The sequence below is a fragment of the Novosphingobium lindaniclasticum LE124 genome (assembly GCF_000445125.1).
Classification (GTDB): domain Bacteria; phylum Pseudomonadota; class Alphaproteobacteria; order Sphingomonadales; family Sphingomonadaceae; genus Novosphingobium; species Novosphingobium lindaniclasticum.
The window spans coordinates 1-43,648 of record NZ_ATHL01000052.1 but is presented as its reverse complement, the minus strand read 5'-3'; the positions used below and the strand labels follow the sequence as shown (position 1 = coordinate 43,648).

Here is a 43,648-nt window from a genome sequence, read left to right as displayed (position 1 = left end):
ACGCGCGGAGACGGTCCAGCCCTTGCACAGAGGGGGGCGGCGCCCCCTTCATCCTCAGCGCCGCCAAAGCGGTGCCGTCGGTATTGCGGCATTCTGCCGCGCAGCGTCACGGCCGCGGCCAACTTGGGGCCGCGCACATCAGCGCCGCGATCCGCGACGCGGATCTCGCTTCACCTCGTTCGTGCTTTCGAGAACCGCTGCACTCTCTGGGCAGGCGGGAATAGGGAGCCGGCAAGCCCGAAGGCTTGCCGTCCGTTTCAGGCGAGGATCGTCACCCGGATGGGACGAAACCGCTTGCGGGTTCGGTCGGAGCGCAGCGTAGATAGAGCCGTGCCGAAGGCCGCCCCCGCCCTTGCATCTTATTGCTGATCCTGATCCTGCTTGTCGGACTTTGCCAGGATCGAGAAGGTATCGGCGATCAATTCCGTCCGATATTGCAGATTGTCGGGCTCACCATGGCTGCTTTCGCGCACGCGGCCCGTCACATGCACCAGGTCTCCCTTCTCCGCATTTGCGGCCTGCTGGGCGACATTTGAGAAGCACACCACGCTATTCCAGAGCGTCTCGCTCTTCCACTCCTCACCATCCCGGCGATTGTAGGTCGCGCCGACGCTTACATACGTCACCTTGTCGCGCTCGCGCTTATTGCCCACATTCCCGATAACCCGAAATTCTGCGATGTTCCTCGGCATAGTCTTCTCCTCCTTCAACAAATGACACGAAGAAAACGGGAAATAATTGAGCTAATCCGCTCGCTGTTCATCATGACGGAAATGGTATTTCGCGATGTTTTCCGGCGTTGCGTAGGTCTGATACGCCTTCGTCCAATCCCGGCTAATTGCCTGTTGCGCGGTTTCGAGTGGCACCTGATGCGTGCAGACCAACCGCCAAAGCACATACGCCAGGACGTTCTTGTCCGCCGCGTTCGCCTGCCCGAGACGCGGTTGCAGCCACAAATCCTTCATGTCGAGCGGAGCGCCGCCGATGGAAATGGGGATCAGGTGGTCAAGCTCATAGTTAGCCATGCTTTCGCCAGGATGCTGCTGATCCATAAGGCGGCGCTTCATCGGCCCGGTGATCGAATAGGGAGGCCGCGCCGCTTTCGCATATCCGGGCCGGCAAATCGTGGCGTCGATATTGGCCTGATTGATGGCCGGATCGACGGCGCCGGTGACTTCGGGGGGCGGAAGGATGCTCGCGCGATTGAAGGGCAAGATCGGACTGCGGAGCGATTTTGAGAAGCCGGCGACGGCATCACAAAATTGCGTCGCTCCTGTCGCGGCGCAGCCGGTCGGATCGTTCGGCCGTGGGGCACGGTGATCGGCCGAAGGCCGGTGCCAAAGCATAACGGCCACGAGTATCGCGAAGCCGCCGAGAAGCGCCCGCGCTCTCAAGCGCGGGCAGCCAGCTTCGCCATCAAGGCGTCGTTCCAGTCGCAACGGGGGGGAGGGGGGACGATGACCACCGATCGGCCATTGCGGGTGAGGTTTTCCCGGCCGCGCTCGATCCCCTCGGCCGCGGCCTTTCCGTGCTGCGAGTAAATCACGATGCGACGCACATGGTCGGGAATGTAGATCTCGCGATAGCGTTCGACGCCGCACACGGCCGCGCAGCCGGAAAGGTCGTTGAGCACGATCGCGGATTCGGCGTCCTCATAGCCTTCGGCCAGGTTCATCGTATCATCGGGCGGGGCGCCGATCTGGACGACACTGCCGCGCGGGTCGGCGAGCGTGCGCTTGGGCTCCTCCAGGGCGCGGGCCTTCTGGCCATCGCGATCGATGAATATGCGCAGGAGCGCCCGAAATCTCCGGCCCTCGTGCATCGGTACGAGCAGCGCCGGCAGGAGCAATCTGCGGCCTCGCTCATAGGTCATGACGCTTGGCGAATATCGGGCGATCGTGGTGTGGCCGATGCCGCGCCCGTCCGCGTAGAGCTGGGCCGGGGTGCCGGCGATCGGCATGGCGCGGGTCCAAATATCCTCGGCGAGCGGAGTGAGGTCGCGCGCGGGGGCTTCCGGCGCCGAGCTGGGCGCGTCGATCGCCGGATTGATACGCTGGTCGCGCAGCGCCGAGATGATCTCGTCCTGGGTGCAGCCGGCGAAACAATGGAAAAGGACTGCCTTGCGGCCCGGCGTGACGGACAGCGAAGCCGTCTTGTCAGCGTGCGCGGGGCACCGGACCATGCCATGCTTGCGATGCCATGTGCCCTTCAGGTCCGCGACGATCTTACGCGCTGCTGTTTCCGGCGTGTGCGTCATGGTGTCCAAATAACAATATAGGACGAAAATGGACAGAGATTTTTCGCCGACGGGTGATGGGATGGCGATCCGCCGAGGCGCGTCCGAGCGCGAAATTGAGCGCCAGTATTTCCCTCTGGCCTATCAAACGCGCGATCTCGTCGCCTTCGATCCCGATTTCGACGATCGGGAGCCACGACGGTCGCCATTTGAGCGCAGGTCAAGCCGCTTGCTCCCGCTGGGGAGCATTCCGGCGCCCCAGGCGACGGTCCGACAGTTGATCCAGTCGGTGAGGTTGCGGTTTTGGCGATGCGGTTAGGCTAGGCGGGGCCCGTCAGGGCTAAACGTATCGGCCGTCCAGGCCGATTCCGCTTCTCCCTTCTTAGAATATATAGACTTCCTAAGAGGAGCAGTGTTTTTCTGACACTCACGGGCTGCGAGTTCGAGACGTTGACGCTGATCGAGCCGGAAGGCGGCATTGGCGAGGTCGGTGCGGGCCTTGGGATCTTCAGGCATCAGCCGACGCCGTTCGCCGCCCGACGTATTGGCGAGCATCGCCGCATGATCCTCCAGAACGGTTTCGCGGCGCACCTCCTCGTCGTCAGGGATGGGGACGTGAAGGCCGATCAGCTTCGCCAGCCATTGGGGAAGCGCGAAGCGATAAAGGTTGGAGGTCTGCTCGGAGCGCGCGCCGTTCGTGTCGTCACGCGAGTAGATGAAGCGCCTGATCCAGTCGACCAGGCCGATCGCCTTCAGGATGCCGAGCGAGCGATGCACGGTCGAACGCGAGAGGCCGGTCCACGACATGATCGCCTCATAATCGGGGGTCAGCCAGCCTTTTCGGCCCTGCTCACGCCGCAGCATGGCCGTGAGGACGCGCTGACACGACTGCGTGAATTGAACCAGGGCCTCCTCCCTCTCCGTAAGGGTACGCAGGCCAGCGCGGGCTTCGCTCGCCAGCTTGCGACCAAGGTTGAAGGTCAGCTCGCCGGCGACATAGAGCCGCTTGCGAAGATCGTTCCCGAGGCGCTGGGCGAAGTCGGCCTCCTCGGCGCTTTCGGTCCGGACGCTGTTCGCCCATATTTTGCGGCGCGTGATGTGGAGCCCGCCAGTCGGCCGCCCCCCCTTGGGGGTGCCGACGATCGCGCGGGTCGCGTTGAGGAGGACATTGCTGCTGGTGCTCTTGTGCTGCTCAAGCCCACATATCACGCGCAGGGGCAGAACCGGCACGCCGGACTGCCGCTGGGTAGCCTGCAAGTCCAGTGCGGTGCGAATGTCTTCGTAGGAAATCCCTTCGGCGCGCAGCTCGTCCACCACGGAGTCAGCCGGCACCGTCGATTGTCGCAGGGTAAAGTCCATCGTTCGTCCCCTCGTGCAAGGGGCCGTCAGCGAACAAAGCAGATGCGTGGCGCGAATCGCGCATCCCTTGAGCCTGCGCTCGAAATGCTCTAGGAGAGGGGCTGTCTGATGGCCCTTGGCATCGTTTGGCGACGATGCTCCTAGTTCATCGGGTGCCCGGCCTTCGTGCCGGGCATTCGTTTATGTGCTCACGGCCCACATACCCCTTGGATTGGCGGGGGCCGCCCTTCGGCCCCGCAATTTCATGACAATGAATGACAGCCCGCGCGGGAGCGCGGAAGCATCGGAAACTCGTGCTTTCGAGAACCGAAGGCACAAAAACTCGTGCTTTCGGAAACCGAAAGGCGCCCCCTTCGTGCTTTCGAGAACCGTTTGTTCGTGCTTTCGAGAACCATTCTGTGCGCGGCTATCGGGTTTGACCGAATCACTAGCCAGGCGCACCGCGATCAGCATGGGGGTGCGGTGGTCCTCGGGATGATCGTCACCTTGGCGGAGCCGGCGCGAGGGCCGCGCTTTCTCTTAACGTCCTCGTTGGTATTATCACCTAATACGATGCGATAATCGGGTATAGAGTCCTCTTCCGCTATGCCCTTCAAAGCATGGCGAAAATTCTTTACGGGATTTTGATACCCAATTTGCAGACGTAGGTCTTCGATATCGACGTCAATAGCGCCATTTGCGCACGAAGCGCGCGCGACTTCATAAAGACGGCGTTCAACAGGCCCGATCTGAAAGTAATTCGGCGAGTAATCGAGAACTTCCCGGTCACGCAAGATCGCGCGATAGAGCCAGTCGCAGAGCCGGACGCGGACCGCCTTGAGACGCCGATCGCCGGTGCGCGTCTTGGTATAGGTCAACCGCGCTTCGGAGAGCCAGGAGAAGAAACCCGCCTCGCCCTCGCCACCAGCCTCGATGTTGGTCTTGATCTGCGTGCCTTGCAGACGCTCAAGCGCGTCCGATAGGCGGGCGTAGGATCGGGCTGAGCTGTTGACCCCGGTTACGCGAAACAGGTCGTGCGCGGTAAAGTAGAAGTCCTGCGAGACTTTCTCGCCCGAGTCGAGCTTTGCTACAAGCAGACTCGCAATATAAAGCAGGACTTCCTTGTCGTAGATAGTCGCGACACCGCGCGGACCCGGCCCAATCTCGATGGAAACGGCGTCCGTCCTATAGGCCAGCGGCTTCATCCACGCCGTTTTAGTCAGCGCAAAGAATGGATAGGCCATCAATGATCGCTCGCCGCGGACCTCGGTGAGCAACGGGCTATCAAGGCTGAAAAGCTCGCCCTGAGTCGTAGGGAGCGTCGTCATGCCGGCGCCGCCTTTCTAATGGTCCCCGAAAGCACGAACGGGGAGGCGATCTTCGTGCTTTCGAGAACCATTCCGGCCGACTCTAACTGCACGCGCTCGGCCGCGATCGAGGCCGAGCGGCTCACCATCACTGCTCACCGCCTTGGATGAGTTCAAGCTGGACAGCAGGGTTGGAAAGGTCGCTGCCAATCTCGGCGAAAATCATTTCGAAGACAGGGCCATAAGGCATATTCCGAAAGCGGCGTTGAACCTGCTGCACATAGTCAGCCAGTTCGTTCGCGACGATCGGCGAAATGCGGCGCAGCGTCGCATCGCCATCGGCCGCACGCTGCACGAAGTCGTCGGGACTGACGGTCGCCATGCACTTGCGGATGATCCGGGCGACGACGGCATCGCGAGAGCGCAGCCGATACCGCTTCTTCAAGGTGTCGATCTCGTCGATCAGCCCCGAAGGCAGCGCCATGTTGAGATTCTGGTGCCCTGTCGCATAAAGCTCGCCCCGCTGTTGCCGGACAAGCTCCTTTACGGTCATTCTCCGAGTCTTGGTGCGCGGGCGTGCCATGAGTCCAATTAATGAGCGAATGACGATTCTGTCAAACGCTCCCGCACGCGATGCTGTAAATTAATTTTTCTCGCGCGACGAACCGTTCCCGATATAAGCTGTAGCATTGAGAACACGGCCAATCGGCCGTGATGTCGCACCGATAGAGACCTTTTGGATGCCGAAGTATCTCCAACTGGAGGAGGTTGGAACACCTGCTGCGCAGCTTTTCGGGAAGCGGCTGAAGGAACGCCGACTCTCGCTCGGCTATACGCAAGCGCAACTGTTCGAGCAGACCGGCATCACGGCTGCATATATTTCCTTCATCGAGCGCGGAAGAGCCAATCCTACCCTCGACATGATGGTCAAGCTGGCGGAAGCCGTAGGCGCTGAGGCATGGGATATGATCCGCCCATGTGACGAGGAAAGCGCCAAAAACCCTCCAAAATGAACATACTTATTGCGACGGAATATCATTGCACTGCGGTCGCGACATGAATTAGACACACATAGATCAATCGGCGCCACCTCACGAGACGCCACGGAAGAAGAGGTCGCGACCGAACCACAGGGGCCTATCGGGGGGGAACCGAGGGAGTTTGTGTGGCTAAAGGCGTCGTTTTGCGGTCCCGATTCGGGGATCGTGTGAAAGTGTTGCTTAATGAGACCGGGATTTCGACTGAAGAACTGGCCGAGCGTAGCGCAATCCCGGCCAAGCGTATCCAGAATATGCTAAACGGGTCTTTTATCCGCATCACGCTTCGGGACATGAGCATCATCGCCGCGGCCCTCAACACCCCCCTTTACAACCTTCTTGCCCCGACTGATGCGCCGCTCCCTGTCGTATCGTTCGAGGTAGTTGAAAAGCGTGGATCTCGCGACTCCTAGCTCCTGCGCCACGTCGGTCGCGGTCGCTCCCGGCTTGTCGAGCTTTGCCCTTATCTCGGGAAGTTTGTCGGGATCGAGAAGGCGTTTGCGACCCTGGGGCGCGGTGTCTGCCGGGTGGGTCTTGATACCATGGATATGCCTGTAATGGCCGTCCAGGGTATCAAGCAAAACGTGCATCTCGCTTGTCGCACCGGGTTCGATGACAAGCTTTTGTGACACGATCTCAACGCTGATGCCGGCACGCAACGTCTTAGCCAGCACGCGAATGAGCATGTTCGTTGAAAGCGCCAGGCATGATAGGTCGAAGACCTTGATCCGATCTCCAGAGGCGAGCTTGATGCCGTTGCGTGCGAGCAGTTCGCCGAGCTGGTTGAAACTCTTTTTCCCCGCCTCCACAACGATGTCATCAGGGCTTAGGACCGCCTTTTGATCTTCCAGGGTCGCCGAACCGGGTGTTTCCGCAAGGAAAGCGACGGTTGTTCTCAATCTTCTGCCCTTTGCGCGATACGCCTCACCGAAAGGGGCCGTCAGCCCAAAGGCTCCGGCTCCCCTAAAAGCCATGTTTTCTATGCTAGGCTTGCTGTCTCGGCAACATGGTGAACGAGGGGAGGGGAGATGAACACACCTTCGTAACGGCTCAAAATCCAATTCCCCGGATGCGATTGAGTGTTGCCATGATCGTCAGTATCGTCCACTATTTTTTATGGACTGTATCTGACGGAGCAGGCGTTCATGCTTCCAGCGGTGCTTACGGCAAAGGCGATTCAGCTCTGCGCAGCAGGGTTGGGCGCTGCCGTGACCACCCCGGCACCGCCCTACGCGATCATCGTTCACACGGGCGCCTCGCTGACCCGTCAGCCCGACAATGAGGCCGACGCAGAAGCGACAGTGCGTGATCTGCTTGCGCTCGGCGCGGACTTCGATGCCGGACCGCTTGCGATCAAGGGCCGGGACTTCGCGACATACGGCATCACTCCGGCATCCGTGTTCGACCCGTGCGCGCTGGCGCAGGTCGATGATGGTTCGCAACGGGCCTCCATCCCCACCACGGCTACGGTATCGGGGGTAACAGCGCTGCTACGGCGGGCGTTTGCCGCCCGCATCACCGACACAATCAGGCCCATGAACGCGACATACGGGGCGCGTTATAGCTGGCACAAATTCGGGCAAGCCGTGGATTTCGTCCCTGCTGCCGGCGTCAACTCGATCACGCGCGACCAAATCCGCGCCCTTATGGGGCAAAGCGGCATCCGGCTCATAGAGCTGCTTGGGCCGGGGGATCGGGGTCACTCCAATCATTGGCATATCGCGTTCGCGCGCCCTGGACAGGTCATCGACCGCATCCGGCCCGTCGAAGAGGACGAGGACTGGATCGTCAATGTCGCCAGTGCCGACGTTCGCCGTCCATCTGCAATCTCTGGAACCGATGCGCCCTCCGCGCCCGTGTCGGCCCTGCAACCCACCGAGAAAGCGCCGCCCCGATGGGACGTATTCGCGGCGGAAGAGTGGCGCGTATCTCATGGAGGTGGTTCATGATCGGGCGATTGTTGAACAAGCTGGGGGGCGCCTCGGGGGCGCTTTCCTTGTGCGGCGCTGGGATTGTGGCGGTCGCCGCGCCGCAACCGGCCTATGCGTCGGATTGGGGTTGCCAGGTGGTTCTCTGCCTCGCCACCCCCGGCTCCCCCACGAAATATGCGCAGTGCGTCCCGCCTATCACGAAGCTCTGGAATGTCCTCGCCATGGGCGGCTCGTTCCCGACATGCACGGGCGTCGGCATTCGCACCAAGAAGGTGAAGCACGGCTATAATCTGACGGTCACGCAGTCAGACGGTGCCGTGTCGAGCTACGCGCTCGACACGCGATACCAGACGGTGACACAGCAATGATCTACGCGGTCGCCGCCATTGCCACGCTGGCGCAGCAATGCGCGCCGGAAATCGCGACCGAAGCGGTTGTGCCGCTCGTCATGACGGAGAGTAGCGGCGACTCCCTCAAGATCAACGTCAACAAGGGGCCGCGCGTTCGTGCCGGCTCCGTCGCTGAAGGCGCAGCGATCGTCCGTCGCTATGTCGCTGCTGGCTACACCGTCGATGTCGGCTTGGCCCAGGTCAATTCGGCCAATTTCGCGCGCCTCGGGGTCTCGGTCGAAGAGGTGTTCGATCCTTGCACCAATCTGCGGCTCGCTTCCGCTGTGCTGCAAGAAGGCTATGGTCTGGCAACCCGGCATTACACGGGCCTCGATGCGATCTCCGCGACCTATTCGCTCTACAATACCGGAACGCTGACGCGGGGATTTCGCAACGGCTATGTCGGCCGCGTGTGGTCGGCCGCGGCCGCGCTGGGTTCCGTCCAGGCGCCGCCAGCTCTCCCCGTTCCTTCCACGCCCGCGAGCGACACGCCGGCCTCGAATAACGGGCCAGCGAACGATCGCGATAGCTGGGTGGTCGGCCAAATTGCTTCCAACGATATCGAGGTCTTCAAATGAGCGAGACCAATTCCATCGCGCCCAGCACGCGCGCCGATACGCGGCTCGTGGTCAGCAGCTTTTCTCCCAGCGCCGACTATCGCGACCAAGAGCAAGTCGCGATCTATGCTGGGAAGGATGCGACTTTGATTGCCACCACGGGCAACAGCCGCGATCCGCTCGCCGAAGATCGCGCCCGGAAGCTGGTGGCGGACCCGGATTTCAAGCGTCTGGTGGAATCGAGGGCGCCGGAAGCCAAAGAGGCTCTGGGCGTCGGCACGCATATAGACGGACAGGGCGGCGTTCGCCTGCCCGAGCAAATGTCAGCGCTGAGCCGGCCCGGTTCGGAAGGCGCTCCCGATGTGGTGATTGCCGAACATGGGGCCGATCACGGCAAAGACCTTGCCGAAAGCCTCGCCCAAAGCGCGTCCATCCAATCGGCGCTTGCGCAGGCCGCTCCCGAACGGTCCACGTTCGAGATCCCGCCCGATATGGCGAAGCGGTACTCCATGCGGGTTGTCGAATCCCCCGATGGTGGCAATCGACGCCTCGGCGTGTTCTTTGCCGGGGATCGGTTGAACCCGTCGCTCGAAATCATCGATGACCGGATCATCGCCCGCGACGAAGATCCCGAAACGATAGCTGCGCTGGTCAGACTCGCGCAGCATAATGGCTGGGAAACGATTGACGTTCATGGGACGCCCGAGTTTACCAAGGCGGTATGGGAGGCCGGCTCCCGCGCCGGTTTGACGGTCAAAGGTTACGAGCCGTCGTTCGCCGAAGCCGAGCGGATGGCGGGCCTGCGGAGCCGGGAAGAGGAGCGCAGGCAGGAAGCGGCGACGCGTGGAGCGCCGGCCAACGCCGCCCAAACCGCCGAGCGGGCCGTGCAGGCCATGGAAACGGTCGCGAGCGCCGCATCGGAAAGCGATGGCGCCGTCGGCTCCCCGGAAGTCGATGCGAGCGCCCAGCGCAGACCTTCTCCGGCCGCAGCTCGCGAAGCCGGCGAGAGGGCCGCGCTCGACGAGCGGGCGATCGTCGAGCGCGTGTTCGAGCGGGGAATCCGGGAGCTGGAGACGAGCGGCGATCCGCGTGCGCGCGCGGTCCGCGAGACGGCATCGGCGCTGGTCGATCAGATCTATGGGGCTCAGGAGGAGCGGGCGGTCGCGCGTTCGACACGCGATCAGGATCGCCAGCCCCAGCCCGAGCGGGACGCCCAGGTCGTTCGCGAGGAGCGCCAGCGATCAGAAGAGGCCAAGCGGCATCGCGATAGCGAGGAACTGGCTGACTTATTTCTCCACGGTGCTGCCGACACGATCGCGGCCGAACCGCGCCTTGCCAACGCGCTCCAGGCGCAGGCGGCCATGGAACAGCATATCGCCGAGGTCTTCAAAGGGGATGCGATGCAGGTTGCGTCGGAGACCCGTGACAGTCGGCAGATGATCTCGGACGTGCTTCGGCGCGGCCTTGATGTGTCGGTCCGCGAACCGGCTCCCGTTCGGCGAATAGAGCCGGTCCAGTCCTCCCCAACATTGGAGAGGTAATTCCAGCCATGGAGTACCGTATGAAATTCACATCGAAGTTGGGCCGGATGATGTCCGATCGCCGCGCCCGCCAACTCGTCGGCTTCGCCGGCGCCCTGGCCCTCATCTCGATCGCGCAGCCGGCCCTTGCGGACGGCACCGCCATCGAGAGCGGCCTTACGACCATCAAGACATGGATGACCACGATCGCGTCCGTGGTCGGCATCATCGCCGTGATGGCCGTCGGCTATGCAAAGCTGACCGGCCGCATGGATTGGGGGCGGGCCGTCACCGTGCTGATCGGGATCGGCATCATCTTCTCGGCCGCGACCATCGTGGGCTGGATGGGCGGATCGGGCAGCTAACATGGACAAGCTGGCCGAGGATAAGGTCTTTCTCGCCCTGACCAGGCCATCGGTGTTCATGGGATTGCCGCTGGAGGCGATCCTGCCGATCATCATGGTCTGCATGGTTTTTTGGGGGATCATGCACAATCCCTTCTTCCCCCTGGCCATGTTCGGAGCGCTCTACTTCCCGGCCCGCATGATAGTCCACTACGACTACAATGCGTTTCGGCTGTGGGGCCTTTGGTTTCAGACCGTATTTCTCTCCAAAAACCGCAAATTCTGGGGGGGCGGGAGCTACTCTCCCGTCCGCCTGTCCCAAGGCGTGAAGCGGAAGCAATTCGGCAATGGCTAAATTCACCCTGAAGCACAAACAGGTCGCCCTTCGCGAAGCGGATGACATCAAATTCATCCCCTACACGCGGCATGTCGATGACACGATCGTCGCGCTGGAAGACGGCTCACTCATGCGGATGTATCGCGTCGACGGGCGGCCGTTCGAGACGAGCGACATCGCCGATCTCAACACATGGCATAACAAGCTCAACATCGCGTGGCGCTCGATCGGTGACGATCGGGTTGCCCTCTGGACGCACCTCGTCCGCACGGCGACGGACCCTATCCTTGAAGGCGAGTTCCATTCCGATTTCGCCCGCACGCTACAGGAGCGTTACGCGGAGCGGCTGAAGGAAAAGGTTCTCTACCACAACGAGTTTTACGTCACGATCATCGTGCGGCCCTCGAACATGGCCGGCGACCAGGTGACACGCCTTTTCGCCAAGCGCCAACCCGGTGCGGAGATTGACGATCGCGCTCTCGCGATCATGGCAGACAAATGCCGCGATTTTGAATCGCTGCTGGCGGACACAAGCCCGACGCCGCTCTCGCTCTACGAGCATAACGGCAACCTTTTCTCGCAACCCATGGAGGTGCTGCACTTCATCCTGACCGGCGACCGCATCCGCGTGCCGCTGTTGAACGGGCGGCTCGGGCAGGCCCTCTATACGTCGCGGGTGATCTTCGGGCGCGAGGCCGCTGAAATTCGGCTCCCCGACAAGTCGCACTGGCTCGGTATGTTCGGCGTCCGCGAATATGTCGCCACGACGCGGACGGGGCAGTTCAATAGCCTGCTGACGCTCGATTTCCCGTTCGTGCTGACGCAGAGCTTCGCGCCGCTGGTAAAGTCCGTGGCGAGCGAGCGCTTCACGAAAAAATACAAGCAAATGGTGTCGTCCGACGATGCCGGCGTCAGTCAGGCCATGGAGCTGCTGGATGGCGTCGATGATCTGATGGCGAACCGCTTCGTCCTGGGCGAGCATCATTTGTCGATCGCGGTGATGGACGATGACAAGCGGCGCCTGCTCGATCGACTCTCCATTGCGCGTTCCGCCGCGGCCGATACCGGCATGGTGATGGCCCGCGAGGACGTGGCGCTGGAAGCGGCGTTTTGGGCGCAGCTTCCCGGCAATTTCAAAATGCGGGCGCGGCCTGCGGTCATCAACAGCCGCAATTTCGCAGCCCTCAGCCCGTTCTACACCTTCCCTGCGGGTCGCAAGTCGGGGAACCATTGGGGCGAGGCGGTGACGCTTCTCAAGACGCGCGCCGGCTCGTCCTTCTGGTTTAATTTCCACCGGCAGGACATCGGCCACACGCTTATCATCGGCCCCACCGGCGCAGGCAAGACGGTGCTGCAAAACTTCCTGCAAGCACAGCTTGAAAAGACAGGGGCCAAGCAGGTCTTTTTCGACAAGGACCGGGGCGCGGAGATCTTCGTGCGTGCCTGTGGCGGCACCTATCTGGCCTTGAGGAACGGCGAACCGACGGGTTTTGCCCCGTTGAAGGGTCTCTCGCCGACACACGAAAACATGGCGTTTCTCCGCCAGTTCATCCGCGTGCTGGTGCGGCGCGAAGGGCGGCCGCTCACGGTCGGCGAAGAGAAGCTGATCGACGATGGCCTTGATGCGGTGATGAAGCTCCCTGCCGAGAAGCGATCATTCCACGATCTGCGTGAGTTGCTAAGCTACTCGGACGCGGAGGGCATCGGTGCGCGGCTCGAACGCTGGTGTTCGGGCGGCCCATTGGGCTGGGCGTTCGATGGCCCGGTCGATGAAGTGTCGCTGGCGGCCCGCTTCGTCGGTTTTGACATGACGGACTTCCTCGAAAACCCGGAAATCCGCACGCCGATGATGCTCTACCTTTTCCATCGGGTCGACGAGCTGCTGGACGGCCAGCGTGTCGTGGTGGACATCGACGAGTTCTGGAAGGCATTACAGGACGACGCTTTCCGGGCCTTCGCACAGGACGGTCTCAAGACCTTCCGCAAGCGCAATGCGTTCATGGTCTTCGGCACCCAATCCCCGGCTGACGCCCTGCGCTCGCCGATTGCGCATTCGATCATCGAACAGACCGCGACGAAGATCCTCCTGCCCAATTCCGATGCCAAGAAATCCGACTATTGCGACGGTTTGGGCCTAACGGAAGCGGAATACCGCCTGATCCGCGAGGATCTGACACCGGAGAGCCGCTGCTTCCTCGTCAAGCAGGGCCACACGTCCATCGTTGCGAAGCTCGATCTCGGCGGAATGGGCGATGAATTATCCGTGCTTTCTGGCCGCGCCGAAACTCTGGCGGTCATGGAAGATGCCATTGCCCGAGCGGGCAACGATCCTGCGGCGTGGCTGCCGCTCTTCTACGCACATGAAAGGAGAAGCTGATATGTCGCTCAAGCACATCATCATGTTCGCAGCGGCGCCCTTGGCGCTCGCTGCGACCGCCGCCCCGGCCTCGGCGCAGGGTATCCCGGTTTTCGATTCCACGGGCTACATACAAGCCCTCGCGACCGTTCAGAACACGATCAAGATGATCGAACAGGGCGAGCAGCAAATCTCGACCGCCACCAACACGCTCAACTCGCTGCAAAAGCTGACGAACGTGAACAGCATCGCATCGAGTCTCTTCAATTCTCAGACGCGCAACCTCCTGCCAAACACGACCATCGACGCACAAACGCTGTTAGGCGGCGATCTGACCAAGATCGGCTCGCTGGGCTCGCTCGCCAGCAGCATCCAGTCCCGCTACACGATTTCGTCCTCCGGGTCGGACGCGGACACCGCCTACAACCAGGCGCTCAAGGATGCGACCGGCTCTGCCGCTGCTACGGCCGCCTTCGGCGAGAACACGTTGAACGTGACGCAGCAGCGGATGCAGCTCCTCGATCAGCTCCGCGAGCAACTGTCGAGCGCCAAAGACCCCAAGGACGTGATGGACCTGAACGCCCGTATCTCGGTCGAGCAGGCGCAGCTCCAGAACGACATGCTGAAGTTGCAGGCGATCCAGACGGCTCAGTTTGGACACGCGAACCTTGCGATCGCGACGGCGCAAACCTCGGCTGCCCGCAATGCGGCCTCATTCTACGACGCCAACACTCTCAGGAAGTAACCCATGCGAAAGCTGCTCGTCTTGTGCTTCGCCCTGGCCGCTGCCGGCTGTCAACAACAACCCCCTGCGGTCCCGACAACGGACGAGCTGATAAAGAATCCGCAGCTTCTCGCGGAATGGAAAACGAAATGTGACAGCGGGGAATACAGCAATCTCCCTGCCGATCAGAAGGATAATCTTTGTTTCACGACGCGAGAAGCGCGGCGCTCGATCGCCATGCAAAAGATCAACTCGAAATGATCCAGCCACTTTGAACAAGGTATAAACCGATGGCAGGAAGTTCGCCCAATCTCATGGTCCTTTTCACGACCATGTATGGCTATGTAGAAAGCGCAATTACATCGGCCGTGGCGAGCTTCGGGTCCGGTCTTGTCAGCTTCGTGGCTGCGCCACTCGGCGTCGCCGCGACAATCTACTTCCTGCTTCTGGGTTTCGCGGTTCTTCGCGGCGCAATCCAGGCCCCCTTGCGCGAGCTGGTATTCCAAGCCGGCAAGGTCGGCTTCGCGATAGCAGCAGCCAGCGCCGTCGGCTACTCGGCGCTCGTCGTGAACGTCGCCACGCAGCTCCCGTCCGACATCATTTCGGCGGGATCGGGAACGCCTGTCACTAACCCCGGCACCACTTTCGATACCTACGTCTCCGATACCGGCAAATTGGCGTCGCGGATGGAACAGGCGAACGCGACCATCCAGCAGATGCCTTCACAGGGAATCACCGATTTCCGCACGCCGCTGATCCAGTTGCAGTCCGCGCTTGTGACCTATGGTTGCATCGGCGTCCTCTATGTGTTCGCCTTCCTGTCGGCCGCCGTCGGGTTCTGCATCGTCATCTTCGCGAAGCTGGCTGTGTCGATCTGCGTTGCGCTCGCGCCGCTCGCGCTCGCCTGCCTCTTATTCAACTCCTCGCGCTGGCTCTTTGATGGCTGGCTCAAACAGACCGCGAATTACATCCTCCTGATGGTCGTCATGGCGATCATGACGAAGTTCATCACCGGCCTTCAGGAAGCCTCCATGGACGGCATCATGGGGTCGATCGGCGATGCGTCCAACTTTGTCCAGATGGAGGATACCTACGCGGTCCTCAACACCGACCTGATGATTGTGGCGACCGTCGCGTGCTGCGCGATTTACATCGTCGGCACGATCTTCTTCTTCCAAGCGCCTTCGATCGCTTCGGGCATCGCGGGCGGAGCGTCCTCGGGTGGCCATGGCTTCCTGCAAACCGGCATGAACATGGCGGCCAATCGCCTGATGTTCCGACGCTTGGCCGCGAACACGCCCCGCGCTGGTGGAGCCCCCGCGACTGGCGGCTCCGTCGCTCGATCTGCTTCCGGGGGCGGCTGACCGCTCTCCACTCATGAACCTTGGGAACATCGCGGAAAAGACGGACGGAGATTCTATGAAAAGGCTGACTATCGTGGCGTTAGGTGCCCTCGCACTTAGCGGATGCACCGGGACTCACATCAAGCCCGCTCCGGTATGCGACGGCAAGCATCGCCGCCCCGCCAATCTCTACGGCACGATTCTGCCGACACTCCCTGTCCCGCTGCCCGCATCGCAAGGTGGAGGCGGACAGTCCATGGTGGCTCCACCGGCAGCCTCGCCCGCACCTGATGTCCCCGGCCCGGCGCCGCTGCCGGCGCCGCCAGCATCAGCCCCCGACGCCGGCCAGGAACCCGCCACGCCTCCGAAGCGAGGCGCCATGAACACTCTACCGTCAGCGCCGGGGACGTCCCAGCGGGCCGTTGCGCTGTCCTACCTCCCCTGCTGACGAAGGGATCGACGCCATGGCTACGGTGAAGGCAGAAGATAAGGAAAAATACCTCGAAAGCGCGAGGACGTGGGAATACGACCGAATGCGCGCGGCGATCCAGTCCCGGCGCGTGGCGTGGACCGTCGCGGGAGGGGCATGTGCGCTCGCGGTCGCGTCTGTGGCGGCTGTCGTCATGCTCACACCTCTCAAGACCGTACAGCCCTATGTGATCCGGGTTGATAAGACCTCGGGCGAGGCAGAGATCGTGACGGCCCTCAAGGGGCCTCAGCCCCGCACCTACGACGATGCGGTCAATCGCTATTTCATTTCGCAATATGTGCGGCTGCGCGAGGGCTGGTTGAACGATGCAGCTCGTGAGAACGCCTATACGGTGATGCTAATGAGCGACCAGGCTGAAGGCGGCCGTTATCTCAACGGCGTTCAATCTGGCAACAGCAATGCCCCGTCGAACATCTACGGCGACAAAGGCTTCGTCTCGATCGCAATCCGCACGATCAGCTTCCTGAGCCCGACCGTGGCGCAAGTCCGCTACACGAAGATCATCACGATGGGGCAGAACACGCCGGTCGCGCAGAACTGGAACGCGATCATGACCTTCAAGTTCACCACGGCCCCCGAGCATGAGAAGGATCGCAACCTGAATCCTCTCGGCTTCCAGGTCGTGAATTATCGCTCTGACCCGGAGGCGTGACATGACCGAACAGCCGAAGACCATGGACGGCGCCGATCGCGTCGTGATCCCCTTCCTCCCCGCGCTCCGCAAGAAGCTGGGCGAGCGCCTCTCGCCTCCGGCAAGCAAGCTGGTGGTGACGGATAGCGGCGCCAAAAGCCGTTTCTGGCGTGGTGTCGGGGCGGTGTGGCACCGGCTCGTCGTCTTCTCGGTCGTTGGGGCCGTGGCCGTCACGCTCGCTCCGCATCCGGCTATCGCATCCGAGACGCCCGTTCCTGGCCCAAAGGATGCGCGGGTCCGCAACGTCAACTACGATCCCGATCAGGTCGTGACGATCGTGGGCAGTTTTCGCCATGCGATCGAAATCCAGTTCGGCCCCAATGAAACCGTGACGCAGGCGGCGTTGGGCGACACGATCTCATGGCAAATCGCGCCCGTCGGCAACATCGTGTTCCTCAAGCCGCGCGAGAAGGCTGGCGGAACCAACCTGATCGTCGTCACCAACGTCAACGGCGCGCCGCGCACCTATCATTTCAATCTCACTCTCGGCGCCGGCGAGGCAATGTATGGCATCCGGTTCCATTACCCGCGCGAGGAGCGAGCTATGGCGACGCTTCAGACCCAGCTCGCCGAGGTACAGGCCGCGCGCGCGGTCGAAAACAACATCACCACAGCCGCGCTCGATCATGCCGTGATCGAAGGAACGCGAAACATGAATTACACGGTGCAGGGCGACTCCTCGCTCCAGCCCACCGAGATCTCCGACAATGGCGAGTTCACGGTGCTGCGCTACCCAGGCCACGCCGACATACCTTCAATTTTTGCCGTTGACGTGGACGGGACCGAGACGATCGTTCCCTACGACGTGCGCGAGGATTTTGTCGTGATCCATGCGGTCTATCGGCAGCTTCGGCTCCGTCGCGGCAACGTGGTGCTGTGCATCTACAATGAAGCGCCCCCTCGCAACGATCGCGGCGATCGGACGGGGACCGTCTCCAACATCGTCGAACGTAAAGTGAAGGGGCAGTAAGATGGCCGATAACCTCATTGACCGCGGCGGCGAAGTCGGCGCCGATACCGTCCCCCCCAGCGAGCAGAGCAGCCCCATTGCGCGCAGCGGCGGTTGGGGAAATATCGCTTTCCTCGGCGCCGGCCTCGCACTGATCGGCACCATGGGCGGCATTGCGATCGGCTATGGTGCATTCCACCATTCCGGCTCCGCAAAGCCCGCCGAGCAGCCGGCAAAAGCCAGCGATCGGGCCGTGGCCGATGTGATGGGATCACCGAACGCGCAGCGCGCGCAGCTCGCCGGCCAGCTCGGCCAACCCAATGCCCCGCAAACCGATATGTTCGGCCGCCCGATCGCGGCGACGCCTAACCAGGCTACCGATGCGAACGGGAATCCGGCGCCGGTGTCGGCGAATGGTCAGGAGACGCCAGAGCAGAAGCGAGCCGAACAGGCACGCTCGATGGCGGATGCTGCGCGCCGATCGCCGATCATGGCGTTCGGCAGCACGGGTATCGCATCCGCCGGATCACCGGGGACAAGCCTCGTCTCGGCCGAGCAACCGCAAGGGAATGGCCAGCCTCAAGGCGATGGGCAGGGCCAAGGGCAAGGCCAGCCAGGCGGCCCGCGCAACTTCGGGGCCAGCGGCTTCGGGCAGAATGATGATGCCGGCCCGTCGGGTAAGGGATCGACCGATTTCAGCGATCAGCTCAACCATGCGGCGATCCAGACAGTACGGGCGAGCGTGATCCCCGATCGGAGCCTTCTGTTGAGCGCTGGCACGGTCATACCCTGCACTCTGCAGACGGCCATCAACTCGACGCAGGCGGGCTTCGTGAACTGCGTCATCAATCATGACGTCTATTCGGAAAATGGTCGCATCGTCCTGCTCGACAAAGGGACGAAGGTGCTGGGGCAATATTCGGGCGGCATCACACAGGGGCAGGCTCGCTTGTTCGTCCTATGGACGCGCGCACTCACGCCGCGCGGTGTGGCGATCGACTTGGGATCGCCTGCGGCTGATAGCCTTGGCCGCGCCGGCCTGCCGGGAGGCGTCGATACGCAGTTTTGGGCGCGCTTCGGCATGGGGCTTGTGATCTCGGTGCTGGAAGATGCGTCGAACATCGCCAGTCGCGCCGTCGCCGGCGAAGGCACCTACTCGACACAGGTTCCGGGCAATACTGCACAGACGGTCCTCAACCAAACCATGCAGATCAAGCCGATCCTGAAGAAGAATCAGGGCGATACGGCTGCAATCTTCGTCGCCAAGGATTTCGATTTCCGGTCCGTCTATGACGTGCGACTGAGGCGCTGATTTGTGGCGTCGTCGATATACCAGCACAATGCGGCGCCGATAGAGCGTCACCTAGCCCGCGAGGACGTGACGGAGCTGGTCATCAATGAGCCGGGCCTGATCGGCTTGGAGACGCGCAACGGTTGGGAATGGCATAAGGAGCCGGCATTGGACAATGCGGCCCTCATGACGCTCGCGAAGCTCATCGCAGGTCTGACCAAACAGGATGTCACCGCCGAATATCCGATCGTCTCCTCGGTTCTTCCGGGAGGCGAGCGCGCGCAGGTCGTCGTCCCCCCTGCCGTGGAGCGGGGCTTCGTCTCGATCACGATCCGGAAAGCGTCGGGCGTCTCTATGGACATCGACGATTTCGACCGCGCCGGGCTTTTCAGTGAGGTCCGCGCTCATGGCCTGCATGAAGAGGTCGACTCCGCGCTGATGCGATTTCGCGAGGCCGGCGACTGGAAGGGCTTCTTCCGGCTCGCGGTCGAATCCCGCAAAAATATCCTGATCTCCGGCGCCACGGGTTCCGGCAAGACGAGCTTCTCCAAGGGCCTGATTAGGCTCATTCCCGATTACGAGCGCATCCTGACGATCGAAGACACCCGCGAGCTGGTGGTGCCACAGCGCAACCACGTCCACATGATGTATTCTAAGGACGGAAAGGGCCTTCAAAAAGCTGGCGCAAAGGAATTGCTGGAATCGGCGTTGCGTATGCGACCCGATCGCATCCTGCTCCAAGAGCTACGCGACGGCACCGCCTTCTTCTATCTGCGCAACGTCAATAGCGGCCATCCAGGCTCGATAACCACGGTCCATGCCAATACGGCCGAAGGTGCGCTGGAACAGCTTACGCTGCTGGTCAAGGAATCGGAAGGCGGCAACGATCTCGATCGGCACGACATCCGCGCCCTGTTGCGCTCGCTGGTTGATATCGTCGTGCAGATGCACCGCCTTCCCCCAGGTGACGGGAAGCCGGCGCGCTATCGTATGACGGAAGTGTGGTTCGATCCTGCGGGCAAGCCTCGCGATTAGATTCGAGCGGAGGATCGCATTATGAGCGGCAAAATGGTTCGCAACCAAGGGGCGTCCGAGCCGGCCGCCATCGCGTTCCTCGTCATCATAGGCTTGATGATAAGCGCCGCGATCGGCGCCGTGGTGGTCCTTTGGAAGGCGCATCTCCTCTCGGCGCACACGCCCTGGGCGCGCGTTCCGGGTGCATTATGGTCGATGCGCCACTTGCCGATCGTGTGGAAGCCGTTTCTCGCCGGTTTCTTCATCGCCTTCGCGGTCTGCCTGATCGGTATCGTGTCGTCGCTTTTCACGGGCCAGAAGCTCCACGGCGAAGCCCGCTGGGCGCGGATCGGCGAGGTCCGCAAGGCCAAGCTCTTGGAGGATGCCGGCATTCTCCTCGGCCGCATCAATGGCAAGTTCATGCGCTTTGGGGGAACCGAGCATGTCTTGCTCGAAGCACCCACCCGCGCCGGCAAGGGCGTCGGCGTCGTGATCCCGAACCTTCTCCAATGGCCGGATTCGGTTGTCGTCCTCGATGTGAAGCAAGAGAATTGGGCGGCGACAGCAGGCTTTCGGATGACGAACCTTCGCCAGCAAACACTCTTGTTCAACCCGCTCGATGCCCACGGTCGCACATGCCGCTACAACCCGCTCGCGTACATCAACCGACGCGATCAGGTCGAAGTCGTCAACGAGCTGCAAAAAATCAGCGTCATGCTTTTTCCCCTGCCCCTGCAGGGCGAGACGTTTTGGGCGGAAAGCGCAAGGACGGCGTTTCTCGGTGTCGCGGCCTATGTCGCCGCCACGGTGGATGATGGCGACGATGCGCTCCCCTTCACCATCGGCGAAATCTACCGCCAATTCGCCGCCGGCGATGCACAAAAGCGATTTCCCAAAATCATCTCGCAGCGCGAGCGGGAGGGCAAACCGCTATCAGGGGCGTGCGTGTCGGCGCTGCGGGATTGGATCATGGCCTCGGCCAATACCTTCACGTCAACCCGCCAGTCCGTCACCGCCAAGATCAATCTGTGGCTGAACCCCTATGTCGATGCGGCAACGGCTGTCAGCGATTTCGATCTGCGCGAGTTCCGCGACAAGCGGATCTCGCTCTATCTCGGCGTCTCGCCGGATGATCTGGATCGCGTGGCACCGATCTATGGCCTGCTTTTCCAGCAGCTCATTGACCTCAATGTCCGCGAGCTGCCCTCGGGCAACAAGCACCAGGTTCGCTTGCTGCTCTTGCTCGACGAGTTCTCGCGCCTCGGCCGCGCGTCGGTGATCGCCAATGGCTTCAGCTATGTCGCCGGCTATGGCATTCGCCTCCTCCCCGTCATCCAGAGCGGAGCGCAGCTCGAGAACGTCTATGGGCCGAAAGTCGCCACGGAGATTGAATCCAACTGCGGCGTCCAAATGGTCATGCGCCCCGCGACCAACGATGATGCGAAGGATATTTCCGAACGGCTTGGCACTTATACGTTTCGCGCCAAGTCGCGCTCCTTCGGCATGTGGGGCCGTGGGGGCGGCTCGGTATCGGAATCCGATCAGCGCCGGCCCCTGATGCTTCCTCAAGAGCTGATGCAGCTCCCCGAAAAGGACATGATCGTCCTGCGCCTCGGCATCCCGCCCGTCTATGGCAAGAAAATCCGCTATTATACGGAGAAGGCCATGGTCGCGCTGACCAAGATCCCCGCACCGCAAATGCCGAACATTCGACCCGATCCCACCGCACCGATAAACAGCCTGCGGGTGATCGCCGCGGCCGAGGCGGATGATAATGGCGCCCTTGGCTCGGCCCCGCCTGCTCATGGTCCTGGGCCGCAATCCGGAGGCGGAGGCACGGCCCCGACCCACCATCGCTTGAACCAAGCCGCGATCGCCGCCGCCATGGCCGCGCCTGCCGGGGAACGCACCAGCAAGCTTTTCCAACATATTGTCATGGTAGGCGAGCCAAAGGTCGCTTAGCGTTATGTGATCTTACCCTCGTCGGTGCGGTGACGCGAAGGCGGATCGGCTGCACAAGAGAGGCAGGCGCCTTGAAACCGATGGCAGTTTTTGCCATAATGGTAGTGAGGTGATTTATGGCTTCGATGAACGTCTCCCTTCCGGACCCTATGCGGGATTACGTCCAGCGCCGCATCGACAGCGGGCATTATGCCAGCGTGAGTGATTATGTTCGCGATCTCATTCGGCGCGATCAGGGCGAGACGCAGGATGTCGAACGGTGGCTGCATGATCTTGACGCCTCGATCGAACGCGGCCTTGCCGATGCCGAGGCGGGGCGCACCCACGACCTCGACGACGCCTGCGATGCTATCATCGACAGGATTCGGACACGGGCAAGCGCTCAGCCGCAATGAAAGTCATCCTGACGCCGGATGCGCTGGCCGACCTCGATCACATCGCCGAGCATATCGAAAAGGACAATCCCGCGAGAGCCATCAGCTTTGTTGAGGAATTGCGTGAGGCGGCCCGTCGCCTTGCCGATCTGCCCCAAGGCTATCCTCTGGTGCCTCGCTATGAGCGCTACGGTATCCGTCGCCGTTCCTATCGCCGCTATGGCATCCTCTACCGGCCAGAAGCCCACCGTATCCTGATCCTGCGCTTTCTTGGCCCCGGTCAAGATCATGATCGCGCGCTCCAATTGGTGTGAGCGATCGCTTGCTAGGGATTGATCGGAGCGAAGGCGGGCCAGTCACGACTTTTGAGGCCGGGCTGTGACAGGAAGCTCGGGCCGTCCAGCAACAGCGTCATGCGCGTGTAGCCGATCCTGAGGGATTCGAGCGGCACCGCTCGCAATGTCTCTTCAAGACCGGCATATCGCTCGTCCGAGATCACCACATAGTTTATCCTGCCGGTCGAACATTCGATAAGGGCCTCGACAACCCGGCCCAGATTCATCCCGCTCTTGTCATCAACCGCCATGCCGATCAGGCCGGTCGCGGTGAACAGGTTCGGCGTATCGGATCTTTGGCTGGCTGTTTCGGCCGATCGGCCGCCATCCTCATATTTGGTCTGCTGCCCCAACCATCGCCAGATACCAACTAGGTTCGTCAGCATCAGGAATCCATTGGTGGCAACCAAGGCTGTCTGTCCTGTGGCGTAGCCCAATGTGGTCCAGCAAACCGAGCTGATGCTGAACACCACGAAGCCCCAGCCCGTCACGCGCGCGCCCAGGTTGGAAGCCGTCATCATCGCCGCGATCATCGTCGCGATCGTGGCGATCCAACCGACGAGACTTATCATTGTCCCACCCCTCGCTGCGGCCCGCGTGCGGGCGGCGCAACCGGCAACGCCTTCACGCCGGCTGCGCCGACGCTTCCGTTGTCGGGAGCGAAACAGCCGCCTCGCTCGTCAACAGCCGGAAGGTGAAGCTCTCTTGCAGGTACAGCTCGACCGCCTCGGCGGTGTGGCTGAGATAGCCGATCGACAAATCCTGTCCGAGATCGAGTTCGAAATCGCCGCCCCGCGTTGTCAGGACGACGCCGCCCATGATGCCCGGCGCCCAGATGATATCGCCGTCCACCAGACGATTGATGTGCTGGAGCACCGGATAGCCCTCCTCGCTGCCGCCGCTGATCGCGGTGAACGGATCATCGCCCAGCACCAGTCGATAAGGCCCCTCGACCCCGGCAAGGCGCAACCGATCGACGGCTTGGGCGACGATGGCGGGATATCCGGCGACGGCCGTGGGCAGCGGCACCGGCTCGTTGCTCGCGCCGGGACGGATGCCGCCGATATCGGCAGCGGCATAGCCATCAAAGATCGCGCGATTTTCGGCAAAGGCGATCGTGCGGGCGGCTTCCTTGAGCGGTTGCCAGTCCGAATCCTCGGAGCCGCGCTCCACATCGTCGATCGCCGCGCGGGTCAGCGTGAAGGGCACGCGCAGTTCGACCACGGCGTTGACCGCACGCCGCACGGCTTGGACGCCATCGCTGGGCGCATCGATCGGCTTGGTGTGGCCCGTTCCCACGGCCGCGAGCGTGGCCCCCTTCGGTTCCGGCACGTCCACGACGCGGCGCGCGGCCAGATAGCGCTTGAGAGTTCGGGTCGCTTCTTGGTCGATTTGCGCCCAAGCGGCGTCGGAGATGGGGGCGAGTTCGCGATGGAGGTTATTCATGTCCTGCCTCATCTTTGAGTGATCCAATGCGCAGCGATCCATCCGATGCTGACGAGGGCTCCGGTGCCGGCGCCGTGGATGCGGGCGCCTCGGCTACCGCCTCATCGCCATCGGCCGTGGCTGGCTCCGGCGTTACCTCGTCCAGAAAATCAGCCGACGGCACGAAATAAAGCGAGCCGGTCACGGCCCGGCTAACATCGAGCAAGCGATCGTAATTGCCGGGTGGCAAACCGATGAACATATTGTCGAGCATCCGCTCGATGCGGGTCGGCGAGCGGGCGTAACCGATGAAATAGGTGCCGAACTCGCCCTTACCAACATCGCCGAACGGCATGTTATCGCGCAGGATCTGGAGTTGCTCGCCGTCCTCCTCGATGTTGGTGAGCACGTTATGCGCGAAGCTCGGCTTGGCCGCCTCGTCCAGCTCGATGTCCGACAGCTTCTCGCGCCCTACGATCTTCTCCTGCTGCTCCACGGGAATCGCGTTCCACTTGTCGAGGTCGTGGAGGTATTTCTGGACGATCACATAGCTGCCGCCAGCGAAGACCGGATCGTCCGCCGCCCCGATCACCGTGGCATCTCTGGCTCCCTGCTCGACGGGGTTTTCCGTCCCGTCGACAAATCCCAGCAGGTCGCGATCGTCGAAGTAGCGGAAGCCATGCACCTCGTCCGTCACCGAGGCGAAGCCGGCGAGACGCTTCACGATCTGCGCCGCCATCTCGAAACACAAATCCTGACGCGCGGCGCGAATGTGAAACAGCAGGTCGCCGGGCGTCGAAGGCGCATGATGGACGCCGCGGATTTCCCGGAACGGATGCAGTTCCTTCGGCCGCGGCGCTCCGAATAGCCGGTCCCAAGCATCGGAGCCGATCCCCATGATGCAGGAAAGTCCGCCGTCTGCCGCCCGGAAGCCCACGCCACGAACCAGCGACGACAGGATGGCGCAAAGACCCCGCACCCCCGCTTCCGGCTTCTCCCCGGCGCCCATCGAGACGACCAGAAAGATCGCAGCGCGGGTAAGCCGGGCATCGACGGCCTGGGAACGAGCGGTAACATCTTGAGAGACGGTAGAAGGCACGTTCAACTCCCTGAATGGTCGGGCAGGACCATCGCTATCACATCCCAGCAAGACATGGCCGGTGCTCGATCATCGGGATCGCCACACCCCAATCGACAAGACTCACCATAGTCCCACTCCCCCCTGTCGCCGGCGTCCAAGCGGCTAAAGCGCCGCCTTTAGATAAGGCGCGGTCAGGCTGCCTTGCGCTTCGGCAACATCGTGAGGGACGCCGCTCGCGATGATCCGGCCACCATCTTCGCCAGCGCCAGGCCCCAGATCGATCACCCAATCCACCTGTGAAATAGCTCGCATGTCATGCTCGACGACGACGACCGTATTGCCGACATCGACAAGGCCCTGCAGGTGCCGCATCAGCCGATCAGCGTCGGAAGGGTGAAGCCCCGAAGTCGGCTCGTCGAGGATGTAGATGGTGTTGCCACGCTGGGCGCGTTGCAGCTCGGTCGCGAGCTTGATGCGCTGGGCCTCGCCGCCCGACAGTTCCGTCGCCGGCTGTCCAAGCCTCAGATAGCCGAGGCCAATCTCCCGCAGCACATCGAGCGAGCGCATGACGGACGGTTCGCTCGCGAAGAAGTCGCACGCCTCGTCCACCGTCAGCTCAAGCACCTGGGCGATGTTGCGGCCGTTCCATTCGACTTCGAGCGTCTGCGGATTGTAGCGGCTGCCATGGCAGGTCGAGCAGGGCGCATAGACGCTGGGCAGGAACAACAGCTCCACCATGACGAAGCCCTCACCCTCGCACACCGGGCAGCGGCCCTGTGCGACGTTGAAGGAGAACCTGCCCGGGCTGTAGTGGCGCCGGCGCGCCAGTGGGGTGTTCGCGAAGATCTTGCGCACATGATCGAACAGGCCGCTGTAGGTGGAGAGGTTCGAGCGTGGAGTGCGGCCGATCGGCTTCTGATCGACCCGCACCAGCCTGCGCACATGCTCCATGCCCGCAACGATGCGGCCTTCGGTCTCTTCCCGCGCAACATCGAGCAGCGGATCGGTATCCTCCTCCTCGGCAGCCGGCGTGCCGCCGAGTTGTTCCGTCACAAGCTCCGGAAGTGCCTGGCTGACAAGACTGGACTTGCCCGATCCTGAAACCCCGGTGACGGCGGTGAAGCAGCCAATCGGTAGCGCGACGTCGAGCCCGTGAAGATTGTTGCGGGTCACACCTTCAAGACGGAGCCATGCTTTTGCTTCGCGCGGGGTCCGGTCATGGGCGTCAGGTTCTGCGAACAGATAGCGACGGGTGATCGACGCCTCGACGCCGGCAAGCCCTGCGATCGGGCCGCTGTAGAGCACTTCGCCGCCCTTTTCGCCGGCACCTGGCCCCACATCGACCAGCCATTCGGCATGGCGGATCACGTCAAGATCATGCTCGACAACGAACAGCGAGTTGCCCGCCGCCTTCAGCCGCTCAAGGATGGTCAGCAACGCTTCGCCGTCTGCCGGGTGCAGCCCCGCCGATGGCTCGTCCAGCACATAGACCACGCCGAAAAGCTGTGACGACAATTGAGTGGCAAGGCGCAGGCGTTGCAGCTCGCCGGAGGAAAGCGTCGGCGTGCTGCGGTCGAGCGAGATGTAGCCAAGGCCAAGGTCGATCAGCGGGCCTAGCCGTTCGAGCAGCTCGGATGCGAGACGCTGCGCGGCGACCCGCTTCTCATCGGAAAGATTGGGCGTGCGGCGCACGTCAGGCGCTGCCTTGTGTGCCGAGCCTCCCGCCGCGACCCTACGTTCAACCGCCGCATCGCGGGCCGCCTTGCCGAGAACATGGCCCTTCAGGGTCGTCGAGGCGCTACCATACTCGCCATGGGCGACGGGCGTGAGCAAGTCCCGGAGCTTCAGCACCGTCAGGTCGCCAAACTCGGCGATGTCCAGGCCGGCAAACTTCACCGACAGGGCCTCGCGCTTCAGGCGCTTGCCGTCGCAGGTCGGGCAATCGCGGCCGATGATATATTGCGAGACACGCTTCTTCATCAGCGCGCTTTTGGTGTTGGCGAAGGTCTCCAGCACGTAGCGACGGGCGCCGGTGAAGGTGCCCTGATAGCTCGGCTCCATACGACGCTTGAGGGCAACGCGCGTCTGTTCGGGCGTCAGACCCGCATAGACCGGCACCGTCGGCGTCTCGTCGGTGAAGAGTATCCAGTCACGATCCTTCTTCGGAAGATCGCGCCATGGCGTGTCGACATCATAGCCGAGCGACACAAGGATATCGCGCAGGTTCTGGCCGTGCCACGCCGGCGGCCATGCCGCGATCGCCCGATCGCGAATGGTGAGACTGTCGTCGGGCACCATCGTCTCTTCGGTCGCGTCATAGACGCGCCCGATGCCGTGGCAGGTCGGGCAGGCCCCGGCCACGGTGTTGGGGGAGAAGTCCTCCGCATAGAGCATCGGCTGATTGCGCGGATATTCTCCGACGCGCGAATAGAGCATCCGCACCAGGCTGGAGAGCGTCGTCACGCTGCCAACCGAAGACCGCGCATTGGCCGAGCCGCGCTGCTGCTGCAACGCGACCGCGGGCGGCAACCCGTCGATGGCGTCAACCTCCGGCACGCCGGCCTGATCGATCAGGCGGCGGGCGTAGGGCGCGACCGATTCCAGATAGCGGCGCTGTGCCTCGGCATAGAGGGTGCCGAAGGCGAGGCTCGACTTGCCCGATCCCGATATGCCGGTGAACACCACGAAGGCATCGCGCGGAACGTCCACATCAACATTCTTGAGGTTGTTCTGCCGCGCGCCGCGCACTTGTACGAAGCCGGATCGCGGCGCGCGTTCCTTGCCGGGGGTGGTTTGAGGCTCCTGATCCTTGCTCATTCGGTCACTTTCACCCGGCGCGTCACAGATAAATGAACTGACGGTAGAGGCCGTCCAGCTCGCCCCGGATCGTCTCGGCCCGATCCTCTTGGCCGTGATCCACCGCCGCGAGCAGCGCCTGTTCCTTCTCCGTGATCCGGTCGCAAAGCTCGTACAGGTTCTCGCAGAAGGCTTCCGAATGGACCGACGGCTCTTGCCCGTAGGGCTGCGCCGACGCCAGGCCGCGAACCGACGAGAGCGGTGTGACGTCGTTCTCCTCGTTGAAGGCGATCTGGCGCTGTCGCCGGCTCTCGGTCTCATCGATCGCGGCCCGCATCGCCGGCGTCACCATATCGGCGTAGAGGACAGCGGTGCCGTTCACATTGCGCGCGACGCGGCCGATCATCTGGATCAGCGCCTGGGCCGAGCGCAGGAAGCCCGCGCGGTCTGCATCGAAGATCGCAATCAGCGACGCTTCTGGGATGTCGAGCCCTTCGCGCAGCAAACTGATCCCGATCAGCACGTCGAACTCGCCCACGCGCAGGCCCTCGATGATCGCGACCCTATCCTCGACCTTGATGTCAGAGTGCATGTAACGCGCGCGAATGCCTTCGCTTTCGAGGAAAGCGTGCAGCTCCTCGGTCGCAACCTTGGTCAGCGTCGTAACCAGCACGCGCTCATCGCGCTGCGTGCGCTGCGCGATCTCGCGTAGCAAATCGTCACGCGCGCCTTGGGACGGGCGGACTTCCACCTTCGGATCGAGCAGGCCGGTCGGCCGCACGATCTGTTCAACCACCCTGCCTTGCGAGGCCTTTACCTCATAAGCGCCGGGGGTGGCGGACACGAAGATCGTCTGCGGCTTGACCTGTTCGAACTCGTGGAAGCTCAGGGGGTGGCTGTCCTTCGAAGACGGCAGGCGGAAGCCATAATCGATCAGCGTATCCTTGCGGGCCTGGTCGCCCCGGAACATCGCCGAGATCTGTGGGATCATCACATGCGATTCGTCGACGAACAGCAGCCCGTCCTTGGGCAGATAGTCGAGCAGGGTTATGGGCGGGAGCGCAGGGTCACGACCGCTCAGATAGCAGGCGTAATTTTCCATGCCCGAGCAATATCCGACCTCGCGCAACATCTCGGCATCGTTGGTGATGCGATCATAGAGGCGCGCCGCTTCCGTCAGGCGGTTTTCGCTGGTCAGCCGTTCGACCTGCGTTTCCAACTCTTCGAGGATCGCCGTGGCGGCCTTGCGGGCCTGATCTGCGGTCGCCGCCAGAACAGTCTTGGGCGAGACAAGATAGTGATCGGCGCTTTCCATCGGCTTGCCGGTCGCCGCATCGAACCATTGGAGCGACGCGATCACGCCGTTTGCCAAACCGACGCGCAGCGCCTTATATTCCGAATCCGCCGGGTAAATCTCAACAGCGTCGCCATCAGCGCGATAAGTGCCGCGCTTCAGCTTATGCTCGGCCCGATCATATTGCAGGCGCGCCAGGCTGCGGAAAAGCTCTTCCTGTCCCAACCGCGCGCCCTCGGTCAGCGGAACCTGGAGCGCGCGATAATTGTCGGGATCGCCCATGCCGTAGATCGACGATACCGAGGCGACGACGATCGTATCGCGGCGCTCGATCAGCGATTTTGTCGTCGACAGGCGCAACCGTTCCAGATGCTCGTTGATCGAGGAATCCTTCGGAATGAACTCATCGCGGCCCGGCAGATACACTTCCGGTTGGAAATAGTCGTAATAGGAGACGAAATACTCCACGGCGTTTTCAGGGAAAAATCGCCGCATCTCGTCATAGAGCTGCGATGTCAGCGTCTTGTTGGGGGCAAGGATCAAGGTGGGGCGCTTCAGACGATGGATGATGTTCGCCATCGTGAAGGTCTTGCCCGAGCCCGTGATGCCCTTGAGGGTCTGGTGATGTGCCCCCTCTTCGACGCCGGCGATCAGGCGCGCGATCGCTTCGGGCTGATCGCCTGCCGGCGTGTATTGCGAGTGCAGTATGAAAACATCGGTCGACACTGGAAATCCTCCTGCCGGTTTCGCCCCCGGCGCGCGCTAGACGCACGGAGGCGATAAAGGGATCATATCTGCTTTTTTGCGGGCGGCGGTCCATGGTCGCTGTGCGCGTTCCTGATCTGTCGAACGGTCCACCAGACACCAAGGACGGCAAGGGGAACCAGAGCGGCGATCACCAGCTCGGGCGCCACCATGTCGTGAATCCCCGGTATGCCCTTGATGAGATAGGAGAGCAGGCCGATCACATAATAGGAGATCGCCGCGACAGACAGGCCTTCCACGGTCTGTTGAAGCTGCAATTGCAGCTTCGCCCGATTGTCCATCGAGGCCAGCAGATCGCTGTTCTGGCGTTCGAGTTGCACATCGATCCACGACCGCAGCAGCGTGGTCGCGCGCGCCAGCTTGTCGGAGAGATTGGCTTGCCGTTCCTCGATCACGCGACAGGTCCGCATGGCGGGCGCGATCCTGCGATGGAGGAAGTTGCGCCAGCGATAGCAGCCCGGGACGAAGGTTTCGCCGAGCGCTGCAAGCCGCTCCTCGACGATTTCATAATAGGCACGGCTCGCACCGAAGCGGTAGAGGCTGGACGCCGTGTCCGCCTCCAGCTCGGCCGAAAGGTCGGTCAGCCGGGAAAGTAGCCCCTCGCTGTCGCGGCGTGCAGATTTGCGCATCTCGTTGGTGATGGCGGCAAGGCGCTTCTCTATGCTGCGCAGATGCGGCCCCAGCGATTGGGTCAGTGGGATGCCGAGCAGGGCCAGCGTCCGATAGGTCTCGATTTCGAGGAGCCGCTGTGCCAGCGCGCCAAGCCGGATCGGCGTCAAACCGCGATCGAGGATGAGGATGCGGGTTAGCCCATCGGCGTCCTGACGGAAATCGGTGACGATATCGGCCATGCCATCCTCGACGAGCGAATGACACCGGCTGATCGGGTCGAAGCGATCGATATAGGTCGCGGTCTCTTCGGTCCACGTAACAACGTCCAGGCGGACGCCGCAAATGACCGGCCCGGGCGGCGTAAAGCCGTGCTTGAACGGATCTTCACCCGCCAGCTCCCCGGTGCCCGGATCGAGGGGCGCACTCCACAAGTAGGTCGAGAACTCGGTGTGCTTCTCACAGTGCAATTTACCCTGATCCCAGGTCAGGCCATGAAGAGGTGTGTCCTGATCCGGCAGCGGGGCGCCCATCCGGCTCGATATTTCCGCGAGGGTCGCCTTGTCCTTCGTCAGATTGCCCTCGTTCATGAAGGCGAGCTGCACCAGGGCACGCGGCGCATCTATCAGCAAATAAGGGCGCGCATGAACCTCGTCGATGGCAACCCGCCTATTCTCATAGGTGGGCATTCCATAGACAGTTGAACCGCTGTTCTCGGCGCTGCCCTCTTCACTCAATCGCCTTCCCTCCCCTTGTCATGGTCCTGCCCGGCATCGTGCTGAGCGAGATCGCTGTAAGTAATCAGACGCGAGCCACGATATCCTATGCCGTGGGTCCACATCCAGCTTAGTGCAACACTCATCCGATTTTGCGTCCCGATCAGGAAGTAGATGTGGATCAGTTTCCACATCCACCACGCCAGAACACCGCGCAATTTGAACCCGCCCATATCGACGACCGCAAGGCTGCGGCCGATCGTCGCCAGATTGCCTTGATGCCGGTAACGGAACGGTTCCGAAGCATTCTGCCCCTTAAAGCGCTGGCGGATCAGCCGGGCCACATATTGTCCGGCCTGCTTTGCAGCCGGCGCGAGACCGGGCACCGGCTTGCCGTCATACCCGTTCGAGGCTGCGGTATCGCCGATCACGAAAATGTCGGGGTGTCCTGGCACTGTCAGGTCCGGCCCGACGACCACGCGGCCCGCGCGATCGGCTTCAGCGTTCAGCCAGCGCGCGGCGGGCGAGGCCTGAACGCCTGCTGCCCACAAAATCGTTTCAGCGGGAATAGGCACACCGTCGACCACGACCCCATGCTCGGAACATTCCGTGACCGGCTTGCCGAGCTTGATTTCGACACCGAGCTTTTCAAGCGCCTGAGCGGTATAGGCCGACAGATCTTCCGGGAAGACCTGCAGGAGCCGCTGCCCGGCTTCGACCAGCACCACCCGCGTCGCGCGCGGATCGATCGACCGGAAATCGCGCACCAGTGTCAGACGGGCAAGCTCCGCGATCGTGCCGGCCAGTTCGACGCCGGTAGGCCCGCCGCCGATGATAACGAAGGTCTGCAAGGCCGCACGGCGCGCGGGATCGCTCTCGCGCTCGGCTTCTTCGAACGCGACGAGAAGGCGCCGGCGAATGGTGGTCGCATCTTCGAGCGATTTGAGGCCCGGAGCATAAGGCTCCCATTGGTCATGCCCGAAATAGGAATGCCGCGCGCCCGTCGCGATGACGAGTGTGTCATAGCCAAGCGTCGAGCCGTCTTCGAGAACGACGCGCCGGTTGCCCGTGTCCACGCCTTCGACCTCACCGAGCAGAGTCCGAACGTCCTTGCGCTTGGCGAAGAGCGAGCGGATCGGCCAGGCGATCTCCGATGGCGACAGCGACGCGCCCGCGACCTGATAGAGCAGCGGCTGAAAAAGATGGTGGTTGCGGCGATCGACAAGGGTGATGTCAACGCCGCTCCCCGCGAGCCGCTGGACGGTTTCGAGGCCGCCGAAGCCCGCGCCCACGACCACCACGCGATGGCGACCGGAGGCGGGGTCATTGCTGGACGCGATTTCGCGCATGGCCGAGGATGCCGCCGCGCTCATTGGAACAGCGCCTTGGCATGATGGCCGATATGCTCGCCGATGAAGCTAGCGATGAAATAATAGCTGTGATCGTAGCCGGGTCGCAGGTTGAGGATCAGCGGGTGCCCCGCAGCCTCGCAGGCCGCCTTCAGCAGATCCGGGCGCAGCTCGCGATCCAGAAACTCATCATCCATGCCCTGATCGACGAGCAACGGCAGGCGCTCGCTGGCGGACTTGATGAGTTCGATGGTGTCGTAATGCTTCCACCCGGCGCGATCGTCTCCGAGATAGGCCGTCAGAGCGCGCTCGCCCCAAGGCACCTGGCTCGGCGCGACGATCGGCGAAAAGGCCGATACGCTGCGATAGCGCCCCGGATTGCGCAGAGCGGCAACGAGTGCGCCGTGCCCGCCCATCGAATGACCGGCAATCGCCCGGCGATCATCGGCCGGAAATGTGGCTTCGATCAGCGCCGGCAATTCCTCGACGACATAATCGTACATGCGGTAGTGGGCAGCCCAAGGTTCCTCAGTCGCGTTGACGTAGAAGCCGGCGCCCTGTCCCAGATCATAGCTGGGATCGTCGGCCACGCCTTCGCCTCGCGGGCTCGTGTCCGGCGCGACGAGGATGATCCCGTGCTCGGCAGCGAAACGCTGCGCGACAGCCTTCGTAATGAAATTCTGTTCGGTGCAAGTCAGGCCGGACAGCCAATACAGCACCGGCACGCGACCGTCCTTCACCTGGGGAGGCAGATAGACGCCGACCTTCATCGGGCAACCCAGGCTGATCGAGTCATGCTGATAGACGTCCTGCCAACCGCCGAAGCTGGCGTGATGTTCGACACGTTCCATTTTTGTTTCCTTGCTTCGACGGTTGGTGGACGGTGTGGTGATAGGCGCCCTTTTCCTGGCTGTGGTGCGGGGGGAAGCGCCGGCGCCTGTTCCAGCGCCGGCGACAGCCAGTCATAGGGTTGCCGGTATCGCCCTCACCTTCCGGCTTTAGATGAAGGTGTACGAGCAGACCTTGTTGCCCGCCGGATCGCGCAGATAGGCCGCATAGGCACCCGGCAGGTGGCCCCGCGGGCCGGGCTGGCCCTCGTCGGTGCCACCAGCGGCGAGGCCGGCCGCGTGGAAAGCGTCCACTTCGGCGGGCGTCGCGGCGGCGAAGCCGACCGTCACGCCGTTGCTGGAGGGCGCTTCGCCATTGCCGGGACGGGCAATGATGAAAGCAGGCTTTTCGCGGCCGTAGAGCACCCAACCATTGCCGAAGGGGCCGAGGTTCTTGACGCCCAGGGCGCCCAGAGCGGCGTCGTAGAACGCTGCCGACTGCTCGACATCGGCCGCGCCGATGAAGACGTGCGAGAACACGCCGTTGCCGGAGATAACGGGATCAGCCATGATATTCTTCCTTGAGGTTAACTATTGAAATTGAAGGTTAGAGTTGAGGGATCAGTAGTGGATCACGGTGCGGATCGACTTGCCTTCGTGCATCAGATCGAAGGCTTCGTTGATCTCATCGAGACCCATGGTGTGGGTGACGAAGGGCGCCAGATCGATTTCACCCTTCATGGCGTCCTCGACCATGCCGGGAAGCTGGGTCCGTCCCTTGACACCGCCAAAGGCCGACCCCTTCCAGACCCGGCCCGTGACGAGCTGGAACGGACGGGTGGAGATTTCCTGGCCCGCGCCAGCGACGCCGATGACGATCGACTGGCCCCAGCCACGATGCGCGGATTCCAGCGCGGCCCGCATGACATGGACGTTACCGATGCACTCGAACGTGTGGTCGATGCCCCACCCGGTCATCTCGATCAGCACTTGCTGGATCGGCTTGTCATAGTCCTTGGGGTTGATGCAGTCGGTCGCGCCGAACTGACGCGCCAGCTCGAACTTCGTCGGGTTGGTGTCGATCGCGATGATGCGTCCTGCCTTGGCCTGACGCGCGCCCTGGATCGCGGCGAGACCGATGCCGCCCAGACCGAACACGGCAACCGAGTCACCCGGCTGCACCTTGGCGGTGTTGTGGACCGCGCCGATGCCGGTGGTGACGCCGCAGCCCAGAAGGCAGACATGCTCGGGGTTCGCTTCGGGGTTGATCTTGGCGAGCGAGACTTCGGCGACGACGGTGTATTCGCTGAACGTCGAGCAGCCCATATAGTGATAGAGGGGCTGGCCGTTGTAGGAGAAGCGCGTGGTGCCGTCGGGCATCAGGCCCTTGCCCTGCGTTTCGCGAACCGCGACGCACAGGTTGGTCTTGCCGGACAGGCAGAACTCGCACTTGCCGCACTCGGCGGTGTAGAGCGGAATGACGTGATCGCCCGGCTTGACGCTGGTGACGCCCTCGCCGACCTCGACGACGATGCCCGCGCCCTCATGGCCGAGAACGACCGGGAAAATGCCCTCCGGATCGTTGCCGGACAGCGTGAAAGCGTCGGTGTGGCATACCCCGGTATGCGTGACTTTGATGAGCACTTCACCTTTCTGGGGCGGTGCGACATCGATCTCGACGATTTCGAGCGGCTTGCCTGCCTCGAAGGCTACGGCGGCGCGAGATTTCATGTTTGGATCTCCCTCTTTTCTAGAACCGGACCGCCGGTTGCGAGTCCCCGTTTCGATATCTCGATTCGGAGCCAAGCATACTGGCTGGGAGTATGTATAAGATACTCCTAGCCAGTATGCAAGAGGGATAATGTCTGAGGGTGGTGAAAGCGCCCGACAGGGCGTTACGGCTTCGGAAAAGCGCAGCGCCATGGCTGATGCTGCGTTCCAGAAGGGGGCGGCTTGCCGATCCGGGGGGGTGTTAGATCGACAAGCCGGAAGGGGGTGTGCGTGCGGCAAGCAGTCCGCCCCCAACGGCTCAGAATGCCCCCCGACATGACCGGGGGGCATTCCGGGTTAGATGGTCAGGCCGCCACAGAGCCGTGCGGATCGATGACGTACTTGAACGCCGATCCGTCATCGAACTCCTTGTAGGCCGCCGGCGCGTCCTCCAGCTTGATGATCTTCGTGTTCATCATCGGAGTCAGATAGGGCATCCGATCGTTCAGGATGGCCCGCATGAGGGCGTGGTTGTAATTGGCCGTCGGCGACTGGCCTGCCGACATCCGCGGCGACTTGATCCAGCCACTGGCCCAATCGACTTCCATGCTGCCCTTCTTGTTGTCCCGATTCTTGGAGATCGGATTGGGGCAATATACGCCGACCGTGCTGGTCATCCCGCCGAAGCGGACATATTTCAGCAGGGCGTTGGTGACGGCGTTCTCGACGATCTGGTCGGACTCCGCCCCGAACCCGCGACAGTCGAGGCCCACATAGTCGATGACGCGATCGGCCTCGCGCTTGCCGGTGATCCGCTCCAGATGATCTTCGATCGGAATGCCGTCCGACAGGTTGATGGTCTCGACGCCGTGCGGCTTGAGCAGATCGAGCCGCTCCTGAATGAAGTCGGCGACGATGATGGCGCCGGCACCGAGGAGCTTCGCACAGGCGGCGCCCGCGCGGCCGACAGGCCCCGCGCCGAAGATCAGCACATTCTCGCCGACGATATAGGCCGGTTGCGCCGGCCAGTCGGGAGCGGCGAACCCGTGGAACGCGGTCGGCAACACGTCCGAAAGGAGCGTCAGATCACGGATCTTCGCCATGGCCGCGTCCTTGTCGGGGAAAGCCAGCAGATTGAAGTCTGCATAGGGCACGAACAGGTAATCCCCCTGCCCCCCGGTCCATCCACCCAGGTTAAAGCCATAGGCGCCGCAGTCGACTTCGGGGTTGGTGTGCTCGCACACGTCCGAGCGCATGTGCTTGCAGTTGTAGCAGCGTCCGCAGCCGACGTTAAAGGGAACGGACACGATATCGCCGACCTTGATATATTCGACGTCGGAGCCGACCTCGATCACCTCGCCGGTCATTTCGTGGCCCATCGTCATCCCCTTGGGGACTTCAAACGAACCTCGGTAGATGTGAAGGTCGCTGCCGCAGATGTTCGTGGTGACGATCTTGAGAATGGCGCCGTGGGGAGCTTTTTTGCCCTGTGGAGTAATCAGCTCCGGGAATTTGAAGGTGTTGACCTTCATTTCCATCGGTTTCTCGAAGGTTACGATCCGGTTGCCTGTAGCCATCAGATATCTCCTGCGTTTTTTCACGCCCCCCCAAGTATTGACGAGAGTAGGACTTGACACGGATCAACATGCCGCACCGAATTAATTCAGCGCAGCATAGTAGTGTCGTTGCCAGTCTCATCATTACCGTCTTGGCAGAATGGCGGCGCTTCTCCTTCGGAGCAAACTCGAAGATTCTATCCCAAGATCGGAAATTCCTATGACCAAGCTACAGGAGAATGACTGCCGCAATGCAACAAGATGATATATCATATTCCATTGCAGCAAGCATAATGTTTCTGGAAGACAAGGCGCAGTTGAAGTCTATCAGGGTGACGCCCTATGCGCCCGTTCTCTGGACTTGAGTTGTGTTGGCGCAATGGTGCCGGTCTCTCTATCATCCTCTGACAGAAAGGAGTTCTTATGAAACGCGCTATTGTAACAGGAGGATCGGGGCTAATCGGTCAGGCTATATGTTCCGCCTTATTGGATGAAGGTTGGGAGGTGGCATCCTTCGATTTGAAGGAAGGAGCGATCGGTCAACAGATCCATTGCGATCTTGCCAGCGAAGAGTCCGTAGCCGAGGCTTTTCGTGCCCTTGGCTGGGATCGACTGGACTTGCTCGTCAACAATGGTGGGCTTGTTTACGACACATTCATGCAGCTCGGTGACACCTCGCTCGACCAGTGGAACAGCACCATTGGCAGCCATCTGACCGGGGCCTTTCTGATGTCGCGAGCGGCATTGCCCCTGCTCACCGATGGCAGTTCGATTGTCATGATGGCTTCCACCCGCGCGTTGATGTCCCAAGGCATCGACTTTGCCTATGCCGCTGCGAAAGGTGGCATGGTGGCACTCGCGCAGGCGCTGGCGGTGCAACTTGGCGCCAAAATCCGGGTCAATACAATCGCACCTGGTTGGATCACCAATGACACGAATCTGCGCGCCGAGGACGAGGCGCAGCATCCGGTTGGCCGGGTCGGTCGCCCCCAGGACATTGCCGAGGCCGTGCTATATCTGGCGTCCGCCGGCTTTGTTACCGGGCAAACGCTTGTGGTCGACGGCGGGATGACCAAGAAAATGATCTACGTCGAATAGTGGGTCGCGCGACCGTTCATGCTGCGATAGCACGGCATGAACGGTCAGCCCCCTTCGGGTTGGAACTGGCGGTACAGGTCCAGAGCGGCCTCTATCGAGGCCATTGTCTCGGGTGCGCGGACTATTTCGAACAGCGCGGCTGTGGGTGTCGATTTCACCCCATTTCTGGGCATGGCCAATCCAACAGCGGCATCTGCGCCCTCACCTGCGACTTCAACCGCCCGAATGTCGGAAATCCGAGCAAAATAGGTTGCGAGAGATTGCGGAAGGACGGTGGCATATCGCCCACTTGCGATATGGGCAGCGAGAACATCGACATTGTTGGTCCTGATCGACTTTGCGGCACGGTGCCCGAGTCTAGAACGCGCGGCTTTGGGTAGCGCGCAGTCCAAGATGCACAAAGGCAGCTCGGCGACATGATCCCATGAAACCTGTCGCGGGAGCGGGTCGCCGGATGCCTGGAAAACGACGATCCGCTCCCGGTAGAGAAGGTGCGTGTCAAAGTCCTCCTCAGATATGTCTTCGAGATAGACCAGCGCCATGTCCATTTCATGCGTCAGCAAGGCTTTGGTCAGCGACGAGGTTTGCGCTGTGCAAATGCACTGTTCGAGGAGCGGCATCCTTTCAGCGAGGGCAAGGCTGAGGATCGATGCCATGATCGACGTGGCCGACAGCACGCCCAGGCGAATTTGACCTTCCAGCCCACGTTTCTGGGCCGAAAGGTCGCGCTCCAGCCCCTCGCAGTTGCTCTCGATCTTCTTCGCCCAGGCCAGCACAGTCTCACCTTCCGATGTGAGTCCGTCATAACGCCGGCCATGCCGCACGATCTCCACACCCAAGTCCTGTTCGAGCTGCTTGATGCCGGCGGAAAGCGTGGGCTGCGACACGTTGCAGCTCTTGGCTGCCCTACCGAAATGGCCTTCCTGATCGAGCGCAATCAGATATCCGAAATTCTTGACGATCATAACGTGTTCTCATCCAGTTGCGATTTTCCAGTGGAACCACAAATTGCAGTCCCGCAATCAAGTTATGATGCCGGTGGCACGCGAAGCTGAATGAAAATACCAAAGCATGGAACTGGAAAAATGTAGATACGCCGCTTAGGGCGATCTATGAAAATACCAACCCATAAGTCGTACCACGCGAAAATTGGGCGCACCGTCATTATATTGCCGATCGGTAAAAAATTGTTCTTATAAATCTATATACAGGTACTGCGGTTTCTAAGACCTACTTAAGATAGGTTCGCAATATCCGCATTATACCCTCCATGTCGTCGTCGAATGGGCTGGCTCCATTTTCCCCATGCGCGCCGTTGGCGGGGCCGAAGGTCTCACGGAGATGGCCTTCCATCACTTCTGCCATCAACCCGTTGGTGGCGCCCCGCATCGCCACAATCTGTTGGAGCAAAGGGGCGCAATCCGTTCCGGCCTCGATCGCGCGTTCAAGCGCTTCCGCCTGCCCCTTGATGCGACGCAGGCGTGTTATGGCCCGCTTCTTCTCTTCTGGTGAATGTGGCATCGCGCTTTCCTGACTGTTGATATGCACATACTATACAGGGGGGGAGTTTCAACCCTATCCTGTGCCTTGCGCCGCGCTGACACCTCAAATTTCGGCCGAAGCGAGCCTGAACCTTCCCCTACGCCTCCAGAAACATCGAACGCCAGACCTGGGTTCCTACCCCCTTGATACTGGTGGGGAGTATGATATATTGCCGGCCCGATCGGATCGCTGCACCAAAGGAAATGGCGCGCGTCCGGCCCCCAAGCCCTGTGTTCGAATCGCAAAGCCTCTGCAGAGGACAATCGGACGAACATCGGCGGGACAAAACAGGGAGGAATGTTGGTGATTGAGAATCTCGATCCGGTAATCCTGGCCCGGGCGCAATTCGCGTTCACGGTCTCATTCCACTTCATCTTCCCGGCCTTCTCCATCGGCACGGCAAGCTATCTCATGGTGCTTGAAGGGTTGTGGTTGAAGACCGGCAGCGGTGTGTATGCGAACCTCTATCGCTACTGGCTCAAGATCTTCGCCGTCGCGTTCGGCATGGGTGTGGTCTCGGGCGTGGTGATGTCCTACCAGTTCGGGACGAACTGGTCGGTATTTTCGGCCAAGGCCGGTCCGGTCATCGGCCCGCTCATGGCCTATGAGGTTCTGACCGCGTTCTTCCTTGAAGCCGGTTTCCTTGGCGTGATGCTGTTCGGCATCAACAAGGTAGGCAGGGGCCCGCATTTTTTCGCGACCTGCATGGTCGCCGTCGGGACGCTCATCTCGGCGACCTGGATCATTTCCGTGAATAGCTGGATGCAGACGCCGGCAGGCTATGCGATCAATGCCAAGGGCCAGTTCGTGCCCGCAGGTTCGTGGCTTCCGATCATCTTCAACGCGAGCTTTCCCTATCGCCTCGTCCATACCGTCATCGGCGCCTACCTGACCACGGCAATGGTCGTCGGGGCCGTAGGAGCATGGCACCTTCTGCGCGACCGCGCGAATCCCGGCGCGCGCAAGATGTTCTCCATGGCGATGTGGATGGCGGCGCTTGTGGCGCCGATCCAGATTCTCGCGGGCGATCAGCACGGCCTCAACACGCTTGAGCATCAGCCGACAAAAGTTCTCGCGATGGAAGGTCATTATGAGGCCAGCCCCGAGGGCGCTTCGCTCATCCTTTTCGGCCTCCCGAGCAACAAGGATGCGGTGGTCCACGGCAAGATCGAAATCCCCTATCTGGGATCGCTGATCCTCAAGCACGATCCCAAAGCGCCCCTCCCCGGCCTCAACGACTTCCCGCGCGATCGCTGGCCGCCCACGCCGATCGTCTTCTGGTCGTTTCGGATCATGGTGGCGATGGGCCTCGCCATGCTTGGGTTGGGCCTCTGGAGCCTGCTCGCCCGCTGGCGCGGCAAGCTCTATGACTGGCGCTGGCTGCACCGCGCCGCTCTCGCGCTTGGTCCGTCAGGCTTTGTCGCGGTCATAGCAGGATGGGTGACGACGGAAGTAGGCCGACAGCCCTTCACCGTATACGGCCTGCTGCGAACCGCGGAGTCCCACTCCCCCCTGGCCGCTCCGGCTGTCGCGGCGTCCCTCGTCGCTTTCATCCTCGTCTATTTCGGCGCGTTCGGGGCCGGCACCTATTATTTGCTCCGGATGATGGCAAAGCCGCCCGCAGCCGGTGAACCGGAACCGTCCAAGGTGCCGCAACGCGCGGCGGGCATCACGCCGGCAAGCGGCGTCGTGGCATCAACCGGACGGGAGGCATGAACGTGGAGCACCTCGATCTCACCATAATCTGGGCCGGTATCATCGGCTTTGCTGTCTTCGCCTATGTCGTGATGGACGGGTTCGATCTGGGGATCGGCATCCTCTTTCCGAACCTTTCGGTCGGAGGAGAGCGCGATCAGGCAATGAACTCGATCGCGCCGGTCTGGGATGGCAATGAAACATGGCTCGTGCTGGGCGGAGGCGGTCTCTTCGCGGCCTTTCCTCTTGCCTACGCCATCATCCTTCCCGCGACCTACCCGCTCATCATCGCGATGTTGCTCGGTCTCGTGTTTCGCGGGGTCGCATTCGAGTTTCGCTGGCGAGATCCGCGCCATCGTCCCTTCTGGGATGTCGCCTTCAGCTTTGGGTCCGTTCTCGCGGCGTTCTCGCAGGGGATCACGCTGGGCGCGATCCTGCAAGGCGTGCGGGTCGAGGCCGATGCCTATGCAGGGGGATGGCTGGATTGGTTGAGCGCGTTCAGCCTCTTGACCGGCGCGGCAGTCGTGATCGGATATGCGCTTCTAGGCGCGGCCTGGCTGGTCTGGAAAACCGAAGGGCCGGGCCAGGAACGCGCCCGTCGACTGGCATTTTGGCTCGGCGGGGCGACGCTACTCGCGCTTTTCGCCGTCAGTGCGGCGACGCCGTTCCTGACCTATGACTATTGGCGACGCTGGTTTGCGATGCCCGGCGTGCTTCTCACCGCGCAGGTTCCTCTGCTGGTGGCGATCTGCGCTGCAACCTTCTTCTGGAGCCTGAAGCGCGGCGCGGAGCGCCTGCCCTTCATTATGGCGCTTGGCCTGTTCTTTCTCGGTTTCGTTGGGCTGGGGATCAGTATCTACCCCTATGTTGTTCCCCGCGCCGTCACGATCTGGGATGCAGCCGCTCCCCCGCAAAGCCAGCTCTTCATGCTGGCGGGTGCGGCCGTCATCATTCCGATCATTCTCGGCTATACCGCGTGGGCCTATTGGGTGTTCCGCGGTAAGGTCGGCACGCATGGGTATCATTGATGGACGAGCCTAAACCTCTCGGTCGACGGCTCGCCTGGATGGTCTTAATCTGGGCGGCCAGCGTTTTGGCGCTGGGGGCTGTCGCGCAGGTCATTCGCTTCATCCTCAAACCCTGACGGCAGCTCGTTTCGACGAGCTGCCGATGGAAATGCTGGCAAACAGGCGAAGGACATTCCACGGAATATGATCGTTCGATCGCAACCGAGCTTCCAAGATATCATTTTCACCGTGCATGGCTCGATCCTGCCGCGCATCGCACGGAGGCTGGCGGCGATCGCGGTCGTCAGTGTGATCGCCATCCTGGCCGCCCAAGCCCATCCCGGCATTTTCGCGCGGATTTCGACGATCCCTTTCACCCTGATCGGTATCGCGCTCTCGATCTTCATGAGCTTCCGCAACAATGCCTGCTATGCGCGATGGTGGGAGGGGCGGCAGCTTTGGGGCGAGCTAATTATCTCGGCCCGTTCGTTCGCGCGCGAGACATCGCTTCTCCCTGACGAGGATCGGCGCGCGTTGCTCCATAGCATATGTGGCTTTGCCTGCGGCCTCACCGCACGCCTTCGCGGCGAGGATGAAATCGCCGCCATTGCGCCGTGGGTCGATATCGGCCCGGCGACAAAGAGCCCGAACGTCACGAACCTCGTGCTCGATCGTATGGGGCGCAGGCTGCTCGAGCTAAAGCAGACTGGCGTCATTACGCCGATTCACTATGCCGTCGTGGCAGAAGACATGCGATCCTTCGGCAAGGTTCAGGGCGCTTGTGAGCGGATATCCACGACGCCCGTGCCGTTCGCCTATTCTCTGCTGCTCCATCGCACCGCACTTATCTTTTGCGTGATGCTTCCCTTCGCGCTCGCAGGATCACTCGACTGGTGGACGCTCCTGCCGGTGCTCCTCACCGCCTATACCTTTTTCGGCCTCGATGCGCTGGGTCACGAGCTGGAAGACCCGTTCGGCGTCGAGCCAAACTGTCTGCCGCTGTATGCGATGAAGCGGACAATCGAGCGGGATATGTTGTCGCTGCTTGGCGAAGAGGATCTACCCCCGCCACTGGAACCCCATAAATCTGTCCTGAGCTAAATTTGCACACTCCTTGATACTGGTAGGGAGTACCCTATATTCGGGTGCTGTGCTGGATAGTCGCGTGCTTGGCCCATGCGCCCCCGACTATCTGACCCCCAAGGTCAAAATCGAGGAGCTTGTGGCGATGGCAAATGGATGGGCACCCGATAGTGCGGTGCAGGACCAGATTGATGCAACGATCATGGACGCGGTTTTCGCCGCCCGATCGCGTCTGCCTTCCGGCGAGGGTAGCACCGACTGCGAGGTGTGCGGCGACGAAATCCCGGCGAAACGCCGCACGGCCATACCCGGCGTAAGAACCTGTGTCGCCTGTCAAAGCGAACGCGATAAGCGCCCGACCTTCACCGGCATCAATCGCCGGGGCAGCAAGGACAGCCAGTTGCGCTAATTGCGCTAGGGGGCGGCCAACCACGTTATTCGAGCGCCGCTTTAGCGGCGCTTGGGATGAAGGGGGCGCCGCCCCCCTCTGGACAAGGGCTGGACCGTCTCCGCGCGGGCGCGCTCCGCTTGGCGATCGGGGCGGTCTCCCCACCCTTCCGCGCCTGCGGC

The 43,648-nt window shown here is 61.9% G+C and carries 44 protein-coding genes and 1 pseudogene; 25 read left to right on the top strand and 20 right to left on the bottom strand.

What is annotated here, in order from left to right; genetic code table 11:
* Window positions 1-359: 359 nt before the first annotated feature.
* The 6 genes from L284_RS31740 to L284_RS31710 form a co-directional block, all read right to left on the bottom strand.
* Window positions 360-692 (bottom strand): single-stranded DNA-binding protein, encoded by a 333-nt coding sequence (locus L284_RS31740; protein ID WP_020486683.1) that lies wholly within the window; start codon window positions 690-692, stop codon window positions 360-362.
* A 51-nt stretch (window positions 693-743) separates the two neighbouring features.
* Window positions 744-1,394 (bottom strand): hypothetical protein, encoded by a 651-nt coding sequence (locus L284_RS31735; RefSeq protein WP_235054325.1) that lies wholly within the window; start codon window positions 1,392-1,394, stop codon window positions 744-746.
* Window positions 1,391-2,257, bottom strand: a complete 867-nt coding sequence (locus tag L284_RS31730) for a DUF7146 domain-containing protein (protein ID WP_017980872.1) — start codon at window positions 2,255-2,257, stop codon at window positions 1,391-1,393. The genes L284_RS31735 and L284_RS31730 overlap by 4 nt, the downstream gene beginning before the upstream one ends.
* A 294-nt stretch (window positions 2,258-2,551) precedes the next feature.
* Window positions 2,552-3,595: a hypothetical protein gene (locus tag L284_RS31720; RefSeq protein ID WP_017980870.1), complete on the bottom strand. Its 1,044-nt coding sequence runs from the start codon at window positions 3,593-3,595 to the stop codon at window positions 2,552-2,554.
* Window positions 3,596-4,041: 446 nt separating this feature from the next.
* Complete coding sequence (locus tag L284_RS31715; RefSeq protein WP_017980869.1) at window positions 4,042-4,902, bottom strand: replication initiator protein A; 861 nt, start codon at window positions 4,900-4,902, stop codon at window positions 4,042-4,044.
* 127 nt (window positions 4,903-5,029) lie between these two features.
* Window positions 5,030-5,434, bottom strand: coding sequence for a hypothetical protein (locus tag L284_RS31710; protein ID WP_020486682.1), 405 nt, complete (start codon window positions 5,432-5,434; stop codon window positions 5,030-5,032).
* A gap of 187 nt (window positions 5,435-5,621) precedes the next feature.
* Here L284_RS31710 and L284_RS31705 point away from each other — a divergent pair, with 187 nt between their 5' ends.
* A complete protein-coding gene (locus tag L284_RS31705) occupies window positions 5,622-5,894 on the top strand; it encodes a helix-turn-helix domain-containing protein (RefSeq protein ID WP_017980866.1) in 273 nt (90 codons plus the stop codon).
* A 152-nt stretch (window positions 5,895-6,046) separates the two neighbouring features.
* A pseudogene (locus L284_RS49065) lies at window positions 6,047-6,187 on the top strand (hypothetical protein); the annotation flags it as partial.
* On the opposite strand, the gene L284_RS48710 reads toward L284_RS49065, so the two are convergent.
* Complete coding sequence (locus tag L284_RS48710; RefSeq protein WP_026151881.1) at window positions 6,176-6,817, bottom strand: helix-turn-helix domain-containing protein; 642 nt, start codon at window positions 6,815-6,817, stop codon at window positions 6,176-6,178. The pseudogene L284_RS49065 and the gene L284_RS48710 sit on opposite strands and share 12 nt — an antisense overlap.
* Before the next feature lie 246 nt (window positions 6,818-7,063).
* On the opposite strand from L284_RS48710, the gene L284_RS0123910 reads away from it, so the two are divergent.
* From L284_RS0123910 to L284_RS31620, 17 genes are all read left to right on the top strand, one after another.
* The gene (locus L284_RS0123910) at window positions 7,064-7,867 is read left to right on the top strand and encodes a lysozyme family protein (RefSeq protein WP_024310572.1); all 804 of its coding nucleotides are present in this window, start codon (window positions 7,064-7,066) and stop codon (window positions 7,865-7,867) included.
* Window positions 7,864-8,217, top strand: coding sequence for a hypothetical protein (locus L284_RS31695; RefSeq protein WP_017980864.1), 354 nt, complete (start codon window positions 7,864-7,866; stop codon window positions 8,215-8,217). Before L284_RS0123910 ends, L284_RS31695 begins: the two co-directional genes overlap by 4 nt.
* Complete coding sequence (locus tag L284_RS31690; RefSeq protein WP_017980863.1) at window positions 8,214-8,816, top strand: lytic transglycosylase domain-containing protein; 603 nt, start codon at window positions 8,214-8,216, stop codon at window positions 8,814-8,816. Before L284_RS31695 ends, L284_RS31690 begins: the two co-directional genes overlap by 4 nt.
* A gap of 341 nt (window positions 8,817-9,157) precedes the next feature.
* Window positions 9,158-10,336: an LPD7 domain-containing protein gene (locus tag L284_RS31685; protein ID WP_152524629.1), complete on the top strand. Its 1,179-nt coding sequence runs from the start codon at window positions 9,158-9,160 to the stop codon at window positions 10,334-10,336.
* 20 nt (window positions 10,337-10,356) lie between these two features.
* A complete protein-coding gene (locus L284_RS31680; RefSeq protein WP_017980861.1) occupies window positions 10,357-10,680 on the top strand; it encodes a TrbC/VirB2 family protein in 324 nt (107 codons plus the stop codon).
* A 1-nt stretch (window position 10,681) separates the two neighbouring features.
* Window positions 10,682-11,014 (top strand): type IV secretion system protein VirB3, encoded by a 333-nt coding sequence (locus L284_RS31675; RefSeq protein WP_017980860.1) that lies wholly within the window; start codon window positions 10,682-10,684, stop codon window positions 11,012-11,014.
* The gene (locus L284_RS31670; RefSeq protein ID WP_017980859.1) at window positions 11,007-13,373 is read left to right on the top strand and encodes a VirB4 family type IV secretion/conjugal transfer ATPase; all 2,367 of its coding nucleotides are present in this window, start codon (window positions 11,007-11,009) and stop codon (window positions 13,371-13,373) included. Before L284_RS31675 ends, L284_RS31670 begins: the two co-directional genes overlap by 8 nt.
* Window position 13,374: 1 nt before the next feature.
* Window positions 13,375-14,097, top strand: coding sequence for a type IV secretion system protein (locus L284_RS31665; protein WP_017980858.1), 723 nt, complete (start codon window positions 13,375-13,377; stop codon window positions 14,095-14,097).
* Between the two features lie 3 nt (window positions 14,098-14,100).
* The gene (locus L284_RS31660) at window positions 14,101-14,337 is read left to right on the top strand and encodes an EexN family lipoprotein (RefSeq protein ID WP_020486680.1); all 237 of its coding nucleotides are present in this window, start codon (window positions 14,101-14,103) and stop codon (window positions 14,335-14,337) included.
* A 53-nt stretch (window positions 14,338-14,390) separates the two neighbouring features.
* Window positions 14,391-15,440 (top strand): type IV secretion system protein, encoded by a 1,050-nt coding sequence (locus L284_RS31655; RefSeq protein WP_017980857.1) that lies wholly within the window; start codon window positions 14,391-14,393, stop codon window positions 15,438-15,440.
* A gap of 443 nt (window positions 15,441-15,883) precedes the next feature.
* Window positions 15,884-16,561 (top strand): virB8 family protein, encoded by a 678-nt coding sequence (locus L284_RS31650; RefSeq protein ID WP_017980856.1) that lies wholly within the window; start codon window positions 15,884-15,886, stop codon window positions 16,559-16,561.
* A 1-nt stretch (window position 16,562) separates the two neighbouring features.
* On the top strand, window positions 16,563-17,570 hold the full coding sequence (locus tag L284_RS31645) for a TrbG/VirB9 family P-type conjugative transfer protein (protein ID WP_017980855.1): 1,008 nt from the start codon (window positions 16,563-16,565) through the stop codon (window positions 17,568-17,570).
* A 1-nt stretch (window position 17,571) separates the two neighbouring features.
* Complete coding sequence (gene virB10 / locus L284_RS31640) at window positions 17,572-18,861, top strand: type IV secretion system protein VirB10 (RefSeq protein WP_017980854.1); 1,290 nt, start codon at window positions 17,572-17,574, stop codon at window positions 18,859-18,861.
* Between the two features lie 3 nt (window positions 18,862-18,864).
* Window positions 18,865-19,875, top strand: a complete 1,011-nt coding sequence (virB11, locus tag L284_RS31635; protein ID WP_024310571.1) for a P-type DNA transfer ATPase VirB11 — start codon at window positions 18,865-18,867, stop codon at window positions 19,873-19,875.
* A 21-nt stretch (window positions 19,876-19,896) separates the two neighbouring features.
* Window positions 19,897-21,816 (top strand): type IV secretory system conjugative DNA transfer family protein, encoded by a 1,920-nt coding sequence (locus L284_RS31630; RefSeq protein WP_017980852.1) that lies wholly within the window; start codon window positions 19,897-19,899, stop codon window positions 21,814-21,816.
* A gap of 116 nt (window positions 21,817-21,932) precedes the next feature.
* The gene (locus tag L284_RS31625; RefSeq protein ID WP_021233332.1) at window positions 21,933-22,211 is read left to right on the top strand and encodes a type II toxin-antitoxin system ParD family antitoxin; all 279 of its coding nucleotides are present in this window, start codon (window positions 21,933-21,935) and stop codon (window positions 22,209-22,211) included.
* On the top strand, window positions 22,208-22,504 hold the full coding sequence (locus L284_RS31620) for a type II toxin-antitoxin system RelE/ParE family toxin (protein ID WP_021233331.1): 297 nt from the start codon (window positions 22,208-22,210) through the stop codon (window positions 22,502-22,504). Before L284_RS31625 ends, L284_RS31620 begins: the two co-directional genes overlap by 4 nt.
* A gap of 11 nt (window positions 22,505-22,515) precedes the next feature.
* On the opposite strand, the gene L284_RS31615 is transcribed toward L284_RS31620, so the two are convergent.
* The 11 genes from L284_RS31615 to L284_RS31565 form a co-directional block, all read right to left on the bottom strand.
* Window positions 22,516-23,097 (bottom strand): PRC-barrel domain-containing protein, encoded by a 582-nt coding sequence (locus tag L284_RS31615; protein ID WP_017980849.1) that lies wholly within the window; start codon window positions 23,095-23,097, stop codon window positions 22,516-22,518.
* Between the two features lie 52 nt (window positions 23,098-23,149).
* Window positions 23,150-23,971: a family 1 encapsulin nanocompartment shell protein gene (locus tag L284_RS31610; protein WP_017980848.1), complete on the bottom strand. Its 822-nt coding sequence runs from the start codon at window positions 23,969-23,971 to the stop codon at window positions 23,150-23,152.
* Window positions 23,964-25,049 (bottom strand): Dyp-type peroxidase, encoded by a 1,086-nt coding sequence (locus L284_RS31605; protein ID WP_026151879.1) that lies wholly within the window; start codon window positions 25,047-25,049, stop codon window positions 23,964-23,966. The genes L284_RS31610 and L284_RS31605 overlap by 8 nt, the downstream gene beginning before the upstream one ends.
* A 144-nt stretch (window positions 25,050-25,193) precedes the next feature.
* Window positions 25,194-27,848 carry an excinuclease ABC subunit UvrA gene (locus L284_RS49015; protein WP_017980846.1) on the bottom strand — a complete coding sequence of 885 codons (2,655 nt, stop codon included), beginning with the start codon at window positions 27,846-27,848 and terminating at the stop codon, window positions 25,194-25,196.
* Window positions 27,849-27,870: 22 nt separating this feature from the next.
* Window positions 27,871-29,847 (bottom strand): excinuclease ABC subunit UvrB, encoded by a 1,977-nt coding sequence (gene uvrB / locus L284_RS31595; RefSeq protein ID WP_017980845.1) that lies wholly within the window; start codon window positions 29,845-29,847, stop codon window positions 27,871-27,873.
* A 62-nt stretch (window positions 29,848-29,909) separates the two neighbouring features.
* A complete protein-coding gene (locus L284_RS31590) occupies window positions 29,910-31,232 on the bottom strand; it encodes a DUF3422 family protein (protein ID WP_021233328.1) in 1,323 nt (440 codons plus the stop codon).
* Window positions 31,229-32,584, bottom strand: coding sequence for an NAD(P)/FAD-dependent oxidoreductase (locus tag L284_RS31585; RefSeq protein WP_017980843.1), 1,356 nt, complete (start codon window positions 32,582-32,584; stop codon window positions 31,229-31,231). Before L284_RS31585 ends, L284_RS31590 begins: the two co-directional genes overlap by 4 nt.
* A complete protein-coding gene (gene fghA / locus L284_RS31580) occupies window positions 32,581-33,411 on the bottom strand; it encodes an S-formylglutathione hydrolase (RefSeq protein ID WP_017980842.1) in 831 nt (276 codons plus the stop codon). Before fghA ends, L284_RS31585 begins: the two co-directional genes overlap by 4 nt.
* Before the next feature lie 147 nt (window positions 33,412-33,558).
* On the bottom strand, window positions 33,559-33,957 hold the full coding sequence (locus L284_RS31575) for a VOC family protein (RefSeq protein ID WP_017980841.1): 399 nt from the start codon (window positions 33,955-33,957) through the stop codon (window positions 33,559-33,561).
* Between the two features lie 51 nt (window positions 33,958-34,008).
* Window positions 34,009-35,118: an S-(hydroxymethyl)glutathione dehydrogenase/class III alcohol dehydrogenase gene (locus L284_RS31570; RefSeq protein WP_017980840.1), complete on the bottom strand. Its 1,110-nt coding sequence runs from the start codon at window positions 35,116-35,118 to the stop codon at window positions 34,009-34,011.
* Window positions 35,119-35,462: 344 nt separating this feature from the next.
* Complete coding sequence (locus L284_RS31565; RefSeq protein WP_020486678.1) at window positions 35,463-36,674, bottom strand: glutathione-independent formaldehyde dehydrogenase; 1,212 nt, start codon at window positions 36,672-36,674, stop codon at window positions 35,463-35,465.
* A 402-nt stretch (window positions 36,675-37,076) separates the two neighbouring features.
* Between L284_RS31565 and L284_RS31560 the strand changes: the two genes are divergently transcribed.
* Window positions 37,077-37,751: an SDR family NAD(P)-dependent oxidoreductase gene (locus tag L284_RS31560; protein WP_024310570.1), complete on the top strand. Its 675-nt coding sequence runs from the start codon at window positions 37,077-37,079 to the stop codon at window positions 37,749-37,751.
* A gap of 44 nt (window positions 37,752-37,795) precedes the next feature.
* Here the strand turns inward: L284_RS31560 and L284_RS31555 are convergent, their stop codons facing one another.
* The gene (locus tag L284_RS31555) at window positions 37,796-38,716 is read right to left on the bottom strand and encodes a LysR family transcriptional regulator (RefSeq protein WP_017980837.1); all 921 of its coding nucleotides are present in this window, start codon (window positions 38,714-38,716) and stop codon (window positions 37,796-37,798) included.
* Between the two features lie 265 nt (window positions 38,717-38,981).
* Window positions 38,982-39,299 carry a metal/formaldehyde-sensitive transcriptional repressor gene (locus tag L284_RS31550; protein ID WP_018250480.1) on the bottom strand — a complete coding sequence of 106 codons (318 nt, stop codon included), beginning with the start codon at window positions 39,297-39,299 and terminating at the stop codon, window positions 38,982-38,984.
* A gap of 297 nt (window positions 39,300-39,596) precedes the next feature.
* On the opposite strand from L284_RS31550, the gene L284_RS31545 reads away from it, so the two are divergent.
* The 5 genes from L284_RS31545 (at window position 39,597) to L284_RS0123905 (ending at window position 43,487) form a co-directional block, all read left to right on the top strand.
* Window positions 39,597-41,009, top strand: coding sequence for a cytochrome ubiquinol oxidase subunit I (locus tag L284_RS31545; RefSeq protein ID WP_169863546.1), 1,413 nt, complete (start codon window positions 39,597-39,599; stop codon window positions 41,007-41,009).
* Entirely contained in the window at window positions 41,006-42,016 is a 1,011-nt protein-coding gene (gene cydB / locus L284_RS31540) for a cytochrome d ubiquinol oxidase subunit II (protein ID WP_017980834.1), read from the top strand. Before L284_RS31545 ends, cydB begins: the two co-directional genes overlap by 4 nt.
* Complete coding sequence (locus L284_RS47250; protein WP_017980833.1) at window positions 42,016-42,132, top strand: DUF2474 domain-containing protein; 117 nt, start codon at window positions 42,016-42,018, stop codon at window positions 42,130-42,132. Before cydB ends, L284_RS47250 begins: the two co-directional genes overlap by 1 nt.
* A gap of 67 nt (window positions 42,133-42,199) precedes the next feature.
* The gene (locus tag L284_RS31535) at window positions 42,200-43,096 is read left to right on the top strand and encodes a bestrophin family protein (protein WP_017980832.1); all 897 of its coding nucleotides are present in this window, start codon (window positions 42,200-42,202) and stop codon (window positions 43,094-43,096) included.
* A 127-nt stretch (window positions 43,097-43,223) separates the two neighbouring features.
* Entirely contained in the window at window positions 43,224-43,487 is a 264-nt protein-coding gene (locus tag L284_RS0123905; RefSeq protein ID WP_024310576.1) for a DksA/TraR family C4-type zinc finger protein, read from the top strand.
* Window positions 43,488-43,648 lie beyond the last annotated feature (161 nt).

What these genes read in the sequence shown, in the direction of transcription:
- L284_RS31625 (WP_021233332.1), top strand. Translation starts at nt 21,933, where the DNA reads ATGGCTTCGATGAACGTCTCCCTTCCGGACCCTATGCGGGATTACGTC.
- L284_RS31715 (WP_017980869.1), bottom strand. Translation starts at nt 4,902, where the DNA reads ATGACGACGCTCCCTACGACTCAGGGCGAGCTTTTCAGCCTTGATAGC.
- L284_RS31535 (WP_017980832.1), top strand. Translation starts at nt 42,200, where the DNA reads ATGATCGTTCGATCGCAACCGAGCTTCCAAGATATCATTTTCACCGTG.
- L284_RS0123905 (WP_024310576.1), top strand. Translation starts at nt 43,224, where the DNA reads ATGGCAAATGGATGGGCACCCGATAGTGCGGTGCAGGACCAGATTGAT.
- L284_RS31710 (WP_020486682.1), bottom strand. Translation starts at nt 5,434, where the DNA reads ATGACCGTAAAGGAGCTTGTCCGGCAACAGCGGGGCGAGCTTTATGCG.
- L284_RS31705 (WP_017980866.1), top strand. Translation starts at nt 5,622, where the DNA reads ATGCCGAAGTATCTCCAACTGGAGGAGGTTGGAACACCTGCTGCGCAG.
- L284_RS31630 (WP_017980852.1), top strand. Translation starts at nt 19,897, where the DNA reads ATGAGCGGCAAAATGGTTCGCAACCAAGGGGCGTCCGAGCCGGCCGCC.
- L284_RS31645 (WP_017980855.1), top strand. Translation starts at nt 16,563, where the DNA reads ATGACCGAACAGCCGAAGACCATGGACGGCGCCGATCGCGTCGTGATC.
- L284_RS31665 (WP_017980858.1), top strand. Translation starts at nt 13,375, where the DNA reads ATGTCGCTCAAGCACATCATCATGTTCGCAGCGGCGCCCTTGGCGCTC.
- fghA (WP_017980842.1), bottom strand. Translation starts at nt 33,411, where the DNA reads ATGGAACGTGTCGAACATCACGCCAGCTTCGGCGGTTGGCAGGACGTC.
- L284_RS47250 (WP_017980833.1), top strand. Translation starts at nt 42,016, where the DNA reads ATGGACGAGCCTAAACCTCTCGGTCGACGGCTCGCCTGGATGGTCTTA.
- L284_RS31555 (WP_017980837.1), bottom strand. Translation starts at nt 38,716, where the DNA reads ATGATCGTCAAGAATTTCGGATATCTGATTGCGCTCGATCAGGAAGGC.
- L284_RS31650 (WP_017980856.1), top strand. Translation starts at nt 15,884, where the DNA reads ATGGCTACGGTGAAGGCAGAAGATAAGGAAAAATACCTCGAAAGCGCG.
- L284_RS49015 (WP_017980846.1), bottom strand. Translation starts at nt 27,848, where the DNA reads ATGAGCAAGGATCAGGAGCCTCAAACCACCCCCGGCAAGGAACGCGCG.
- L284_RS31675 (WP_017980860.1), top strand. Translation starts at nt 10,682, where the DNA reads ATGGACAAGCTGGCCGAGGATAAGGTCTTTCTCGCCCTGACCAGGCCA.
- L284_RS31720 (WP_017980870.1), bottom strand. Translation starts at nt 3,595, where the DNA reads ATGGACTTTACCCTGCGACAATCGACGGTGCCGGCTGACTCCGTGGTG.
- L284_RS31610 (WP_017980848.1), bottom strand. Translation starts at nt 23,971, where the DNA reads ATGAATAACCTCCATCGCGAACTCGCCCCCATCTCCGACGCCGCTTGG.
- L284_RS31670 (WP_017980859.1), top strand. Translation starts at nt 11,007, where the DNA reads ATGGCTAAATTCACCCTGAAGCACAAACAGGTCGCCCTTCGCGAAGCG.
- L284_RS31690 (WP_017980863.1), top strand. Translation starts at nt 8,214, where the DNA reads ATGATCTACGCGGTCGCCGCCATTGCCACGCTGGCGCAGCAATGCGCG.
- L284_RS31585 (WP_017980843.1), bottom strand. Translation starts at nt 32,584, where the DNA reads ATGAGCGCGGCGGCATCCTCGGCCATGCGCGAAATCGCGTCCAGCAAT.
- L284_RS31620 (WP_021233331.1), top strand. Translation starts at nt 22,208, where the DNA reads ATGAAAGTCATCCTGACGCCGGATGCGCTGGCCGACCTCGATCACATC.
- L284_RS31615 (WP_017980849.1), bottom strand. Translation starts at nt 23,097, where the DNA reads ATGATAAGTCTCGTCGGTTGGATCGCCACGATCGCGACGATGATCGCG.
- L284_RS31575 (WP_017980841.1), bottom strand. Translation starts at nt 33,957, where the DNA reads ATGGCTGATCCCGTTATCTCCGGCAACGGCGTGTTCTCGCACGTCTTC.
- cydB (WP_017980834.1), top strand. Translation starts at nt 41,006, where the DNA reads ATGAACGTGGAGCACCTCGATCTCACCATAATCTGGGCCGGTATCATC.
- L284_RS31680 (WP_017980861.1), top strand. Translation starts at nt 10,357, where the DNA reads ATGAAATTCACATCGAAGTTGGGCCGGATGATGTCCGATCGCCGCGCC.
- L284_RS31560 (WP_024310570.1), top strand. Translation starts at nt 37,077, where the DNA reads ATGAAACGCGCTATTGTAACAGGAGGATCGGGGCTAATCGGTCAGGCT.
- L284_RS31570 (WP_017980840.1), bottom strand. Translation starts at nt 35,118, where the DNA reads ATGAAATCTCGCGCCGCCGTAGCCTTCGAGGCAGGCAAGCCGCTCGAA.
- L284_RS31695 (WP_017980864.1), top strand. Translation starts at nt 7,864, where the DNA reads ATGATCGGGCGATTGTTGAACAAGCTGGGGGGCGCCTCGGGGGCGCTT.
- L284_RS31730 (WP_017980872.1), bottom strand. Translation starts at nt 2,257, where the DNA reads ATGACGCACACGCCGGAAACAGCAGCGCGTAAGATCGTCGCGGACCTG.
- virB10 (WP_017980854.1), top strand. Translation starts at nt 17,572, where the DNA reads ATGGCCGATAACCTCATTGACCGCGGCGGCGAAGTCGGCGCCGATACC.
- L284_RS0123910 (WP_024310572.1), top strand. Translation starts at nt 7,064, where the DNA reads ATGCTTCCAGCGGTGCTTACGGCAAAGGCGATTCAGCTCTGCGCAGCA.
- L284_RS31660 (WP_020486680.1), top strand. Translation starts at nt 14,101, where the DNA reads ATGCGAAAGCTGCTCGTCTTGTGCTTCGCCCTGGCCGCTGCCGGCTGT.
- L284_RS31565 (WP_020486678.1), bottom strand. Translation starts at nt 36,674, where the DNA reads ATGGCTACAGGCAACCGGATCGTAACCTTCGAGAAACCGATGGAAATG.
- L284_RS31655 (WP_017980857.1), top strand. Translation starts at nt 14,391, where the DNA reads ATGGTCCTTTTCACGACCATGTATGGCTATGTAGAAAGCGCAATTACA.
- L284_RS31740 (WP_020486683.1), bottom strand. Translation starts at nt 692, where the DNA reads ATGCCGAGGAACATCGCAGAATTTCGGGTTATCGGGAATGTGGGCAAT.